Raw genomic sequence first — 57,671 nt, forward strand, 5'->3', positions numbered from 1 at the left:
GTTCCGTCCAGGGTCGTGCACGCCACGGCGGGCACCGGGCCGGTGTGGCCGGTGAGGGGCTGGCCGAGTGGGGTGCCGGAGACCAGATCCCACACCCGCACTGTCCTGTCGTCGCTGCCGGTCACCGCGACCGGGGTGCCGTCCAGGGTCGTGCACGCCACGGCGGGCACCGGGCCGGTGTGGCCGGTGAGGGGCTGGCCGATCGGGGCGCCGGAGACCAGATCCCACACCCGCACTGTCCTGTCGTCGCTGCCGGTCACCGCGACCGGGGTGCCGTCCAGGGTCGTGCAGGCGACCGCGGGCACCGGGCCGGTGTGGCCGGTGAGGGGCTGGCCGATCGGGGCGCCGGAGACCAGATCCCACACCCGCACTGTCCTGTCGTAGCTGCCGGTCACCGCGACCGGGGTGCCGTCCAGGGTCGTGCAGGCGACCGCGGACACCACGCCGATGTGGCCGGTGAGGGGCTGGCCGATCGGGGCGCCGGAAGCCAGATCCCACACCCGCACTGTCCTGTTCCTGTCGTAGCTGCCGGTCACCGCGACCGGGGCCCCGTCCAGCGTCGTGCACGCCACCGCGCGCACCCCGCCGGTGTGGCCGGTGAGTGGCTGGCCGAGTGGGGTGCCGGAGACCAGATCCCACACCCGCACCGTCCCGTCGTAGCTGCCGGTCACCGCGACCGGGGTTCCTTCCAGGGTCGTGCACGCCACCGCGGACACCACGCCGGTGTGGCCGGTGAGTGGCTGGCCGAGTGGGGTGCCGGAAGCCAGATCCCACACCCGCACCGTCCCGTCGTAGCTGCCGGTCACCGCGACCGGGGCGCCGTCCAGGGTCGTGCACGCCACCGCTGACAGCAGGCCGGTATGGCCGGTCAGGGTGTCGCGCAGGGCTGGGGAGAAGTCGCTTCCAGTGGCCCATTGTGGGACCCAGTTGTCCTGGGGGATGTGGCGGGTGAGTTGCTGGTGCTGGGTGGTGGCGCCTGCTCGTGTGGCGTCGAGGGCGAGGACTTGTCGGCGTCTGGCTGTGGGGGCTGTGGCGTGGAGGCCGAGGGAGGTGCGGTAGACGGCTGCGGCGAGCCGGCCGTCTTCGGTGTGGGTGTGGTGCAGATGGGGGGTGAGGCCGCGGGGGACGGCGTGGACGAGGTACTCGGTGTCGTTGAGGACTTCGTCGAGGCGCCGGGCCGTCGTGGCGTGGGTGGCGAGGTAGTTGAGGGTGTATGGGTGGGCGCGGGACCAGTCTCGGGTGGCGTCGCCGCGGTAAGGCACCTTGTCGGTGAGGACGTCGGTGAAGGCCGCGTGCACCGCCTGTGGGTCGGTGTCCTCGCGCAGGTGCTCGGCGAGGGCGTGGTGGTAGAGCCGGTATGCGGAGCGGCCGTTCTCGGTGGCTTCCACGACATAGGAGCCGGCCCTGTGGCGCAGCCACAGCAGGTCGTCGTCGGTGTAGGTGCGGCCGGAGATTGCGGAGGCGAGCGGTGCCCAGATGTCTTCCCAGGGCAGGCCTTGGCCTTCGGCGAAGGCCAGTGGGCGCAGCAGGTCTGCGGCACGTTGTGCGTCGGTGCCGAGGCGGCGGGTGAGGTCGTCGCGCATGGCTTGTCCGGGCAGGCGGGGCAGGCTCTTTCGCCAGGCACGGTCGTGCGGGTCGGGGACGACGTGGTCGGCTGCTGCCAGGGTGCCGGCGGTGATCCGGGCGACGAGGAACGACGTGCCGGCCGCGGTGGCGACCGCTCGTGCGACCGGCCGGAGAGCCTCGGGGTTGTGCCGGTAAGGGGAGGTGCGGCGGGCTTCGAGGAGGTTGCGGATGGTGTAGGCGCGCAGGGCCTCGCGGTCGGCGTAGCGGGGGGAGTCGAGGTTGATGACCTCGTCGCGGTCGGCCGCCGTGTGGGGGGCGATGCCGAGGCGGTCCAGGAGGTGGGGGCGGGTGCCCAGGAGTAGCCGGATACGGCCGCGGGAGTGGTCGATCAGTGGTCGCAGGATCCGCGAGCAGAGACTGTCTGGCGTAGCGGCCTCGTCGAGTGCGTCGATGAGCGCTGTGAACGGCCGCCGGAGCTGCCGGTTCTCACTGCGGGCTTCGAGGGCTTCGAGGAGTTCGCCGACGGTGTCGGCGCGCACGTGTGCGGCGGCGGCCAGTCCCTGCAGCAGATCGCTGTCGGTGAGGTTCTGGGCGTAGATGGCGACGTCGACGGCGTCTTCGTCCGGCAGCAAAGCCGGGGCGAGGTTGAGGGCGTCCACGGGGACGGTGCGGCGGCGTTCGGGGTGTGCCAGGGCGGCGATCAGGCCGAGCACGGCGGTCTTGCCGGAGCCGGGCCCTGCGGTGACCACTCGCCAGGCCGCCTTCGTGTCGGTGCCGGGATTCCCCAGCCAGTGTGTCAGGTCGGCCAGGACTTTGTGACGTCCGCAGAACCACCATCCCTGTGAGGCGTCGCCGTGGTAGCCCATGGCGCGCACCAGCAGGCGCGTGGTGAGTTCGGTATCGCGGCGGCGGGCCTGTTCGTCGAACTCGGCGGCCTGCTGGATGGCCAGGTCCACATCCGTCAGCCGGGTGCTGTGGCGCGGATTGGCCAGGAACGCGGGCGGCTCACCCGTCAGCCCGACTTGGGCCAGGCTGATGTGCTGGTAGCCGGGCCGGGAGGGGTTGTTGTTCATCTGCTGGACCACGCTGGAGACCGACAGCTCCTGGGGGCCGTGCCCGGCGGTGGCCCAGCTGCCGATGGCGTCGTTGAGGAGCTGCGGGAAGAGGCCGGCTTTTGCTTGCTGGTGGGGCTGGGCGGAGGAGACGATCACCAGGCCGGAGCCGGTGGCCTGCCTCCACTGGCGGTTGATGCGTTCCAATGCGGCCGCGGCCATCTCGTTGCCGCCCTGGCTGGAGTAGCAGGTGTCGAGTATGAGCAGCAGACGGCGCAGTTTGGTGTCACGAAGCATCGCCCGCGCCAGCTCCACGGTCGGCAGCGCCGTGTAGGCGATATCTTCCGGGTCGGTGTCGGACGTGTACAGGACGTGGTCGCGGTCGTCCTCGAGGACTTCCCCGTGCCCGGAGATGTAGACGGCCAGCAGATCGTCCTCGCGGCGGTCCGGCGACTTGCAGAAGGCCCGTAACTGGTCGGTCATCTGTGCGCGGGTCGGGTCCAGGCCGAGCGCCGTCTGGTGCCGGTAGCCCAGCTCGCGCGTGAACAGGTCAATGATGCGGTCGCGGGCGTCGACCAGTGCGGGCCGGTCCCACTTTGGGTGCTTGGGGTAGTGGGCGACGGCCGTGGCGATCAGGAACCGGCGCGGCCCACCTCCGCCCGCACCGCCGGCACGTGGAGCGCTCACGCCAGGCCCCCGGCGATCGCCTTCCCGAACAGGGCATCGGTCAGGTACGCGGTCGCATCGTGAGCGTGGGAACCGTTGTGCACCCGCACCGAACGCAGACGGTCACCGAATGCCGGGCGGAGATCCTTCACCAGGGCCACGACATCACCGTCGTCGGCGACGTTCGTCCACACCAGCTCATCTGTTCCCGGCCACACGCCCCGCACGTCGCCTCCCATCCCCAGCGGCGCCGGCTCCAGCCGGTGAAGGATCAGGTTCGGGATTCCCAAGGGGGAGCCGAAGCTGACCAGAGCCCGCACCTGGTGTCCAGGCCGGGCGCACAGCGCCTCATACGCGACCACCGAGCCCAGAGAGTGGGCCACCACCACCCGGGTCTCCTCACCGATCGCCTCAAGCACCCGCTCACGCGCCCGAGCCCGCAGATCCCGCTCGGTGAGGTAGCGGTGAACCTGCTTCAGGTCGAACACCATCCCCCGCAGCGCAACCCCAGCGAAGAACCGCGACCCCGACAGCGCCCGAAGCGCAGCCTGTACCGACCGCGGCGTCGCCGCGAGCGTATCGGCGTCTGGGGGCACCACCTGCGGATCGCTCTCAGCGGCCGCCCGCCACCACGCCAGCAGCAACTCCTGCTCGAAACCCTCCTCAACGTCGGCGGCGCTGTAGGGGGGATCTCCCACGGCCAGAAACTCCCCGGCCGGCCGGAACAGGTCCCCGTAGAACGCCATCGCCACATCCGCCTCCGCGACAGCTCCCGCGGATCCAGCCCGGCGCAGCCCGTCGGTCAGGGCAGGCCGCCACTCCTTTAAGAGGGAGTCCTCCCCGAGCAGCTGCTTGCCGATCCCGTGAACCCCCACCACACGCGCCACCGCACACCCCCGCACTCGCCCTGCCTGTGGGCAGCACTTTAGAGGTCGCAATACATCGGATGAGGGCAAACGCAGCGATGGTTGCCGGACTCACCGGTCGGCCCAGCATGTAGACCTCCAGCCATTCCGTCACTCACGCCCGGACTTTTCGCCGCGTGCCCTTCCCGAGCTGAGGGACGACTTTTCCATGCCTTGCGACATGGCCTGCCTGGCCCTGCAGAGGAAGCCTCGCCCCCAGGTCCACGCCGACCTCCGCCGCCTTTGCTCGTGCACGCGGCCCGGGCCGGTCCCACCGGCCGCGTCCGGCCGTCGCCTGCCGACCTCGCCGAACCGGCCGGGGCGCCCGCCCGGGCTCACCCTGCCCCCCATGGAGGCCGGGCCAACGCCCATCACGTGCCGACACCCCAGCCCAGGACGGGCCCGGCTGCAGGATGCCCAACCGGAGTGGATGCCGATCGCCGGCACTTCGGCCCGCGGGTGTTGCGGGTCTAACGCCCGCTCCGGCCAGCGTGCCCACATCCCGGGCGCGACCCGTGCCCCCAACCGAACTGGAAGGGAGCGGAACCCATGCCGCATGCCTCCAAGACGACCGCCCTCCTGACGCTCCTCGCCATGCTCCTGCACATCCTGCCTCTCCTGGCCCTCACCACAGCAGCCGCGCTCAGCCCCGAGGACAAAGACCACCCGCTCACGGCCCTCCTGTGGGGCCGGACGCCCGCCCACCGCCGCCCCCGCAACAACGCCTTCGCGGGACTGTGCGCCGCCGGCACGATGCTGCTCCTGGCAGCGGCCGCAGTGAACACCGCCCAGGCGGCCCGGAGTGGCTGGACGGCGCTCTTCACTGCCCTGGGGCTCGCCGAAGGAGCATGCGCCTACGCATGGTTCCACCTCACCAACGCCCGCCTCCGCAGGGACGGCGGCGAGCCATCGAGCACCGATCCGGTATCCGGGCCCTGCCACGGTGACGGGGACATCCCGACCGCGTAAGCACCGGTTCATTACCGCGCGCAGCCGGTCCCGCCTCGCCGACACCGGCTGAGCGGGTCACCCTTTCGCGGGGGCCGCCGGTCCGGGCTTGTTGCGCAGCCCACCCTCCCCATCCGCATCCGAGGGGCGGGCGTTGGCATGGCACCGAGACAACCCCGCGGCCCCCGGCCGGACAGGGAGGCTTTCGCGAACCGGACGAGCCCGCGTGAGTACTTCCGCGGACTCCAACAGTCAGGGCGTACAGACAGCCAACGATCACCGCATGCGTCACTCCTTGGCCAAAATCTCCCAGTGCCCGCTCTCCTCACTGACCGCTCGGCCAAAAGCTGCGACTGATGTTCGTGCCCCATGACAGGCTGTCGGCGTGATCATGCAGCCCCCACACGACGCGGCCGACTTCGCCTTCAGCCCGACCGACGCCCTGGACATACCCGTCGTGGTACGCGACTTCAGCTCGCTGCGGCGGCCCTCCGAAGCTCTGTGGAGGGGTGCCACCCAGCCGTGGCCGGGGGTGGCTGACATGCCTTCGTACGGGACCTACCTGGCGACCACGACCTGGCGGCAGGTCCTCCTCGCGGCCAAGGGCGTCGGGCGCGACCTGACCCCGTGGCTGCGCCGCACCCCCTGGCTCGCCGTCAACGAGCTCATCTCCCGTACCGCCCCCCTCCAGGCCTACCTCCAGCTCAAGGACGTGTCCGCACCCGCGCCCGCGGCCGGCCGCAGGCTCTTCGTGAACGCCCTCTACCAGTACGGCAGTGAGCGCAGCGCCCACTCCGCCTTCGGCTACCACTTGGGCATGACGATGGCGCACTGGCTCTGCGCCGGGATGGCCGGCCTGGGAAGCACCTGGCATCTCGAAGCCCGAGGTCCGGGCGGCCTGCCCGGCTTCACCGACCCGGCTGCCAAGCTGCCCGACCTGTGGGGCAACCACCACGCCGCCGGCCTGCCCTGGCTGATCGAGGCGAAGGCAGCCCGTGCACTCGGCGCCGGCGTGCTGAAGAACGGGAGAATCCAGCTGGACGGTGGCAGCGCCCTCATGCCCGGCATGGCACACCGGCAGGTTCTCTGCGGCACGTCGCTGCCCGGCAATAATCCCGGCAAGTGGGAGCAGGACCACCTGTTCCTGGCCCTGCATACGGCCCACCCCCACGGCGGGCCGCAGACCGGCGCCTCCCCGGCCGGCAGTCCGCAAGGCGACGCGGAGGATTACGTCGCCGATGACCCCGAGGCCCTGATGGCCGTCACCCGGCAGCAGCTCCTGACGTACCAGGCCTTGGCCTTCGGGGCCGTGGAGCAGCGGCGCGTCGTCCCGATGCGCCGTGACCGTACGGATCGCGGGCGTCACCGCACCGGTTCCCTGACACTGCTGGAACACGACGAATCCACCACCGGCCTGCGCCGTCGGCTGCGCGCACAGCAGGTGGACACCGAGGGGAGCCTGGCGTCGCACACGGACGCCACCGCGTTCATCGCCGCCCGCATCCCCGGCACCGGCATCCACCTCGGTCTCTCCCGCCGCCTCTACGCGGCGTGTGCGGCCCTGTACCTCCAGCAGACTGACATGCCCGACACCGTGGCCTTCGCCGACGGCCCCCGCCTGAACGACCCCGGCTTCGGTCAGGACCAGGAGGAAGACGAGGCCCGTGAGCAGTACGCGCGTCGGGCTCGCCAAGCCCACTACGAGCAGGAGCAGCGGTATCGGACGCGCGTTCGTGAGGCGGTGAGCACGGCCTTCCGGCTGGCTGAGGAACACCCGGAGGACAGCTGGCTCACGGGCCCACTTCCCGTACGCGTGGACGACCCCGACAAGCCGCTGCTCCTCGAAGCCGCGACGGCAGAGAGTTACCTGGCCCTCGAGCCGACCGACCCCGTCCTCTCCACGGCGGGCCGCACCGCCTGAGCTTGTTCGTCGTCTACCAGGATCTGTCAGGCCTGCCGATGGCCTCTGAGGGCTCGGGGGCGTTTGCTGGTCTGGCCGACGTCGTAGCGGGTGGTGGGCCGTTGGCTTCCAGGCTGGCCGCGCCCGCCGCAGCAGCATGGGCGAAGAGTGTCGAACATAGCCTTGGTCTCGGTGGATCTGGACCGCGACGGCAAGCACCCCGACACAGCGAGCCACGCCTTCCGCGAGTTTCAGCAGAGCATCTTTGCGACGGGCCACGGTCGTGGCGATGCCGTACTGCCGGGCCAGTGCCGCCACGTGGTACGGGTAGGTCCACTCGGCCAGCCCCGCTCCGCAGCGGCCGGTGTAGCCCAACTCCTCTGCCTCGTGTTTCACTTCGTCGCGCGCTCGCCGCCACTCCACGTCCCACGGTGGGTTTGACAGCAGGTAGTCGAACGTCTCGCCTCGATGCCTGTCGTTGCTGAGGACGTCGCCGGACAGGATGCCCGTCGGATCCGCGCCTCTCATCGTGAGTGCGGAACGGGCCATTGCACGACTCTCCGGGTTGATCTCCTGGCCGAAGATCGTCACCTCGGGGGAGGGCCAGGCCGCAGGAAGTCCTCGACGGCGGTAAACATGCCTTCGGTGCCGCAGCACGGGTCGTGGACGGCGATCGGCGGCCCCGCCCGGTAGGGACAGGTCGCCCGGGAGCAGATCTTCGACGGGCTCCTCAGCCGACTCGACGGAGAGGCTTCCTGAGGAGCAGTTGGCCTCCTTCGTCATGGCCTAGTCAGGCGCCGCGTCCAGGTCCTTGCGCATCAGGTCGCGCACAGTCTGGAAGTTCCGCTCAAGCTCCATGCGCGCAGAATGTGCCGTGGCTTCGGTGGGCACTCTGCCTGCGGCGTAGTGATCGCGGAGGTGGCGCATCGAGCGGAACGCTGCATACGCGGCGGCCTCCACGGCTGGCGGCGCTACGAGCCGCAGGCGCTCAAGAGCGGTGTGAACTCCTGAGGATCGGAATGCCTCTCGAACCACGGAGTCCATTGATGCGTCACCCGAATGATCGCCGAGGCTGACAGCTCGGATGGCTTCCCCGGCCTCGTTCATGGCTGTCATGAACTCCGTATACGCCTCCCGGCGAACTTCGAGTGCCCTGCTGGACAAGTCCCGGCGCCAGCGGTTGCGGTCCGCGATGAGCGTGGCCGCGATGCCGATCGCGGCGCCGATGGAGGTCGACAACGCTGAGCTCCAGTCCATGCGAATCAGCGTCACACCAACCGCCGGCACTTGTCAGCCGGGCGCAGAAATGGTTTCTGACAGACCCTCAACGTCGCGGACAGCTTGACAACGAGACCCGCATATTATAGGCGTCCCGCGGGGTCGGGTCCGTTACGACAACCTCAAGGCCGCCGTGGCCCAGGTGCTCGGCCTGAGCCGAGCACGGGTGGAAACCGACCGGTGGATCGCCTTCCGCTCCCATTTCGGCATCGAGAGCTTCTACTGCCGCCCGGGCATCGACGGCGCCCACGAGAAGGGCGGGGTCGAGGGGCAGATCGGCTACTTCCGCCGCAACCACTTCACTCCGGTGCCGGAGGTTTCCTCGCTGGCGGAGCTGAACGAGATGGTCGAGCAGTGGGACCTGCACGACGGCCGGCGCCGGATCGGATCGCGGCCGCGGACCATCGATGAGTACTTCGCCGTCGAACAGCCGCTGCTGATGCCGCTGCCGGAGGAGCCGTTCGAGACCGGCCGGGTGTTCACCCCCAGGGTCGACCGCTACAGCCAGATCACGGTCCGCACCAACCGCTACTCGGTGCCCGTCCGACTGATCGGCAAACGCGTCCGTGTCGTCCTGCACGCATCCCACCTGGTGGTTTACGACCAGAACGTGGAAGTCGCCCGGCATGAACGACTGATCGCCAAGGCCAGCTGCCGTCTGGAGCTCGACCACTACCTCGAAGCCCTGATCCGCAAGCCCGGTGCCTTCCCCGGCGCCACCGCACTTGAACAGGCCCGCTCGGCGGGCAAGTTCACTCCGGTCCATGACGCCTGGTGGGCTCAGGCCCGCAAGGTCCACGGCGAGCGGGACGGCACCCGGGCCCTGATCGAGGTGCTGCTGCTGGCCCGGCACATCCCGCACGAGCACCTGGTCGCCGGGCTGGCCACCGCCCTGCGGGCCGGGGCCCTGACCTCGGATGCAGTCGCTCTGGAGGCCCGCAAAGCCGCCCAGGCCGAAGACGAACCGCCCGTCGCCGCCCTGCCCGCCGGCACCTCCGGGTCGGCGACGGTGACGTTCCTGCACGAGTGGCGCCTTGCCCACCTTCCGCCGGACACCAGGCCGCTGCCCTCGGTGACCCCATATGACCAGTTACTCCGACGCCGTCGCGCCAGCGGCGGCACCAGCCGAGAGGGAGAAGCCCAGTGACCCTGCCCCGCCAGCGAGGCTTGACCGAGCAGGCCGCCGACGCAGCCATCGACACCGCCTGCCGCATGCTGCGGCTGCCGTCGATCCGCAACGAGTTCCCCGACATCGCCGACCGGGCGGTCAAGGACCAGATGACCTACCGCGGCTTCCTCGCCGAGCTGCTGATGACCGAGTGCGACGACCGGGCCCGTCGACGCTCCGAGCGCAGGATCAAGGCGGCCGGCTTCCCCAGGGAGAAGTCGCTGCGGACCTTCGACTTCGACGCCAACCCCAACATCGACCCGGCCACCATCCACACCCTCGCCTCCTGCGAGTGGATCAAGAAGGGACAGCCGCTCTGCCTGATCGGCGACTCCGGCACCGGCAAGTCCCACATGCTCATCGCCCTGGGCACCGAGGCCGCGATGAAGGGCTATCGCGTCCGCTACACGCTCGCTACGAAGCTGGTCAACGAGCTGGTCGAGGCCGCGGACGAGAAGCAGCTGAACAAGACGATCGCCCGCTACGGTCGCGTAGACCTGCTTTGCATCGACGAACTCGGCTACATGGAGCTCGACCGGCACGGCGCCGAACTGCTGTTCCAGGTCCTGACCGAGCGCGAGGAGAAGAACAGCGTCGCCATCGCCTCCAACGAGTCTTTCGGCGGCTGGACGAAAACCTTCACCGATCCCCGCCTCTGCGCGGCCATCGTCGACCGTCTCACCTTCAACGGCACGATCATCGAGACCGGCACCGACTCCTACCGCCTCGCCAGCACCCGCGCGCGAGCGGAAGCGCCGGCCACGGCCAGCTGAAGCACCCGATTCGGCTGGGCAACCGCCGCCCTCGCGGGCGGCGGTCCCACTCACTCAACTGGTCAAAGTGGCCTGGTGGAAATACATCCGCCAGCCCGTCTCCGTCAGGCGCCACACAGAACTCCGCCATGCCCGGCGGCCCTGGTTGTCGGTGAAGTACGTCAGATGAACGATGCCCGGAGCGAGGACGACTCCGGCCATCTCACTGACCTTGACCGGAGACTCCGGAGACACCGAGCCGCCGCTCGTCACCGTGAGGATCGACTCCACGTCCCACCGGCGCCCAGAAGCCCCGAACTCGATGAACTCCGGATCCAGAAGCTCCAGGACGCGGGCCGGGGAAGCACGCACCTCGGGATCGAGAAGCCGCATCTCCCCATCGATGGCCGCCTGCACAGCCCGCTCACTCTCATCTGTCATGCGCAAACCCTACGGACGCTGCTTGCCAAGGCACAGTGAATTGATCACTCGCCGCGACAACGGCACGGCGCTGCCGTCAAAACTCGCGAACATCTCTCGGCGGGAGCGATCACCAACTGCCACCGAATCTCATGCACAAGTGCTGCCGCCAAACGTGAACGAAGCCAATCACCGGTTTGAACGGTTCGATCACCTGCCGATGACAGCCCTTGCGCGACGGCCCCTTCGGTGGCACCACCGGCGGCGGGGCCTCGACGTACTTCTTCACCGTCCGCCAGTTCAGCCCGGTTTCCCGGGCGATCGCGGAGATGCTCAGCCCTGCTTCGTGCAGGGCGCGAAAACGGCGTAGATCCATCCAACGCTCCGAGTGCAGGATCATCGAGACGGGACACCCTTCGCCTCCTCTCACCTCGCGCGATGGCTGTCCCGCACCGAATGGACCTACTCACGACATGCGTGCGACACGCCCAAGATCAACCCGATCGAGTGTGTACATGAGCCTGTACCTGCCTCTGTAGATCAGCTTGTACGCCGACAGGTGGGGCAACCTCACCCACGCGAGGGTGCTGGGCGTGCTGGGCAACCCCTGCTACGCGGGCACCTACGTCTACGGCCGGTACGCGACCCGGCGGCGGGTCGAGCCGGACGGCACGATCCGCACCGGAGTACGCCTCCTTCCCGTAATCAGTGGCCCATCGTGCTGCACGACCACCACGAGGGCTACCTCACCTGGGCCGAGTTCGTCGATATCGAGGCGAGGCTGAAGGCCAACTGCACACACGACGGCGCCCGGCCGCCGCGAGAGGGCCTGGCCCTGTGTCAGGGGATCATCGCCTGCGGTTCCTGCGGACGGTCGATGACCACCCGCTACCACCGCGGCGGCAGGGCCGCCTACGAGTGCTCCGCCTCCCGGGCGGACCATCAGGCCACCGCGACCTGCCGGTCAATCACCGCCGGCACCGTCGATGACGCGGTCGTCTCCCGGCTGCTGGCCGCGCTCACCCCCGAGCAGATCACTCTCGCGCTGGCCGCCGCGGACGAGGTCACCGCCCGCCACACCCACTCCCACCGGGCCGCCGAGCTCGCGGTGGAGCGAGCCCGCTACGACGCGGACCGCGCGGAGCGTGCCTTCACCGCGGTCGAACCGGAGAACCGGCTGGTCGCCCGCACGCTGGAAGCCCGCTGGGAGGCCAGGCTGACAGCCCTGGCCGAGGCCGAGACCGCCCTGACCGCCGCCCGGGAAACGCGGCCGCCACTGCCCGACCGGGCCGGCCTGCAGGCCTTGGCCGCCGATCTCCCCCGTCTCTGGGACGCACCAGAAACCCAGGACAAGGACAGAAAACGCCTGCTCAGGACGCTGATCGCGGATGTGACTCTGCTGCCCGAGCTCGACCGGACCCGGGCCAGGATCGGCATCCGCTGGCACACTGGTGCCACCGACGAGGCCACCCTGGACCGACACGACGCCCCGCGCACCCCGACCGCCGCCGTCGAGCTGATCACCCGGCTCGGCCCGCTGCTGACCGACGACGCTCTGGTCGTCGAACTTGCCGCGGCCGGCCTGCACACCGGCAAGGGACGCCCGTTCGACGTCAAGGCCGTGCGCTGGGCCCGTCATGCCTACAAAATCCGGGCCCCCCGCACGGTCCCGCTCCGCGAGGGCGAGATCACTGTCGAGGAGGTCGCCCGGATCCTGCAGGTCACGGCAGGGGCCGTCTACTACTGGATCACACACGGCCGGCTACCCGCACGCAAGGACCACAGCGGACGCTGGTGCGTGCCCTGGGACCAGACCATTGAGGCCGACTGCCGCGACCGGATCGCCCGGTCAGGACATCTCAACCCCACCGGTCCAGGCGCCCGCCCGCTCCCAGGGCAGACAGACAGCGAAATCAGCGTCCAGGAGGCAGCCGCGCGACTGGCCGTCCCCGCTGACACCGTCTACTACTGGATCCGCACCCGGCGTCTCGGTGCCCACCGCACCGAGACGGGCCGCGTCAGCATCCCATGGAACGACGAGGTCGAAGCCGCATGCCACCAACTCATCACCCGAACCAAGAACTTCCCACCCACAACCCGAACCACCACAGCAGGAGGGGCAGTATGAAGCCACCACGCCGACCCTGCGGGACCGCGTCGCGCAGACGGCCCTCAAGCTGGTCCTGGAGCCGATTTTCGAGGCCGATTTCTACCCGTCCAGTTACGGGTATCGGCCCGGTCGTCGGGCCCAGGATGCCATCGCCGAGATCCACCGTTTCACCCGCAAGCCGTCGACCTACGACTGGGTCATCGAGGGCGACATCAAGGCTTGCTTCGACAACGTCGACCATCACGTCCTGATGGACCTGGTGGCCGAGCGCATCAAGGACCGCAAGGTCCTGCGGCTGGTCAGCGCGTTTCTTCGGGCCGGAGTTGTCGAACTGCACGGTGGATTCGCGGAGACCCTCACGGGCACTCCGCAAGGAGGAGTCGCCTCCCCGCTACTGGCCAACATCTATCTCTCCGTTCTGGACCGGCATTTCTCGCGGATCTGGAACACCGAGATGAATCCCGGAGCACGTCGGCAGGCCCGACGCCGCAAGGGGCTGCCGAACTACCGACTGGTGCGATACGCCGACGACTTCGTCGTGCTGGTGCACGGCACCAGGTCCGAGGCCGAAACGCTCAAGGCGGAGATCGGTGAACTGCTGCCCCGCAGGCTGAAGATGACCCTCTCGGTCGAGAAGACCCACGTCACCCACATCGACGACGGCTTCGTCTTCCTGGGCTTTCACATCCAGCGAAGGCCCTGGTGCGACGGTCGTCGCGTCGTGCTCACCATTCCGTCCAAGCCCGCCTTGGCGTCGGTGATGCACAAGATCAAGAAACTGACGGGGCGAAGTACGACGTCGCTCTCGTTGGAGGAGGTGCTGCGGTCGGTGAACCCGGTTCTTCGGGGCTGGGCTGCCTATTTCCGCTACGGCGCATCGAAGAGAACGTTCTCCTACCTCGGCTGGTACGCGTGGTGGAGGCTGCTTCTCTGGATCCGCTACAAGCACCCCACCTGACCTGGAAACAGTTGCGGCGCCGCTACTACGGGGCTGACCGCATCACCGAGGGCGGAGTCGTCCTCTACAACCCGGCGAAGATGAAGGTCCAGCGATACACGTTTCGTGGAGCGCAGATCAGCACGCCCTACAACATCGACGAGGTCGATCCCGACGGAGCACGCTTCCGCCGGACGAACCACGAAACGGTGCACGGCGTCCCGCCCCCGACCCAACACATGGAACTCGACCGCCGCGGCGCCGAACTCCTCTTCCAGGTCCTGACCGAACGCGAGGAGAAGAACAGCGTCGCCATCGCCTCGAACGAGACCTTCTCCAAAGCGCACATGTTCCGGCGAACCCGTACGAGGTACCGCCTGAACAGCACGGGTTCAAAACGGATAGGCAGGCCGCCAGGCCGGACGTAATCTGCGGGCTGTGACGGTGAGATACGTGTTGGACGGCAGCCAGGTCAAGACGCTGGAGGACTTCTGGCGGGTCGCTGGCGCGAGCATCGGCTGCGGCGGTTACTTCGGCCGGAACCTTGATGCCTTCGCTGACTGCCTCCGCGGCGGCTTCGGGACACCGGACGACGGCGACTTCATGATCGAGTGGCGTGATCACGAAGCCTCCCGCCAGCATCTGGGATACCCGGAGACTGCTCGGCAGCTCGAGATGTGGCTCGCCCGCTGTCATCCGACGAACAAGGCACGCATGGCCGCCAGGCTGGCGGAAGCCCGCGCTGGACGTGGCCCGACCGCCTTCGACTGGCTGGTCGAGATCATTGAAGAAGAACTGCCAGGGGGCCTGCGCCTTCGTTAGCCAGGCGGACTGGTCACCGAGTCGGCAGACGGCCCTCGTCGATGTGGTCGGCGAGATAGATCAGGGTGGCCTGAGGGTCCATGCCGAAGGCGGCGGCGACGAGCTTGGGGTCCATTGTGTTCACCATGTCGACAAGGCGGGTGCTGCGGATCATCCGGGGCGGGAAGCCGCAGTCGTCGAGGACGTGGGAGAGGTATGCAGTGGAGGCCGGGCTTCGCCCGGCCTTTGTTCCTTTGGTGACCACGACGTGGGGGTTCTCGGTCCGCCATGCCTGGCGATGGTCCAGGCAGCGTTGCAGCACCGTCCATGAGGCGGGATCGAGCGGGACAGGATGGGGTCGCTTGCCGAGTCGGACCGTTTGGGCCCGCTGGTCCACGTCGTTGACCTGCAACATTCGGGCCTCTGAGCTGGAGGCGCCATGCAGCAGAGCGAGCATCCCCACGACTGCCTCGTGGGGATGGACCTCCTCGTCGGTCGTCCAGCGGCGGAAGAGATAGCGCTGCTGGTCGAGGGTGAGGGTCCTGCCGCGGAAGCCCTTGGAGCTCTTGGAGGTCATGTTCCGGGTCGGATCGATCAGCACGATGTGCTGGGTCCGGGCGAAGCGGAAGAACTGGCCCAGTACGATCAGCCGGCGCTTGCGTGCTTTGGGCAAGGTGGCGAGGAACGCTTCGACGTCGTGAACATCGGCGAGGGCCCAGTCGTTCTTGTTCTGCTGGTTGATCAGGAAGAGGGCCAGGTCACGCAGGATGGTCAGGGCTGTTTCCAAGGTGTGGTTACTGCGGGGGCGGGTGCCGGCCCGCTGGGCCCGCTGCTGGGCCCGCATGCGGGAGGCATCGAAGGCGATCACGGCCTGCTTCAGCGGGTCGGGGACCGCGTCGATGCGGCGTCTGCGTCGACCGGCCGCGAGTCGTTCGGCCTGGTCAGTGGGCAAAGCCAGGCCATGGAGGGTGGAAAAGTCCTCAAGTACACGGGCGAAGGAGCCCATCGACCGCCCCGGTCTGCCGGACCGCTCCAGCAGGGCCTGCGGCGAATCGGAGTGCTCGTCTTCCAGTAGTCGACCCAAGTCGGTGACCAAGCCACAGGCCCTGGAGACGCAGTGGGTGCCCGCAACATGGGCGATGAAGGCATCGAGCCACTCCGGCGGGTCGGCGAGTTGGTCACGGAGGTGTTCACCGCGGATGAAGGGGCGGCCGGGATGCTTTTGCCAACATGCTGAGCACAGCCCGAGCCCGGCATGCCGTCGCACCCGGCCGCACTCGCGACAGGTCCGCGGCGGCTGATTGTCCTGGCGGGGCCGGGAACAGTGACCGCACCAGCCGGTGTCTTCGCGCAGATAGCCGGGCCTGCCGCAGCGCGGACAGACCTGCTGGGCCGCGACCTGCTCGGCTTTGCGGCGGCAGTCCCGGCAAAGTCGGGTGTCGGCCGAGCGGACTGGATGGCCGCATTCTTCGCAGACGCGGGAGCACGTGACGCACCGGCCAGTGTCCTGCTGCAGCACGCGGTCCTTGCCACAGGCCGGGCATATCGCCTTGGCCGCCTGTTCCTCGATCCGGCGCCGACACCGGCAACAGTGCAGGCGGTCGAGAAATTCGACCGGAGCCCCGCAGGTGACGCAGTCTCGTTGCTTCTTGCCCATCTCGCTCTCCACTGATCACAGCGGCGGCATCGACCGGCCCCGTCCGGAGGCCGCCTGCGGAAGGTCGGCGACCGGCCGGGGTGGAGCGATGGGTCGCTCAACGGGGGTGGTGTCGACCTCGATCAGGTCGTTGGGGGTGCACTCAAGCGCGGTGCACAACGCGGCCAGCGTGGTCATCTTCATCTGCGATGGCTCCTTGGTGAACAGCGCGGACACCGACGCCGAGGACAGCTCCAGGCCAGCCTTCTCGACCAGGAGCCGCCGCAGTTCCGTCCCAGTCCATACCTCTCGCTGGGCGGCGGCCATTCGCAACCGCCATCGGATCTTCATGCCGTGGTGTCCTTCCCGGTCAGCTCGGCCAGGGTGCTGGCGACCGCCCGCTGACAGGCGTCCTCGATGAACGTCGCGGAAGGACGGACATATCGCATGGTCGAGCTGACCGTCCAATGGCCGAGCATTTGCTGGATCGCCACCAGGTCGACGCCGCGTTCATAGTTGTGGGTCGCGCAGGCCCGCCGCAGAGCATGCGGGCTGAACCGCTCGCCGGCCGGCCGCCCCTCCAGTTGCATGAGATACGGCAGCCGGTTGCGGATCGTTCCGCGATGCAGAGGCCCGCCGGACTCGTCGGCGAACAGCACTGGCGAACTGGGGAACTTGGGACGTACGTCTTCCAGAAACCACCGGAGCACGAGGTCGAGGCCGTCGAGCATGGGAACCCAACGAGGGCGGGGTCCGGAGGTGTGGGCGCCCTTACCGAAGCGGACGTGAAGCTTGCCGAATGGGCCACGGGCGAAGTGCGCGTCCGGCTTCTCCAGCAGCGAGGCTTCTTCCGAGCGGAGCCCGGCGTGGTACAGCGTCCGGAACATCGCATAGTCCCGGGCGGCGGGTCCGTACTTCCGGGTGGTGGCAATCCTCTGTTTCATGAAGTCGAAGAACTCGGCCACCCTTTCCGGTGTCGGCGGTGGCAGCAGAACCGGGGAGTCGTCGCCGACATGCCGGGAAGCGTTGAACTCGTCGACCGGGCAGACCAGCCTGACGCCGAACACGGCTTCGATCTCGGCCGCCTTGCGGGCCTGCAGGAACCGGTGAAAGCCCTTGAAGATCTGCACGTACTCGCGCCGGGTCGAGGTCTTACGGCCCTGGACCGCGAGGTCACCAACGACGCGGTCGATGTCCTCGGGCGTCACGTCCCACGCGGGCCGGCCGAGCGCCGTGAGGGTCCGCTCCAACAGCCCGATGTCGTTGTCAATGGTCACCGGGCTGAACCCACGGGCCCTCCACGAAGCGACGAATGCGTCGACACACGCCGCCTGGAACTGCCACGGATCCGTCGTCAGCGGGGCCTGGGGGACGGCCCCGCCCGCGATGACCTGCAGTCTCGCCTCGGCCACCGGCACACCTTCCTCGCACCTGAACGGTCAAGGCAGCACCTTGAAAGTCAGGCTGCTACCGCGAGAACCAACGAGGGCCTCAGAAGAGGGATACGGCCAGGTGGCAGCGGCAACCCCTGTGAGGGAACAAGTGCCAGCCCCAGATGGCTGGACCAAGACCTTTACCGACCCCAGGCTTTGCGCGGCGATCGTCGACCGCCTCACCTTCGGCGGCAACATCATCGAGACCGGCACCGATTCCTACCGCCTCGCCACCACCCGAGCCCGCGCCGAACAACAGCTGGCCACGAACTGACCTGGGCGCACGAGGCTTCGTGAGCATCCTCAGCGCTCACGGATCCTTGACCACCACCAGCCGCCCACCGTGAAGGCGTTCACCGGCCCAGGGTTCGGCAGAGTGCGACGCTCGAACTCATCGTCGATACGAGCAATCAGCCGGCCGAGATCGTGCCGGGCACCGCGAGGGAGGTGAAGCATGACCTCTTCCAGATCATCGCGGGCATACTCCACCTCCAGCCCGGGCTGCCAGACCTGGGATGCGTTCAGATAACGGCCAGGTTGCCTGAACGCCCACTCGAAACGGGCGAGCGCGTCAGCAACTGCGCCAGGCCACATCCGCTCATCCTCGACGCGGCGGACAGCTGCACGAGTCCTCGCGGAAACGCCCCGGATCCGCCGAACTACAACGTGTCTGCGAGGCCGCCACCGCTCAGCACGGACGGCCTTCGGGCGCCTACGCGGCATCGCCCTTTCTGATCAACATGTCGTCATCCTGCCACGAACGGAGCTGACCCCGCACGCACGATCGAGCCCCGCCGCTCGGGGGTGCTTCTACTTCTCACCGACAGTCACGTGCTCATCGGGCAACGCGTGATGCCGAAACCCACCAACAAGTGCTCTCGCCTGAAACCTACGCAGCCAGGCGAGCGGCCAGGGGTAACGCCCGCCGGAAACGGCGGAACCCCGCCCCTGGCCGACTCGTACAACTCCTCGCACCACATCAGGGACGCCACCTTCGCCGAGGACGCCTCCACCGTCCACGCCGGGACCGCACCACGGGCCATGGCGACCCTCCGCAACTCGCCATCGGCGTGCTGAAACCCTCGGAGCCGACAGCATCGCCAAGACCACCCGGGCGATCCGCGACGAGCCCCAGCGAGCACTCCCCATCCTGGGCATCACCAACAACCTGGACACCTACGGAACTTGATCAAGCCCTGTGTTTCGCCGGGCCAGACAATTCCTCCGCCCACTTCCGTAGGGCATGCCGGTCGACTTTGCGGTTGCGGTTCAGCGGAAAACTGTCCAGGTACACGTACCGGCGGGGCAGGATGCTGTCCGGTAGCACGGCACGTACGCCGTTTGTCAGATCCGATTCCGGTACCTTGTCGCCGGTGTAGAAGACAACGAGTTCCGTTCCGTGGCTCACGGACCTGGTTACGGTGACCGCGCCGCTGACCCCGTCGCATCCGCGTACCGCGTGGTCCACTTCAGCCAGCTCGACGCGCCAGCCGTGGATCTTCACCTGCGAGTCCAAGCGCCCCACGAAGAAGAGTTCACCGTTGTGGTCCGCGCGTACTCGGTCACCCGTGCGGTACCAGCGCCGGTCGTCGAAGTTCACGAACCGGCCTTCTTCGTCGGCCGGATCCAGATATCCGAGTGCCAGCTGTGGACCGGTCACCCACAACTCGCCCTCCACCGAAGACTCGTCCCCTTGCTCGGTCACCAGGCGGAAGCCGTGTCCGTCATGCACCTTCCCGATGGGTACAGTGCCGTTGACGCTGTGTTTCTCCGACTCCTCGCCCAGCCAGTGATGCCAGGAGATGGCGACCGTGAGCTCGGTCGGCCCGTACAGGTTCTCGATCCTCGCTTTCGGCGCGGCCGCCTGCCAGTCCGCCGCATCCTCGCATCGAAGCGCCTCGCCTCCGAAAAATGACCACCTCAGGCCGTCGAGTGCCCCTTTCTCGAGCCCTCCCATCTCCCGGGTCATCCAGATTCCACTCGGAGTGGAATACCATATGGTGATGTCGTGCTCGCTAAGGAATGCGGGCAGATCTCGATATGCCGATGGGGGCACGTGTTGCACCGTGGCACCGGCACGCCATGCGGAGAACACCACATGGATGCCGCAGTCGAAATTCAGATCGAAGGTCTGGGAGATCACGTCGTCCGGACCGAAATCGGTCCGCCGGTCAAGCAGGTCGAAGTAGTGCGTGAAACCTCCATGGGATATGGGAACTCCTTTCGGGGTTCCCGTCGAACCCGACGTGAACAAAATATATGCCGGATCTGAGGGTGCGACTCGAACCGGCGTCGAAGGAACTGCATGCGATGTCCCGGTGACATTGTTACGAGTGTCAATGATTCGGACCGCCGTTTCCTCATTCAGGATTTCCGGCAGGACCGCCATTCCATGTTCATCGGCGATCACCGTCTTCACCCCGGCCAGCATGAGCATCCGTCGGGTGAGCAAGGGAGGGAAGCTCGGCTGCAGCGGAACGACGGTGCCGCCGGCATAGAGCACGGCCAGCAAGCCGATATAGGAGGTCGTGCTCTTGCTTGCCAGCACTCCTACCGCACCGGGTGCCCCGTCCGCCATGAGCGACCCCGCCCAGCGTAAGGCCGTGTCGTGCGCCTGCCGATAGGTGACGACGTCCGAGTCGATCCGCACGGCGGGACGATCCGGTGACAGTTCCAGCCCGCGCAAGAATCGCTCGGTCAGTGTGAGAGCCATAAACTTGCCGCCCTTATCCCTTGGCTGCGAATTCATCCCTAGGATGATCGTTAGATTACTCGCGGAGGCGGCGGACGGTACTGCCATCCGTCAGGTGCGTCGGCCAGGGAGGCCGCCTCGCGGCAGAGGTGTACCGGAGCTTTTGGAGGACGCGTTCTCGACCGAGATCCCCCGTTCCCACCAGGTGCTTCGCGTGCGTGTCTGCCGTCCTCGGCCGACCGGTCCACCGCACCTTGCCGCCCCTCGTCTGCCGGCGCCGGCCCGGAGGGGGCCCACGAACCCAAGGGCTTGACGGAGTGGGCCACTTGAGTCTCTGGCTGGAGGGCGGGGACGTGTCCTTCGGATTCCGGGCGTGCGATAAGTTGCCCGCTATGACACGACCCGGACTCGCCGACTGGTTACCTGCCCCGATAAAGACCGAGCGGCTCCTGCTGCGCGCGTCCGAGGCGCGGGACCGTACGGCGTTCATCGAGCTGTTCGCGTCCCCGGAGGTGGGAACCTACATCGGCGGCTCCCGGCCGCGTGATGAACTGGAACGCCTGGTCCCCGAGGTGCCCGGACAGCGCCCTGGCCTTTTCGTGGTCGACCTCGACGGAGAGATGGTCGGGATGATCACGCTCGATCGGCGGGACGCCGAGCGTCGAGGGCACGTCCGTCCCGAGGCCGGGGAGGCCGAGCTCGGCTACATGTTCCTGCCCAAGGCGTGGGGACATGGCTATGCCGCCGAGGCGTGCGCGGCGGCACTCGGCTGGTTCGCCGACGCGTCTCCCGGCGAGCCGGTGGTGCTGTGCACCCAAACCGCCAACGACCGGGCGATGCGCCTCGCCGCGAAGCTGCGGTTCACCGAGGTGGAACGGTTCGAGGAGTACGGAGCCGAGCAGTGGTTCGGCGTGTGGTCACCGGGCAGGTCGTCGGTTTGACGGTGCTGGTCGTCCCGTGGGTGCTTGGAGACTCGCCTGCGCTGGTGCCGGCCGGGCCGGTGCCGGCACCGACCGGTCAGGGATCGTGGACGGCACCCTGCTCCCGGTCCGTGACCGGCAGGTCGCGGCCTCCTCGCGCGACTACCGCGCAGGTGCAGGTCATCATCGATACCGACACCGTGCCGATAGGCGAGTACGGCCAGTTCCTCGGACGGCTGCGGGAGCATTTCGAGAGAGTGATCTGCCGGTTCGGCACCAGCAGCCACCGAAGGACACCAAGATCAGGAACCTTCGCGCACCAGGTCCGCCACGATGGCGACCGCGTGGGAGACGTCTGCTGAGGTGAGACCGCGATGGGTGACGGCCCTGATCCTGCCGTGGCCGAACTCGCCCATCGCCAGCCCGCGCTGCTCCGCTGCGGCCAGGAACCGGCTTTCGTCCAGCCCGTCGGCCGTGACCCTGAACAGCACGATGTTGGTGGCGACCATCGCTGGATCGATGTCGATCCCCTCTACCTTCGCCAAGCCCGCCGCCAGCTGTGCCGCGAGCCGATGGTCTTCGGCGAGCCGGTCGACCATGGAGGTCAGCGCGACCAGCCCGGCAGCCGCGAGCACACCGGCCTGCCGCATACCGCCGCCCAGCATCTTCCGCACGCGCCGTGCCTTGTCGATGAAGGCGATCTCACCCGCGAGTATCGAACCGACGGGTGCCGACAGGCCCTTCGACAGGCAGAACTGGATCGAGTCGGCGTGGGCGGCGATCCGGTCGGCCGGCACACCACTCGCGACGGCGGCGTTGAAGATCCTGGCACCGTCCATGTGGACCAGCAGGCCGTGCCCGGTGGCGAAGCGTTTGAGCTGGGCAAGGTACTCCTGGCTCAGCACCTGCCCGCCCATCCGGTTGTGGGTGTTCTCCACGCAGATGAGGCCGGGCAGGGCGAACTGGGGGTCGTCTGCGTCGGGCGGCATGGCCGCGGTCAGATCGTCCAGCGCAAGAGTGCCGTCGGGCTGGGTCGGTATCGGCTCGTAGACGATGCCGCCGCACACGCTGGCCCCGCCGGCTTCGTACAGATAGATGTCGCTCTCACTGCCCACGAGTACTTTCCCGCCCCGGGGCACGTGCACCAGCAGGGCGGCGAGGTTGGCCATCGTGCCGCTGGGCATGAAGCACGCGGCAGGCTTGCCGACGCTCTTCGCGGCGAGTTCCTCCAGCCGGCTGACCGTGGGGTCCTCGCCATACACGTCGTCCCCGAGCGTGGCCCGCATCATGGCGGTCATCATCTGCTCGGTGGGCAGCGTGAAGGTGTCGCTTCTCATTTCGATCATGTCGGTTCGTCCCCGTTCAGGCGGTGGTCAATCGGGCGGTGATGCGGTCCAGCGCCTCATCGAGCGACTGGTCAAGCTGCGCCACTGAGAGGGCCGACGCGATGACGCACCCGATCCGGTCGTAGGCGTCGGTGGCCGGCCGTACGGGGTCGCCCGGCTGACGTGTCATCCGGACGTCGACGACCCCGGCCACTTCACGGGCCGCTTCGACGCCTTCCAGGTTCGCCAGATGCCCTTCCACGGGGCTCGTGACAAAGGCGACTCCGGTCGGAGTCAGCTCTCCCTCGGTCAACTCGACCGCCAGTCCGGCCGCCGCGCGCAGGTGCTGGATCAGCAGGTCGGGCCCGCCGGCCAGCCTGATCAGTTCGGGAATCATGCCCCCGGCGAGCCGGGCGTTGATCTCGATGATCGTCGGCCCCACAGTGGTCAGACGCAGCTCGGTGTGGCAGGCGCCCTGCCGCAACCCGACCGCCTCGACGGCTGCCCGGACCACGCGCTCGATCTCCTCCGACGAGGGTCCGTCCAGCGGCGCCGGGAAGGCGTGCCGCAGCTCGACGAACGTGGGTGGGAGCGACACCGACTTCCGGGTGATGCCCACCAGGTGGAGCTCACCGTCGACGAAGATCGTCTCAGCGCTGAACTCCGGTCCCTGCACGACATCTTCGACCAGTACCTCCGGCGGGACGGCCTGCTCGCGCACGTTGTGCGTGATCGCGAGGAGCTTCTCGGTGTGCTCCTGAGCCTGCTCGAGGGAGGTGCACAGCAGCACGCCCGTCGACGCCGAATCCGAGGCCGGCTTGACCACGCAGGGCAGGCCCGTGGCCGCGACGGCCGCGGGCACCTCGGCCGCCCGCGTCACGGGAACCGAGACCGGCTGGGGCAGTCCCGCGTCCGTCAGCAGCCGACGGGTCGCCGACTTGCGACGGCACGCGGCCACGGCTGCGGGCGGATTGCCCGGCAGGCCGAGTGATGCGGCCAGCGATGCCACGGCCTCCAGGTAGAACTCGCTGGTGGTCGTGACCCCGGCCAGCTCGTCCGGGGCGAAGTGGGCACGCAGGGTTGTCACGAGCGCGTCCGCGCGGTTGGTGTCACACAGGATGATCTCGCAGTCGGCCTCGCCGATGCCCGGGTACCGGCTGGGCCGGCTGGTGAGCAGCACGGGTGCCAGACCGAGGTCCCTGGATCGCGAGATGGCCAGCATCCCGGTACCAGTGGTGTTCGACTCGACGAACACCAGGCGCTTGCGTGCCGTGGACGGTACTTCCGCGCTCGCCCAGCAGCTGACCTCGGTGCCGTAGGGCACGCGCAGTGGGGTGGTGCGCAAGGGGAGTTCAGCCAGGCCGGTCCGCTCCCAGTAATCGTCATCGTAGATCGAGTTCACATAACGGTCGCCCCGGTCCGGGAAGATGCCGACGACGCGCGTGCCGGGGACGGCGGTAGCGGCCACGTGCTTGAGCACCTGGTAGACCGACCCGGAGGAGTTCCCGGCGAAGATGCCCTCGTCGCGGGCCAGTTCACGGGTCGCGACGAAGGCCTCCCTGTCGTTGAGCCAGTGGATCTCGTCGATCTCCGCATAGTCGAGGTTGCCGGGGATCAAGCTGTTGCCGATGCCGCTCTGCCTGCGCGCCGGCTGGTCGGGCTGGCCGAAGAGGACGCTGCCCACGGCGTCCACGCCGATCACTCGCAACGGATCGGACACCCCTGCGGCTTTCAGCGCCCGGCGCAGGGCACGCGCGGTGCCGCACAGTGATCCGCCGCTGCCGACCGCGCCGACGAGCACGTCGACCCGGCCCAGGTCCGCCACCAGCTCATCGGCCAGGGTCGCGTAGGCCAGAGGGTTCTGCGGGTTCGAGTACTGTCGCGGCCAGAAGGCCCCCGGATGCTCCTCCCGCAGGCCGGCCAGCCGCTCCAGCCGCGCACTCTGCCAGCCGTTGGCGGTCATCGCCTCGACCACGTGCACCGAGCATCCCAGCGCCTTCAGCTTCGCGAGCGTGACCGCGTCGATGCGGGGGTCTGTCACGATGTGCACCGGATGGCCCAGCGCGTGACCCGCCAGGGCAAGGCCCAGTGCCATCGTGCCCGAGGAACTCTCGATGATCGGCGCGCCGGGCGCCAGCACTCCGTTCGCCCGGGCCTCGCGGATGATCTGGCGGGCGACCCGGTCCTTCATCGCGAACTGGTTCTGCAGCTCAAGCTTGGCCATCGCCGTCACGTCCGGCGGCGCGGCCCGCAGCCGCACCAGCGGGGTGTGTCCGATGGCTTCGACGAGGTCATTGAAGAGCATCGCTTGTTCCGCTTCCTGTCGACTCGAAACCCAAGCTCTGGAAACAGAGCACTCGTTCGTGGTGCACGAGTTGCCCACACCGGTTGATGGCCTCGGCCAGTCGGCTCCGGAAGTGCGGGATGTCGTGGGGGAGCATCAGGCCGATCGTCGACCCGCTGTGCCCTGTCACCACACCGACCCCGCCGACCTCGGCACTGAGGGCGGTCATCGCGTCCAGTGTCCGCTTGGGGCACAGACGCTGATTGAGGTGGGCGCTGCGGGTCGCCACCCGCCCGATCACGGCGGTGTCGCCGGCCCTCACCGCTGTCCGGGCCTCGTCCAGGAGCCGGGCGTACTCCTCCCGCTCCGCCGGAGAGAAGTTCTTGGGGATCCGGTTGAAAGCGACGGTGTCCACGGTTCCGCCTTCGTCGATGCCCACAATGGTCATCGGCGGCAGCACGCCGAGCCGGTCCAGCAGGGCGACGTTGCGGTGCTCGAACGCCACCACTCCCGGGTACATGACGCCGTCCGTCGGCTCGACCGGACGGAGCAAGTCCTCAATGGCGGCCGGCGCCAGCTCGACGCCGACCGAGCTCGCCACCGCCCTTGCCGTCGCCACCAGATCGGCCGATGAACTCGCCAGGCCTTTTCCCTCCGGGAGAGAGCCGCTGAGCCTCAGCGATCCGCCACCGGAGGTGAAACGGCCGAGCACGGCTTCGGCGACCCTGCGGGCTTTCGTCTTCGTGGCCGGGAACACCTCGACCCCGTCGCGTGCGCTCTCGTACTCGAACGTCGCGGTGACCCATCTGGCGATCGGCAGGGTGACGAGGAAGTCGGGGCCGTCGTCGGGCAACGCCCCTTGGAGCAGTTCCCCGAAGGTGCCGAAGGCGGAGCTGACGGCGACGGCACGGACGTGCGGCCCAACGTGTCTGCCCGTGTGCTCCACGAGTTGCCGGCTCGTCATGCGTCTCCCCCGGGCGCGGGCCGCAAGGAGGCGTCGGTAGCGGCGATCGCGTCCCGCATTGCGGCTCTGCGCGTGTTCCACTGCGCCGCCACCCTGTCGAGCCGCTCACGCTGCTCGGCCAGCAGTGCCTTGACGGAGGCGGGGCTCGCCGAGCCCGCGGACGTCTTCGCGCGCAGCTGCGCGTCCACGTCCGCTGAGCCGGTCAGGAAGGAGGCGGGGTCGTCCAGCGCGTAGCCCGCTTCCCGGGCCGCCGACTCGAGTGCCGCCGGGTTGACGTGCCCGCCACCGCCTTCGGCTTCGGCCAGTACGGCTGTGACGTACTGGCCCGCGACGACCTGAGCGGTCCGCCAGGGTATGCCGGCGCGCAGAGTGAGCTCGTTGGCCAGGCTGAACCCGCCGAAGTGATCCTCTTCGCAGACCGCGCGCATCCGGTCGGTCCGCCACTGCAGCCGGTCGATGACCAGAGTGAAGCCGGTCACCACCGCCCGGACCGTCGCAAACATCGTGCTCACGTGCAGGCCCGCCTCCTTGGAGACCTCCACCATGTTGCTGTAGGGCGTGTTGCGCTGTCCGGTGGCGAAGTCGACGTAGAAGGCCGTCAGATGGCCGGTACGACCCCGCAGGCGTTCCAATAGCGGATAGTTCTTCTTCTGTGGCATGGCGGCCGAGATACCGGCCAGTCCGTCCGGCAGCTCGACCAGCTGGTAAGCACTCGAGGACCAGGCCATGAGGTCGGTCAGGAAGCGACTGAATCCCACGCCCGCGGAGGCGACGTCCGAGGCGACGTCGAGCACCCACTCCCGCGACGCGACAGCAGCCAGCGCGTGCGGCGCCGGGCCGTCGCAGCCGACCGCCCGCGCCAGCCAGTCGCGGTCCCAGGGCAGTTCCTGACCGGCCATGGGCCCGGCACCCAGAGGCGAGAGGTTGATGCGGTCGTAGGTGGCGAGCAGCCTAGACGAGACGTGCAGCGCGTGCTCCACCACGGCGCTGAGGTAGAACCCCGGCGTGATGATCTGTGCCGACTGCAGGTGGGTGTACCCGGGCATCGGAGAGGTGACGTCCTGGGCCGCCCGCTCGTGCGCGACTTCGGCCAGCTCACCCAGCAGGGCCGCGATCTCGCTCACCTGCGACCGGCCGTAGAGCAGTTGGGCACAGGCCTGCAGATCATTGCGGCTGCGGTCGAGGTGCCAGGCCGGTACGGGCTCCGGGAGGGCCTGCGAGACCAGGGTCTCCATCGACAACGCCATGTCGAGCAGGACCGCGTCGGCATGGGCGGTGAGATCCTTCTGGGTCAGCCCGTTGAGCGCTGCCGCGATGTGGCCCACCTGGGCCGATGACAGGACACCCATGCGGTGGTACTCACGCAGCAACGCCTTCTCGATCAGCACGTACCAGGGCAGCAGGTTGGCGACCTCGTGCCGGAACTGCGGCTCAAGGAATTCCTGCCTGATGAATTCGTCCGGCGCTGCCGTGAGCCGGCCAGTCAGTCTCAAAGGGTGCCGCCTTCCTCCATGGTCGCGAGCGTCGCGGTGACGAGACTCGCCGCCGCAGCGGGGTGGCTGCGGACGAGATAGCGACCCGCGCCCTCGATGCCCGTGATCCGCGCCCCCGGCAGCACGGCGGTGCAGCGTGTCACGGCATCGCTCTCGCCGGGAGCACGCGGGATCAGGACGATGGTCGCTGGCAGGTGGAGGGTTCCGGTGAGGCCACCGAGGCAGCGTTCTGCCTCGCCCAGGTCGTGCCGGTAGGCGCGCTCGATCAGCTCGCCGCGGGTCGACCGCGACTGGTCGACGTCGGTAAGCGCGCCGGCATCACGCAACCAGGTCCCGATCTCGCCCGGCGTGACGGCGGCCGGTTCGGCGTCGGCGGAAACCCGCTGGGCGGCTGCGGCCAGGAACAGGTGCAGGGGCGGCACTCCGGTGGCCTGCAGTGACCGGCCCGCCTCCACCGCGAGCGCCACGCCCGCGCCATGGCCCCACAGCGCCACGGGAAGGTCGATGCGGTCGCGGATTTCCTGGACCAGTCGGCCGGCGATTCGGTCCAGGCTGACCAGATCGTCGTCGGGTCGGGCGACGTCATGTCCGGGCAGCTCCACCGCGTACACGGCCACGCCCGATTCGGACAGCTCTCGTGCCATGGCGGCGAAGTTCAGCGCGTTTCCTGCCTCGTACGGTACGCACACCAGCGCAGTGGTCGCATTCGGCGGGTTCGACAAGGTCTGAAGGAGCGGTGAGTCGTCCGAGCGGGCCCCCTCGCCCGAGTCGGCTCCGTCGGCTGCCGCCGCCAGGTCGGCCAGCACCGGGTGTGCCATAAGGTCGACCAGCGAGATGAGCCCGCCGAGCTGCACGACGAGCCGTACGGCTGCCAGCGAGCCGCCGCCGTGCGCGAAGAAGTCGTCGGATCGGCCGACTTCGTCGAGGGGCAGGCCCAGCACTTCCGCCCACGCGATGGCGATGCGCCGTTCGGTAGCGGTCTGCGGCGGTGTCACGCTGTTGCCGCCGGCGCTGCTGGTTTCGAGATCCGCCAGCGCTCGCTTGTCGACCTTTCCGTTGTCCGTGAGCGGAAGTTCGGGCAGCCAGCGCAGGGTGCGCGGGATCAGCTGGACGGGCAGGAGCTTGGCCAACAGGCCTGGCGCGTCCTCGATGGGCGACGCGGCGGTGTAAAAGCCCGCTAGGCGCTTGCTGGCACCGTCCGGCATCACGATGACGCACGCAGATCGGACCCCGGGCACCCGAAGGAGCTGGGCCTCGACCTCGCCGACCTCGACCCGAACGCCGCTGATCTTCACTTGCTCGTCCCGGCGGCCGACGAAACGCAGCCGTCCGTCGGGCAGCCAGTGGCCGTAATCCCCGGTGCGGTAGCGACGCAGCCCGGGCCGGACGGGGTCGGCGCCGAACGCCTCTGCCGTGCGCTCCGGATCGTTGATGTAGCCCCGGCCGACACACACACCGGAGAACGTGATCTCCCCGATCGTGTCGTCCTCCACCGGCAGCCCGTCCTCGCCGACGACGTCGACGAAGACGTTGGCGATCGGCACGCCCACGGTGACCTGGTCGTCCTGCGCCATGCTGCGGATGACCTCGTGCGTGGTGTCGTCCGACGCCTCGGTGGCGCCGTAGGCGTTGACCACGGGTACCCCGGGGCACTGCTTGAACCACCGCGTTAGCACCTGCCGGCTCACTGCCTCGCCCGTGACGCCGAGCATGCGCAGTGAGCCGGGCGCGACGTCGCCGTGCTCCAGCCTGGTGACGATCACGTCCAGGTAGCTGGGGACGAGCTGCAGGACGCCGACGTTCTCCCGGGCCAGCAGCTCGAAGAGCCCGGGGACGTCCAGCAATGTCTCCGGGTCGATGATCACGGTGCTGCCGCCGACGATGAGTGGCGCAATCGCCTGCCACAGCGAGATGTCGAAGCACTGAGATGCTGTCTGGGCGACCACCGTGCCCGGTGCGAGCCCGAACGTGTCCACCTTTGCCAGCAGGTGGTTGATCATGCCGGCGTGCTCACAGGCGGCTCCCTTGGGCGCGCCCGTGGAGCCGGAGGTGAAGTAGATGTAGGCGAGGGTATGGTCCGGGACGCGGTCCGGCCGTGCTTCGGGGCCCTGCGTCGGTACCAGGGGGAGCGCGCGGACGGCTGCGGCCCGGACCGGGCGCGCCGATACCTCACCTTCGACCAGCGCCAGCTGGGATCCGCTGCGGGACAGCAGGTCGACGATGCGCTCGTCGGGGTATGCCGGGTCGATCGGCAGGTAGACACCGCCCGCCTTGAAGATGCCGAGTATCGCGGCCAACCAGTCGAGCGAGCGCTGGCTGATGACCGCTACGACGCCCTCGGGCCGAAGTCCCGCCGCCAGAAGTGCCCCGGCCACCCGTTCCGCGGCGGCGTCCAGTTCCGCGTAGGTCCAGCGAGTGTCGCGGTGCACGGCGGCGGTGGCTGACGGCGTGTTGCGTGCCCACTCCTCGAAGAGTTCGTGAGCACGGCGGTCTGGAAGCGGTCTCACCGGCCCGACTCCGCGTGCGTGCTGACCGCGGGCTGCCTCAACCTGCTCCGTCACAGTGCCAGCCTTTCCGGCCGAACGATTGGCGGCCTAATGTCCAGGGACTGAGTAATGGGAACGAACGGATGCCCGGTGCGGCCTTCTGCCCCGGGCGGTGAGCCGCCAGCACCCGGAGACGTCCGTCAGGCGAACGCTCTTGCGTACAGGCCTCATGGCCGACTGGAGCCGTGGGCCTGCGTGGTGGGCGCCGTGTCGCTGAAACCGGTCGGGTGTGATGGGAGTCGTTCGTCGGTCATGAGTGGTACATGGCGGCGGGGCAGTGGCCTCTCATGAGGAGCAGGCTAATGAGCTGCGGCGTTCTCCCGTACTGACGTCAGTCAGGGATCGGGCCGGTGCAGTGGCCGACGGCGCTGCCGGCGCTCCTCCGCTGCCGGCTTCCGGTCACGTGCCGCTGCCCGGGCGGGCGGAGCGCGTCAGCGATCCGGGTGGCCGGGCACCCAGGCACCCGGGCTCCCGGCAAGGGGACTGATGCGGTGACGGATCAGCCGACGCGGAAAGAGGTGCGGTTCTCCCGCGAGCGGAGGTGGCGGATGGGGGACAGGGAATGCAGGCGGCCGAAAGCGTGCCGGCCGCCTGCGCGGAGGCCGAGACAGTACAGCACCGGGCCGCAACGGCCTGGTCCCGCAGCAGGGCGGGGCCTACGATTGCGCCTTCGGCATCGGCCACCTCAGTACCGGGCCCGCCACGATCCGGCCGGGGCGTGAGCGGTGACGCGTCGGCGAGATAAGAAGTGCCTTTTTGCAGCGGCCATCCGCCCGCTCCGGGCGACCTATCCGAGGCATGCCTGACGGATGTCAGTACACCTGGTGGCGGCGATCGGTAACCTGTTGGTTCAGTAATTTGAGGCAAACCCGATAGTACCGAAAAAACACGCGATTTCGGCAGGCCGAAGCCTGTACGAGTGCGGTTGGTTTGTGCAGCGTAATGGCTGTGTGCAGGTGCGGGATGCGTGTCCATGGGGAAGGACGTCACAATGTCGGACAACGACCAGCGGGCCAGGCTTCTGCGTATCGCCGAATACCGGAAATCGTTCGACGAGCGACTTGATCGCATAGATCAAAAGGCACCGTTCGATTCGGTCCACCACACTGACACGGCAGGATCCGTGGAGATCTGGGAGCTCCCCGACGCCGAGCAGACGTGGGTGGGCCGAAACGCCAGGTACTCGCCCACTCCGGTCCTCACCGTGCGCAACGTGCTCAGCAGGTGTGCGGTCAAACACGAGGAAGTGACATTCGTCGATGTCGGCTGCGGCAAGGGCCGGGTCCTGCTGCTCGCGGCCGAGCTGCCCTTCCGTCGGGTCGTCGGCGTGGAGGCGTCGGAGGCCCTCTGTGCCATAGCCCGGAGCAACATAGAGAAGGCCGGGGAGGCCGGTGGCAATGGCAGGATCGACGTGGTGCACGCCGATGCCACCCAGTTCGAGGTCCCATCTGACGCGGGGCTCTTCTATTTCTATGAGCCGTTTTCGGCGGAGGTCGCCGATGCGGTTCTGGAAAGGATCGAGGACTCGATCCGACAGTATCCCCGGAAGGTCGTCCTCTGCTTTACCGGCCGAGGGCAGCCGGATGGGCAGGGAGCCGATATCGAGACAGCCCCGGTGGCGGCCGCACCGGCAGAGAAGCGAGACCAGTGGAATCTAGTCGAAGTCGTCTCGTCTCCCGATGGCAAGTTTTATGACTCCTTCTTGTACGAGTACACAGGTCGCCAGGCTTAGACCAACCACGATCTCCGTGATCGACTCTCAGGGGGAATCACATGAGCGACGCATATGACGCCACTCGACCGAAGCCGCATCTCGATGCTGCTGTGTCCCTGCCCGACCTGTTCCGCAGGGTCGCAGCGCTTCGTGGCACTGCTCCGGCCGTTCGTGACGAAGGGCGAACACTCAGTTATCAGGAACTCGACCTGCTCTCGGACCGTCTTGCTGCAAAACTCAGGCAAGAAGGCATTCGGACGGGAGATCGAGTCGGGCTGATTCTCCATCGCTCGGCCGAAATACCGATCTCCATTCTTGGCGCTCTGAAGGCGGGTGCCGCTTATGTGCCGCTCGATCCCACCTACCCGGCGGAGCGGCTGCGTTATCTGATCGAGGACGCCGGGCTGACCATCGTCATCGGGGAGTCCGACCGGATCGCCTCCGCCGGGCTCACCGAGGTCCGCGTGGTCTCCCCGGACACCGACGGTGAGGAACTGCCGCCGCTGCCGCCGATCGGCCTCGACGGCAGTGAACTGGCGTACATCCTCTACACCTCCGGGTCGACGGGCGTCCCCAAGGGCTGCATGATCGCCCACCACAGCATGCTCGAACTGCTGCGCAGCGCGGTGTCGGTGTTCGACGTGGATGGCGACGACCGCATCACGCTGTTCCACCCCTACATCTTCGACCTGTCCGTCTCCGAGTTCTGGCTGGCGATGGCCGTCGGAGCCACGTCGGTCGTCGTTCCCCTCAAGATGGCGCAGTCCGCGTCCGACTTCCTCGAACTGCTCCGCCGCGAAGGGGTGACCCTGGCCAGCCAGGTTCCCACATCCCTGCGCGCACTGGCCTATGCCTACGAAGAGGCCGCCAGGCCGCGACTCGCCCTGCGTTACATCCTGGTCGGTGGCGAGGCCGTGGAACTCGACGTCATCGCTGCCTTCTTGGACGGGTACAACGGCGTCCCGCCAACCGTCGTCAACGTGTACGGTCCGACCGAGGCCACGTGCTACGCCACCTGTCACGCGCTGACCCGGGCGGACTTCGAAGGCCTGGTGCGCACGCCAATCGGTAAGGCACTGCCGCACCTGGTCGTCGAAGTACGGGACGAGGCGCTGGAGTTAGTACCGGACGGCGAAGTGGGAGAACTGGTGATCGCCGGTCCGGCGGTCGCGGTGGGCTACCTGGGGCGGCCGGAACTGACGGCCGAGCGTTTCGTCGTCCTCGACACCCCTGCGGGGCCGCTGCGCTACTACCGGACCGGGGACCTGGCCCGGCGCCTTCCGGACGGCTCCTTCGAGTACCTTGGCCGCAACGACCAGCAGGTCAAGGTTCGTGGCGTCCGAGTCGAACTCGGTGAGGTCGAGGCATTCCTTCGGGCCCACGACCTGGTCAAGGACGCCGCAGCCACGGTAGTCACCACTGCGGCCGGCGCTCAGTTCCTCGTCGCGTGCGTGGTGCCGGCAGAGGAGACCGAGGAGAAGCCCCAGGCGCTGCTGCGCCGGCACATGCTCGACTCCGTACCAGCCCACATGGTGCCGGACCGCTACCGGATCGTTCCCGAGCTTCCGTTGACCGCGTCGGGCAAGGTGGACCGCCGGGCTCTGCAGGAGTTGGCGGCCACGCGCCCGGCTCGTCGCCCTTGATTCGGATGCGCACGAGGGGAGCGATTCCCCCATGGCAGCTCATGACACGATCTTGGCCAGGGTGGTCAGGTCCTGGCGTTCCTCGGGATGCCCTCCGTATCCCGCCCGAGGCCACGCACCGCGAGAGGTGGCCCGGGATCGGCGGGAGTCGCAGGCTGAGTCGTCGCACAGGAGGTGCAGCATGACCTGCGAGCAGTCGGTGTCAGCCACCGGCGGCTTCCGAACGGGCCCGAGATCCTGACGTCTCACACGCAGTGATCTCGGGCCTCGTACGGGAACCTCTGCCGGGGCGGACTACTTCCGGTCCGTGTCGGCGGAACGCGCCGATCGCGCCGCCTCACGGAACCGACTGCTGAGCCGCTGGTGCGACAGGGTCGCCAGCACGTAACTCCCGGGGGCGCGTCGTTGCCAACTCAAGTCGAATGCCAGCCGGTGATGAACACGGTTGTACCGGGCTTCGAGGCGTCGGATCGCCGCTCGAACAGCGTCCGGATCATCATGAAGGCTGATGAGTCCCTGAGACTGCAACCACACCGACCCGCTGTGGTACTTAGCCACGGACATGGCAGCGGTTGGGGCCCGCCGAAGAGCGCCGCAGTCGCGGCTGTCGACGAGGAACGCGATCCGAGCCTCCCCCTTCACGTCGACCAGGTCAAAGCCGACCTGGCGACAGCGCAGCAGCCCGCTGTGGTCGAACGAAGCGAGGTGCCCGTACGTGCTGTTGAGGGAGCGATACCCCTGCCCTGAGGCCTGACGCACCATGCCCAGAATCGCCAGCTCGTCCCGGGCCTCGCGCAGCTCCGGCTCGTCCTGCGGGTAGTTCTCGTCCGGCCCCCAGAAGCCGTCGTGCGAGCTTCGCCCAAACGACAAGGGCAGGTCAGCATCGTCGTACCTCGGCGCCAACGCCTCGACATACGGAGCGGAACGGAACGTGGGGTCGTCCCCGAGTTCGTTGCGGACGCGGTAGGCCAAGACCTCCAGCCGAAGGCGCGCGTTCCGCTCGCGCTGGTCCCAACTCGTGTAGTTGCCGTCCCTCTGTTCTCTGATTCTTCGAGTGCTGTACGTCTCGGCCAGCGTGCGGATCAGTTCGCGCTCGGGGTCCGGCGACTGACGGACGAAGCCGTTCACCTCGTAGGAGATCTGACTCCCGATCCCGGCGGAGATGGACAAGGCGACCAGTGGGTCAAGAGCGGTGGCTCTCGCCTTGATCCTGTTCTCCACCGTGCTCATGGCTACGTTCCCACCGCCGGCGGTCACCCAGACCGGCGTGACGCTGACCCGGCCCTGTCCGGTGTGAACGGCCAGGTGCGCGTACGGCCGGTCAGGACTCGGCAGATGGATGGAGCGGCCGTACGGCGGTCGCAGGACGGCACACTCGTCCGTTGTGAGCGCGATGGTCTCCGCCATCCCGGCCAGTTCGGCGATCCCGCGTGCACGCCGAACGATCTCCTGTCGTGCCGCACGGGCCTGGGCCAGGAGGTCGCCGGTGAGGTTCCGTCGCTGCGCGGCACGCGTGAACAACGCGGAAGAGTCGGCGCTTGGTGCCCGGCCCAGCCTCTCCACGGCGTCGCGGCCATAGGCGACCTGGCGTGAGCGGATAGAAGTGCCCGGTCCACCGGCGCGAAGCGCACCCGGCACAGGCAGAACGTCATCGTCTTGCCGCATCAGCGTGCTGTCCTCAAGCCGGGTACGGGGCCGTGTCACGGGGAGGCTCCGAGGAGTCGATCCAGGTCAGGAAGTGCCGCAGCTCGGCCCGCAGCTGATCGACTGACGGCCGCTGCACCTCGACCTCGGTCCTGGTCTGCTCACCCCCGGAGGACGCCCGGTAGACGTTCGTGAAGTCTTCGACGGCTGGCTGCTGCAGGACCAGCGATGCCGCGGCCTTACCGGCGGACCGGGAGATGCAATGCAGGACCTTGTGATCGATGTGGTAGACCGTTCCTGCGGGCAGGACCGCCTCGAACACGCAGCTCAGCTGCTCCCTGCCCTGTGCCTCCAGGGAGAAATTCCTCCCCTGGCCGACCGGCAAGTACTTGAAGTGGTAGTACTCCTCGCCGGGGCCGACTCGGTACTCCTGGGCGAGGTACTCGCCGACCACGAGCGCGGTCGTGAAGTCCCAGCGGTGCGAGTGGATGTCCTCCGTGATGAGTCCCGGGGCGTCTGGCTGCGGGTGCCACATGTGCAGACGCACCTTCCAGGGATTCTCCTCGCCGGCGATCAGCACGAGCTTCAAGAAGTTGTTGGCGTGGTAGTACGAGCGCGCGGCTATCTCGGCCAGAGCGTCGTCGTCAGAGACGATCTGGCCGATGAGGGAACGGAGTTCTCCTGGCTCGGAAAGCTGGCGGACCACCGACTCCGACCCTCGGAAAGTCGTGCCGGGCCCACTGCCCATGACCGCTTCGAGGTGGTCCTTGACATCTTGCAGGGTGGCCTCTGCGAGAACCTGCATCGTGACCATTGCTCCTGTTCTGGACGCTGGTGATCCAGCGCGATTCGCAAGGTGAGGGAGGGCGCGACCGCTGATGAGCGGTCACCCTCATGGGACACATGGTTGATCCAGCGTGTGACTACTCGCCCAGGGTGACGAGAAACTCGGGAGAGCCGGCGAACGGCGAACGGCCCTGGGCCATGCTGATGTTGTCGACGATCAGCAGGTCGCCGCAGCGCCACGAGACACCGATCTTGACCCGGTCGTAGGAGTTCTGAATGGCTGCCAGGTCCTCCGCGGGCACCGGAGATCCGTCACCGAAGAAGGTGTTCATCGGAAGGTGCTCACCGAAGGCATCGGTCATGATCTTACGCTCGACCGGGTCAAGGTTGGCAGAGTTGAGGAAGGATATCTGGTTGAACCAGCATTCCTCCCCGGTCGTCGGGTGATCGACGACAGCGGGCAGGCGGCGCACCGTTTTCAGCGAGCCGCCAGGCAGCCACTCAGCTTCGATCCCCGCAGTCTCGAAGAGTTCTTCGAGTGCCGCGCGGTCCTGTACGGAAAAGGCCTCTCGCCACATGATGCCGAACCCGTGGTGAAAGGAACGGGTCAGCGTCCAGCCACCCTTACGGCAACGCTCGGCGAGGGGCGCAGGAAGGTGATCGAACATCCGGCGCGTGTCACTGAGGTGCGACTGGCCGGCGCCGTCCGGCGGAGCGATGCACGCGGTCAGGATGACCGAAGGATACGTCCTGCTGAAGGAGCCTTCCTGAAATGGGCAGATGATTCGGTCGGCCGGCCAGGCGATCGGCGAGAGGATGCCGTTCCCGAAGTCCTTCCGTTCGTTGAACGCTTCTGCGAGGGTGTGGCTGTTGATACCCAGGGCAGCGCGCGCCTCAGCCAGGCAGTCGGGTCCGTCCATGGGGAGGCCGTGGATGAGAACCGCCCCGTGGACCAGCATGCGGTCACGAATGGTCTCCGCCATGTCCCGCAGCCAGGAGGACGGCGATGCGACCGGTGCGTCGAAGGAAGGGATGCCCACGTGCCGCAGCGTGGGGACGGTTGCGTTCACTTTCGACTCTCCTACATGGCTGGATTGTCCGAGACTCGCCCCGCGAGCGCTCCGCCCCACGACGCGCCCTTCGATTCAGGGCTTGTTCGCGGCGGCAGTGTCCGCGGCGCCGCTCATCTTTTCGACCACTTCCGCCGTGTCGGCGTCGGTCAGCGTCAGCGGGGGCGCAATGCGAATCACACCTCGCTCGTGGCGCGTCATGACGCCCGCATCGGCCGCTGCCTCCGCGATGGCTCCGGCCGACTCCTCGGTGTCGGTCTCGATGGCGATTACCAGGCCGAGTCCGCGGACGTCAGTGACCAACGGGTTCGAATCGAGGAGCTTTCGCAGGCCGTCCAGCATCGTGGCACCCTGAGCCGCCGAGTTCTCGACAAGCTTTTCCTCGGCCATGATGTCGAGCACGGTGTTCGCCACGGCGCTCGCCACGGCATGTCCGCCGGTGGTGTGCCCATAGCGAAGTCCCTGCGCGATGGGCTCCCGGACGAACGTCTGCTTGATGGCCGAGGTGACCGCCGTCGCGGCCAGCGGCATGTAGCCGCCGCTGATGCCCTTACTCAGGGTGACGATGTCCGGTGTGATCCCGTCGTGATCGAAGCCGAACATCCGCCCGGTGCGGCCGAATCCGCAGAACACCTCGTCGAGGATGAGCAGTGCTCCGTGCTGGTCGCACAACGCCCTGAGCCTGGTGAGGAAGCCGGCCGGGAGCACGACGCAGCCGCCGAGGCCCAGCAGCGGTTCCACCATGACCGCAGCCGCAGGGGGGCCGGTCTCCAGGGCTTTGGCGAACAGCGCGATCAACGCGTCGGCGCTCTCCTCGGTCCGCATCTCGCGCGGCGCAGCGGGCAGCGCGATGTGCTCGATCGGGAACGGCGGGGCCCACTCACTGACGGTGAACGGCAGGCCGGACAGCTGCTGAGCGAGGTAGGTCGTGCCGTGGTACGCCGCTTCGAAGGTGATAACCCGGTTGCGGTCCTCACCGATGTTGCGCCAGTACTGCAGTGCGATCCTCAGGGCCGCCTCGGTGGCCTCCGAGCCACTGTTGAGCAGGACAATCTCGTTCAGCTCGCCCGGCAGAATCTCGGCCAGCCGCGACGCCAGTGTCTCGGCCGGATCGTGGCTCGACACCATGGGATCGTAGTGGACGAGCTGCTGGAACTGCCGGTTCGCGGCCTGGAGCAGACGCGGATGCCCGTGCCCGCAAGAGGCGTTGAGGACTCCGGAGATGGCGTCCAGGTACCAGTTGCCCTCCGCGTCGCGTACGCGGGTGCCCTGCGCGTCGACGATCCGCAGCGAGTTGGCCTGCTGGGTGATCGGCGTCCAAGGCCGCCACAGCGAACTGGGTGACGTGGAACTGTGCATATCTCAACTCTCCAGTGAGCCGGTGGTGTGGTTCTCAGGATTTCCGCTGGGTCGAGCTCTTCGAGATCGCCGTGGCGAGCCAGTGGCGCCAACGTGCGCCGAACTCCTGCGCTCCGTAGCCGGTGGTGCGTTCGTCCAGGAGAAGACGGGGCTGAAGCTCCCCCTCGTGAACTGCCGTGGCCGCAAGGAACTTGCACATCTCGGGAGGGCGGGTCTCGGTCGACGCGACCTCTGTGGCCGGCACCCCGGCGATGTGCACCGTGCGCTCAGCGCCGTGCGTATGGCTGAGCATCGCCGTGACCGATCCGGTGAACGTGGAAGAGAAACTGGTGACCGCGATAAAGGGCACATCGGCGTGATCGATCTCCCTGTACCAACTCCTGAGGAAGCCGTCCGGGGAGTCCGGATGCTGCTGGAGGCCAGGGGTGTCGAGAGAGATGACCGTATTCATGAAACACCCGACGACATCGGCAAAAGCGGCGTCCCGCCCGCCCCACGGGTAACCGATGACGGTGGGGCCCGGCTCGGCCACGTCGCGTAGAGCACGATGAATCGCGTAGAGAACATACGGGAACAAGGAACCCCGGAACGAACGCGGGACGGCGACGCTCGGGAGCCGCTCGACGGGCTGCACGCGGGTAGGACTGATCACAGCCTGAGGTAATTCCCCGGCTGCCTCCAGGCGATCTGCCCAGAACTTCAACCCGGGCCCATTCGCGGCTCGTTCTTCAAGTCCGTTTCGAGCACCGACGGCTGCTTGATACCGCGCCCCTTCGAGGCCGTCCGGGTTCGCACGGGAAGCCAGTTGCTGTTTGATGAGCAGCATCGACTTCTCGTCGACCATCGCGTGATCGAGAACCAGGAGGAGGTGGTCGTCCTGGGGTGAGCGTATGAGGCGCGCCGCCATCGCCGCACCGTCCAGAGCGGACTCGAATTCCTCGATCTCCTCTGTCATGCACCCGGATACGTCGTCAGCGCTTGCCGCGTGGAGCTCGGCGAAGTCGCATGGCTCCGGGTACCACTCCTGGTAGGCAGTCCCGCGAGAGAACCCGACCCGGTAGGACAGCGCCGGATTGCACAGCAGCACGGACTCCAGCACTTCGCGCACATCCGCCGCCGACAACTGGCACGGAGGTGTGCGGAACACCAAGGTGACCGTCCCTCGACGGCCTGAGCGCTGCGCGGCCAGGGCGAATGACAACTGCGCGCTCAGTAAGGGGAGTCTCTCCCTCATGCGGTCCCCTCGTTTTCGGCGGTAGGCAGCGGATTTGCGACCCCGGACAGACCCGGTGGCAAGAATGCAGAAGTGTGACCTGCCGCCTGGGGCAGTGGGCGAACGTCTCGATAAGTATGGCGGGTTGAGCAGCAACGGCACCGCTCCCGTCCGCCGAACTCGCACTCAGTTTGCCTTAACTCAGGCTCTCCATAGTCCTAACAAGTAACAGGACAGGAGCTCCAACTCGTGCCAACTCGTCATGCTACGTTGCCCGTCATGACGGAAGTGGCGAAGGATTTGCATGACACCGGGGATGAGACCGACAGCTCGGGCCTATGGCGGCATCGCGATTTCATGCTGCTGTGGAGTGGCCAGACTCTCAGCGAGACAGGGTCGGCGGTCACCCGAGTGGCTTTGCCTCTGGTTGCTCTTGTCGTGCTCGACGCCAGCACGTTCGAGGTCGGTTTGCTGACCGCCGCTACCACACTGGCGTTCGCGGTGATCGCTCTGCCCGCGGGTGCGATCGTGGACCGTCGTCCCAAGCGCTCCATCATGATCGTCTGTGATCTGCTGCGCCTACTGATCATCGGCTCGATTCCGCTGGCTGCCGCGTTCGATGTCCTGACCATGGGGCAGCTCTACGTGGCCGCTGTCGCGGCCGGTGTGTGCACCGTGTTCTTCGACGTCTCCTACCAGAGCTACCTGCCTTCGCTGATCCGCGCCGAAGACCTCATGGCCGCCAACGGCAAACTGGGCACCACCCAGTCGTTGGCGCAGCTCGGCGGACCGAGTCTGGGTGGCGGGCTGGTCGGCCTTCTGGGGGCCGCCTCGGCGCTAGTCGCCGACGTGATCTCCTATGCCGTCTCATCACTGGCGATCGTGGGCATCCGCCACCGTGAGGGACCGCTGCCCGCGCCGACGGCAGAAGAGCCGCTGAGGCATCGCATCATGGAGGGCCTCCGTTTCGTCTTCGGTCACCCGATCCTGCGGCGGATCGTCATCTGCACCAGCGTCAGTAACCTGTTCGCCGGCGTCACTTCCGCTCTGGCAACGGTGTTCGTGGTCCGCGTTCTGCACGTGAGCCCCGCGATGACCGGTCTGATCCTGGCCGGATCGGCAATCGGCGGGATCGCCGGCGGGCTCTTCGCCGGCAGGCTCGCCACGAGTATCGGTTCGGCCCGGATCATCTGGGTGTCGATGCTGGTGTTCAGCGCGCCGCAGGTCATCGCGGCGGCCGCCTGGGAGGGTTGGGGAGTCCTGTTGTTCCCGCTGGGCTGGGGCATCACGGGCTTTGCCTTCATGGTCTACAACATCGCCCAGCTCAGTTACCGGCAGTCGGTCACCCCGCCCGATCTGATGGGCCGGATGAACGCGGCCGTGCGCTGGGTGGTATGGGGCACGCTGCCGCTCGGCAGCGTCCTCGGCGGAGCGCTGGGGACCCTGATCGGCGTACGCAACGCGCTCCTGGTGGCCTTCATCGGCACCTGGGCGGCCGGCTGGTTCGTGTTCTTCTCTCCACTTCGTCATATGCGCGACATCCCCCAAAGCCCCGTACGGTGACGAAGCTTCGCGCCGCCCGCCAACGAGGACGTCAACGCATCCCGACGTCGCCCTGATACGTGAGATGGACTGCTCGAACTGATCGGCACGTGCTGGTCGGACACCAGAGGGTAAGGGCTGAAACATGACCATGGGCTTTTCGTTGGCTATCGCGGACTTCGACCAGAAGCAGTTTGACGCGCTCGACACCAAGACCGGGGCCGCGTCCTCGTACAGCCGTCTTCGTCAGCAGGAGCAGGACGCCAGATGGACCGGTCGCTATCTCGGATGGCATGAAGGCGATGTTCTGAAGGCGGCCATTCCGATATACCGGTACCGCATGCGATCGTGGCCCGATCCGTCGTACGACCCTGCTTCCTGGGGGATGCCGGGCGCGGTCGGTGACGAGTGCTCACCGGGGAACTCCCTGATGGTCGGTGGGTGCATCGACCGGCGGACAGGCTTCCATGTCGATGAGGAAGCCAGGACCCCGGGCCAGTTGCGCCGGCTCCTGGCCGAAATCGCCAAGGTTGCCGCCGACGAGGACCTGTGTTTGGTATTCCCCTACATGTACCTCGAGACGAAAGAGGCGCTTGACGATGCGACCAGTGGCCGTATCGTCTGGGCGCAACTGGACCGGGAAGCCCACCTGTTCGGCCTGGCCGACCCGGAGTGGGAGGCCGGACTCCCGGCCAGGACCCGGTACAGGCTGCGCCGGGACCAGCGCACGATCGCCAAAGTGCCCATGAGGGTGGCCGAGGCTTCTTGGGACGAAGTCGATTCCTGGGCCTCTGAGTTGATTGCACAGCACAGCACCGCCAAGGGCCAGGAGCTACTGCCCGAGTTCGTCAGTGACCGACTCTCCATGTGGCAAAGCAACCCCGATGTCGACCTCATGGTGTTCACCGCGGAGGCAGCAGGCCTGCGTGGGGTGCAGACGGTCCTGCTCTGGGGCAACGAACTGGAGGTCTACGAAATCGGATTGAGCGGTGAAGAGAGCGAGCAGCGTTTCGCGATGTACCTCAACTTGCTCTTCCACCTGCCGATCCAGTACGCACGAGCGCGTGGGGGGATCGAACACATACGTCTCGGAACCAAGTCGGAGACTCCGAAGTCGCGCAGAGGGGGAGTGTTCCAGGCATTGCACGGCGGCGTGCTCGGCTTTGCCGATACCAAGCGACTGGCCAGGGGCGAATTCTAGGAAGTCCCGGTTTGAGCCAGTCGGTCGTTGGTCCAGGTGTGCCGTGGGGACGGATCCGAAGCGGCGCTGATTGAGACCGGCACGCAGCGGGTGTAGCTGTGCGGCCTCACCCGCACGCGGCCGGGGCCAGCGAACAAGGGCCCCGGCCGGTGTGCCGTCAATCAACGACCGTCAGTCGGCGGCCGTCCGGCGGGTGACCGTATGGTCAGGAATGCAGCGCCCTCCAGCGCTTGGTGTCAGGGAGGAGGTGGAGGTGCTCCTCCCTGACCAGGTCGAACCTGAGAGCAAAGGCGACCAGGGCCTCGCGCTTGGAGTGCATGCGACCCCCGTCCAAGTATTTCGCCCACTGACTGACCGGTAGCTTTTGGTCAGTCAGGTAGTCGATGTGGTAGTTGATGCTACTGCGGTTCGCATCCCTGAACTGTTTGATTCCTTTCAGCCTCTCGACCACCTCTTGGGCCGAGGGCACGGCCGCCATGGAGGAGCCTCGCAGACGAGGCTCGCACAAGGCGACAAGGACGGCGAAGTATTTGCTCTCCGTATCCAGCTTGGTCAATGCGGACTGGCTCACTGTGGTGGCCACGTCGTTTTCGAGCATGCGGGGCGGGGGAGTGAAGACGATGACTTCACTCAAGCTCGCTCCGTAGGGAATAAGGATTCGCGATATTTCGAACGGTATCACCATGTCCACCATGCGAGGACGCGCTTTTACCAGTTCCGTGCCGCCCTCTAGGTTCTCGATCACGAAGGTGGTGCTGGTAGTGAAATTTGAGAGGAAGAGGTGATGGTCGGACACCTCGAACGCACCGATACTGGGCATGGCGTCGGGCTGGAACTCCCCGGTGTATCTGGATAGACCGAAGTTGAGCCGGTCGTCGACGCCGAGTTTGATTCGCTTCTTGGTGCTCTTGGCGCTTCTGGCGCCTGGACCGCGCGTCTTGTTTCGCCACATCAGGATCACTTCTAAGCCGGATTTGATCTTGGTGTCCATGAAGTTCGTCCCCATTTCTGCGATGATCTTTTGGATGTGCAGAGCGTGTCGGATGCCGATCAAATGTACGTTGAAGGGCATTCCCGACAGGCGCTTCAGGATGGTATGGGTGCACTCCTGTGAATGCGGCTTCTACCGATGCGCTTCACCTGGAGATCCCACCCCTTGCTGCAATTGCCGATCGTGTTGTTCTGGTGGTTTGTGAGCAAGGCCTCATCGAGAGACTCTTGACTACTGCATGTAGATGGAAGCGGGCCCCTGGATGTGGGCGCAACCAAGTATTTTTATAGCCGCCTGCGATAGCGCAGCATGCGATCGCGCTTCGGCCTTGAGTGGATGATCTTCACTCCAGGTGGTCGGCATGTCAAGCAGTTATTGAGACTTCCAAGGGTTCGGCGGTTGCAACATGAATTAAGTCAGACATTTCTTTGAATGCATCTGAAGCCGGATTCGCTAATGGATTTCCGCACTTCGAAACTTCATTGAAGTAAATTTTCTGACTCCTTCACCTCTTGCCCCTTATTGTGCAGCAGAACGGAATATTTCTGCGTTTTGTGCACTTTCCTGCCGATCAAGATGAATACACCACTCCAGCCGCGGCAGGCCGGGTGGTCGGGCCATCGCCCCGGCACCTCGTCCAGAAGCCAGCGGGCCCCCACCCACACCCAGGAGCTCCTGCACCACTTCGACACGGTGTGACGGAAGAGCGCCATGAGCCACACCCGCCGGCAGTCAGGGGGCAGCGCGGGCTCGATGGAAACGGAGAAACATCCATCCGCCCAGTTCATCGGCTGCATCTTCATCCGCTGCCGGTCAAGGGACAACTGTCATGCGATGGACTGGCAGCGAAGTGCTGACAGGTATCAGTACCGGAGTACTGCCTGTGCGCCTGCATACTTGGCACAGTCGTATCAAAAGGAGCCCGGTGTGTTCCCGCTCAGCACGTCACAACAAATCGTTTGGCTGCAGCAGCAGGTAGTTCCTGACAGTCGCGCCTATCACGCGACCGCGGTCGTCAACTTCCGTGGTGAAGTCGATTCCGCGGTGCTTCGAAAGTGTCTTGTGGAGGCGGTCGGTCGGCATGATGCCATGCGGATCCAGATATGCGACGAGAACTCCATAGTTGCCTCTCAGGAAGTCGTGGAGAGTCCTCACATAGAGATTCCTGAGCATGACCTGCGGGGTGCTGAGGATCTTGAGGGGACGCGGCAGCGACTTCTTCACCGACATGTGCACACCGAATTCGACCTGCACACCGCTCCGCTGGCGCGCTGGACCTTGGTCCGTGTGGCGGAACACCACTGGCAGCTCTTCTTCACTGAGCATCACCTTATACACGACGGTAGGTCCACGGTCGGATTCCTCACCGACGTGCTCGAGCAGTATTCAGCAGAGCTGACTGGTCGAAGTTGCACGGTGGAACCTGCGCCTTCTTATGAAGAATATGTGGCGTACATCGGCAGCGAGGAACACCGTGCGCGTGTCTCTTCCGACGTCAAGTGGTGGCGAGAAAAGCTTGACAGCGCGGACTTCGGCATCGAGTTTCCGGGGCTAGGTGCTCGGCGATCGGAAATGTTCGATCACCGCGGAGCGCAGTATCGGCAGGTTCTTCCTGCCGATCTCATGGACCAGATGCGTGCCGTGGCCCAAGAGGACGGCCTCACCGTCTTCGCCGCGCTGCTGACGGTGTTCGCCGAGCTCTGCCGTCGCTACTCAGGTAAGAACGATCTCGTTATCGGCATGCCGATGGCCAACCGTCCGGTGGGGTTCGAACGTACGGTCGGCATGATGGTCAACACCGTACCGGTCAGATTGGCCGTCGAGCCCGAAACCCCTTGCAGCGACGTGGCACGTGAGGCCATGGATGCGATCTTCGATGCGATCGACCATGAGTCTGCTCCGATCCAGGAGGTCGTGAAAGCTCTCAAGCGCAGCAGCAAAGGGCTAGGCAACCCCCTCTTCAATTTCATGTTCGGCATGCATGACGGGCCGTGTCCGACGGTCGAGATTTCTGGCCTGTCGGTTGACATGGAGGTTGCCCTGAGTGCCGAGAGCACAAAGTTCGACCTCAGTGTCGTCGTGATGCCCGACAGGGTCCGCCATGACGACTACGGGAATCACGGCTACGAACTGGTCTGGGAATACTCAACCCAGCTCTTCGGCGCGGAAGACATCAAGCTGCTGTCCGAGGGGTTCGGGGCCATTCTCCGTGCGTATGTGGCGCACCCGTCCAAGCCGATCGGCACTCTGGCTCCTGTCGAGGTCGCGCCGTCGGTGCGGGCCGGCCGTGATGAGCCTGAGCCCACGGTGCGCGGGAAGGCCGATGAGGCCGAGGCCGCCGTCGAGCCCGGCGCTACCCGGCCGGATGCGTCCGCCGACGGTGGAGAGCCTTCCGCCCTGCTGTGGCTCCAGGCGTTCCGCGACATCTTGGAAGACGACGACATCTGCGAAGACACCGACTTCTTCCAAGCGGGTGGCCACTCGATGCTGGTCCCGGTTCTGCTGGCGCATTACGAATCACTCTCCGGATGGCGGCCTCCGACCGGTCTGCTCTTCGAGTTCTCCTCTCCACGGGAACTCGAAGCGGCGTCTGCGGCGCGCCATTGGGCGACCCCTGAGCTGCAGCGCTGACGGCGGGCCGACCAGCCGTCGTGATCACACAGGGCGCCAGGGGTATGAGCGGCAGCCGTGCCCCTGGCGCCCGCGCCGTCGAGGAGGTACGCACCCATGGGAAAGCACAAACACACGGCCGAAGAAGGAAACAGGTTCAGTAAGCACGGAATCGACTTGTCTGTTTACGGTCACTCCGCCCCGTCGGCGACAGTCGCTCGGGTGGAGGTGCAGCGGGGGCATTTCCAAGAATTCGTCAACCAGAGAAGTACCTATATTTACTATGTGATCAGCGGGCAGGGCGTGTTCTATCTGAATGGCGAGGCGGTCGCCGTTCGTGCAACCGATCTGATCGCGGTCCCGCCGGATACGCGAATATACTATTTCGGCGCCATGGAGATGGTTCTCACCGTGACACCCGCATTTGATGAGAAGGATGAAAAGCACGTCAGGTTCATCAGTGAAAGTGAGAGCCCTTATTAATTCCTCTGCCGCCGGGCAACACTACGAGTTGGATGGAAACTGGCATGCCGACCACAGATGACGCCGTACTGCTCGCTGAGCATTGCTCACGCACCCTGGACTCGCTGCCGAGTGAACTGGCACTGCCGACAGACCGTCCGAGGTCGTCTCGAGCCTCGTCGGTCATGGAAGTGCACCGCTTCGAAGTCGCCCCCGAGACTCATGCTCTCGCGGTGGCCGGGGAATCAGGGGAGGCGTTGCAGACGATGCTCTGCGCCGCCGTCGCCGCCGTTCTGACCCGGCTGGGAGCCGGCGCCGACATCCCGATCGCCGTTCCGGCATTGGCACAACCCGGTGCTCCGCAGAGCGGCGCGGCGCATTTCCTCGCGCATCATCTTGTGCTCCGGATCGACACATCGGGCGATCCGACTCTGCAAGGGCTGCTCGCGCGGACGAATGAGGCCGACCGCGTCGCCCGCGCGATCCACGACGTGCCTGCCGAGCAGTTGGCCCGGATCATCGACCTGAAGCAGTACGCAGGGCGCAACCGGTTGGTTCAGGTCCAGGTGATGGTGAATGACGAAGTCACGCCGGTAAGCGGCGCGGCTGGGGCGTCCGGGTTCGACCTTGCCATCGGCTTCACCGAACGCAGTCAAGGCGCTCAGGGACCGGTCGGCATGGTCGGTGAAATCGCGTACGACACGGGCTTGTTCGACAACGCGACCGTGATGTCCCTGGCGGATCGTCTGGTCCGAATGCTCAGGGCGTTCGCCTCCGAACGGGATACCGCGCTGTCCCGTGTGGAGCTGCTCTCGGGCCCGGAGCGCAGGAAGCTGCTGCAGACCTTCAGCGGCGCGGAGCACGTGGCGGGCGAGCACACGCTGGTCGAGCTGTTCGAGGCGCGGGTCGTGTCGACGCCGGACGCGGTGGCGCTGGTATACGAAAAAGATGCGCTGACCTTCGCCGAACTGAACTTCCGGGCCAACGCCCTCGCTCATGCGCTGTTCGCAGCAGGCCTCCGGCCGGAGGAGCCGGTCGCCATCCTGATGCACCGGTCCATGGAGACCATCGTCGCCGTTCTGGCCACGCTCAAGGCCGGCGGCTGCTACCTCCCCCTGCACCGGGCTCATCCGGCGGAACGCATGCTCGGCATCATGGACGCCGCGGATGTCCGGATCATGCTGACCGATGCGTCGCACGCCGGCCACGAGGCGACGCGGGGCATCGCCAGGCCGATCGTCGTGACCGGGGACACCGAGGACGGCGCGCCCACCGGCAACCTCGACCGCAAGCCGCTGCCTGAACAGGCCGCCTACCTCATGTACACATCGGGTTCGACCGGTGTTCCCAAGGGTGTCCTGGTGCCCCACCGCAGTGCGGTCTGCCTGGCGCTCGACAGTTCCCTCCAGGAAGCGGTGCTGGAGAGGATGCTGGTGCAGTCGCAGCTGGCGTTCGACCCGTCGACCGGAGAGATCTGGGGGCCGCTGCTCAGGAACGGACGACTGGTGATCGCCCCGCCCGGCGACCTGGACGCGCAGATCGTGAAGGGAATCGTCGAACGCCACGCTGTGACCGGAGGCTTCTTCGCCGGTGGCCTGTTCAAGATGCTCGTCGATGACGCGGCGGATGTGTTCAGCGGCATGGCCGGTGTGTACACCGGTGGTGAGGTGCTCTCCCCGGTGGCGTTGCGCAAGGCACTGCAGGCGTCTCCCGGCCTCGTGGTATGCCCCCAGTACGGACCCACCGAGGCCACTCTGGCCGTCACGTGCCACGCCCTGGACCAGGCAGACCAGGTGCCGGGTGACGTTCCCCTCGGCCGGCCGATGGACAACAGGCGAATCTACGTGCTGGACGAACACCTCAATCCTGTGCCGCCGGGAACGGTCGGCGAGTTGTACCTGGCCGGCGAGGGCCTGGCCCGGGGCTACGTCGGTGACCCCGCTCTGACAGCTGAGCGGTTCGTCCCCGACCCGTTCCACGGCGAGGGCGCACGGATGTACCGGTCGGGGGACCTGGGTCACTGGACTCGCGACGGTGTCCTGATCTTCGCGGGTCGCACCGACGATCAGGTCAAGGTGCGGGGATACCGCATCGAGCTTGGTGAGGTCGAGATCGTCTTGTCACGACAGGAAGGGGTGCACAAGGCAGCGGTCGTCGTCAGGCGGGACCAGCCGGGCGACGAGCGTCTCGTGGCCTACGTCGTACCGAGCGGGGAACGGGCACTGAACCGGGCGGCACTGGCCGAAGCGGCACGGAAGACGCTGCCCGCATACATGGTGCCCGCCGCGATCGTCGTGCTTCCTGAACTTCCGCTGACGTCGAACGGCAAGCTGGACCGCAGGGCACTGCCGATGCCGGACTACGGTGGCGGGGCCGGATGCGTTGCTCGCACGGTCGACGAGGATAGGCTGTGCGCCATGTTCGCCGAGATTCTGGGCCTTGAGGAAGTGAGCGTCGACGAGGGGTTCTTCTCCCTGGGCGGCGACTCACTGCTGGCGACCCGGCTGAGGACCAGGATCCGGACCGACCTCGGTGTGGACATCAAGGCGCAGGTACTGGTCCGCAATCCGACCGTCGCCGAACTCGCACAGCTGATCTGACTGTCCGGCGGCAGTTGGCCTCGTCTCGCACGGCTCGGAAGGGAGGGGGAACCATTCAAGTGGGCTTCCCTCCCCGACCGCGGTCGCGGAGCGCGTGATGTCCCGCACGGCCGGACTGACGGTGCTGGGCTGTGCGGGAGCCCCGCGCGAAGAAGGCGCCATCCCGGGTCGGACGGCGCCTTGGCCTGGCGGGGACGGGTCCCGGGCCGCCCTTGAGCGATGCGGCGGAACCCGGGGCCCCGGAGCGCGGGCTACTGCGCGGGCGCCCCGAGGTAGCCCGGGAAGCGGCCTTCCGGGTCACGAACGGAGCGGATTCGCTGGAACTCCGACCAGGCCGCGTCGGACATGATCCGGTCGGGCCGGACGGTGAGGTCACTGTCCCCCAGATAGCAGCCGGCCGAGTACGGAGTCACGCGCCCCATGGCTTCGTCCAGCCAGGAGCGGCACCGGGTGTCTTCCTCCGGGGTTTCGCCGATCACGTACGCCGCGAAGTACAGATCGCTCTGCACCGACAGAGACATGTGGGGCCGACGGCGGCGCAGCAGTGGGGTGAAGTCGCCGAGTACGGTGAAGGTTTTGGGCGTCGGCAGGTCGCGGAAGGCGGGCACCAGCGCCGGGACCAGCTCGGAGGAGGAACCGGCGAGGAAGGCGTTGTCCGCGAAGTAGCGGTGGTAATCGGGGTTGGACCTCAGTTGCGCGGACTGCAGGTCGGCGAAATCCACCTGCTGGGCGGTGCTGACGGCCAGTACCTTGCCCACTACCGGGCAGGTTTCGAGGGCGGCAAGCGACGCCGGTCCGCCGTCGAACGAGACGGCGTCGACGATCAGTACCGGAAAGTCAGCGCCGGGCGGAGTGCAGCCGACGGCGGCGAGTTCGACGAACGACGGCAATGCACGGCGCGCGGTGCAGTACCAGTCCAGGACCTCGGGGGCCAGCTCGACAGGGTAGACGTAGGTGGACTGGGTTAGTTCGCGGAACCGGGGGCGGGTACGCAGCCGGAACTCGGTGACCACGCCGAAGAAGCCGGGCCCCGACCCCCGCGCCGCCCAGAACAGGTCGGCGTTCTCCGACTCCGAGCACCGCACCGGTTCGCCGCCGGCGGTCACCACGTCCATGGACTCGATGGACTCCGCCGCCCAGCCCCAGCCCCGGCAGTTCCAGCCGATGCCGCCCTGCAGCAAGAAGCCGCCCATACCGACCGTGGGTGCGTGGCCGACAGAGAAGAACCGGCCGTGCCCGGCGAGATACGGGTCGAGGTCGAGCCCGCCGCGCACCGCGGGGCCGACCGCCACCGTCGCGCTTACGGGGTCGTAGGACATCCTGGTGAACAGGGCCAGGTCGATGAGCAGGGTGTCCTCACGCAGTGACCAAGCGGCCCAACTGTGCCCGCCGGAGCGGACGGCGACCTTCCACCCCTCGGCTGCCGCCAGTCTCACTCCCGCCGCCACATCAGCGGTGTCGGCGGCACGCAGCACAGCCGCCGGCCGCCGCGACGGCCGCCGGTGGTTGAAGAGGCGCGAAGCCGCGGCGTCGTCGAACCCTGTGTCACCCTTGCGCCAGAAGGCCCCGGTGAAAGCAGTCCTCATAATGCGATCCCCAAGTCGGTCCGCACGCCGTGCGGATCAGTAGAGACGTGCTCGGGCAGCTCCAGGGCCGTCTGCCCGGACTCGTGAACGCGCTTCTGCCCCTTTGTGGATTTCGGTGCCACCGGCTCCATCCGCTGTCAGGCGGCGGTCCCCTCACTGCCGGACAGGCTTCGGCGCAAGCTCACAGGCCTCATGTCCACCCAGGAACGTTCGATATACGCAAGGCACTCCGCCTTCGAGCCGCGGCTCCCCACTTCGAACCAGCCCGGGGGTAACTCCCGCTCGGTCGTCCAGATCGAGTACTGCTCTTCGCTGTTCCGCACCACGCGGAACTCCCGTGCGTCAGTGTCGAACATGCCACTCCTTCAGCCTCAAGAAAAAGGCACACCGCTTCAGTTTTTCGGTGTCCCTAGCTGCCTGACGGCAGGACGTACCGCTCGGCCTCCGCCAGGAGTTGTGCCACGTCGGCGTCAGGGAAGCGGGGCTCGTTGTAGTACGCGACGAGCTGTGGCCTCGTCGCGTACAGGTTCCAGGAAACGACCACGGTTTCCAGGGCACGCTTCCCACCGGGGATGTCGAGCTCCAGGTGCTCCGCCTCGGTTCCGGTGAAGGGCGGCATGTCGTACGAGGACGGCGGCTCCTCGTTCAAACTGACATACAGCCCGGCTGCCCGGTCCGCCTCCATCAGGGTCTCGTTCCAGTACCGGCCGGCGACCAGGAACGGAATACTGTATTCGAACACGTCATGAGTACGCAGGAAGACTTCGCGGGCCGTTTCCAGCGGACTTTTGACCTCCTGTCCGAGGTGCAGCGGCACGGTCTGGACGAACAGCCCGACGGTCTGCGCGGTACCCGGCAGCATGCGGCCGTGCTGGTTGACGGAGATTCCCGGCAGCGGATCGCCGGTGACTGCCCGGGCAGCCGCGAGCACACCGGCAGTGGCAACGGCGAAAGGGGTCACCCGGGCCCGCACCGAGGATTCGTGCAACCGTGTCTTCGCATCCGTCGGAAGCTCCCGGGTGATCACCTTGGGCCGGTACTCATCGGTACGGCCGGTACCGACCGAGAAAGGCGGGGGAAGCGTCCCGAACTCCTGGGTGTAGGACAGCCAGAACTCCCGGCACTCCTTGCCCCACACGCCCGCGAACATGCGGCGCTGTTCCGAGGCGAAACTCTGGTAGCTGCTGCTCGCATTCGGGACGTCGCCGACGTCGCCGGCCAACGCAAGGTTGTAGAAGCGGGTGAAATCTGTTCGGATGCGCGCCCAGGAGGCGAGATCGTTGATGATGTGGTCGATGGCGATCCCGAACAGGAATCTTCGCTCGCCGCACTGCACGATGGCTACGCGTGAGAATCCAGGCCCGTCCAGGCTGAAGGGAGTGCCGATGAAGCGGCGCATCAGGTCGAGTGCCTCCGCGTCGGTCGCGGCGGTGTGCAGTTCCACGTCGTTCAGTGCGTCGTCGTCCGTGCACGCCTCCTCCGGGGAAACGTAGATCCGGCGAAGCACGTCATGGCGCAGGCACACCCTTCGCCATGCATCGCGCACCGCGGCGATATTCAACTCCCCGGTCAGCCACATGGTCATGTGGTGCAGATTGTGCCAATCCGCGAATTCTCCGGTCAGCCGGGCCATCTCCATCAATGACGTGGGTCCCCGGGAGAGATTGGCCTGGGTCATCGCCATTATTCACCTCCTGGGGTGAGTTGATTGCGCAACTCACTCTCCAGGAAATCAGAAAGGCCTCGCGGCGAAGTGTGGGAAAACACGTGCCGCAGCTTCACGTCGATACCGAGAACATCATGGATCCGGCCAGTGATCTGCAGCACATGCAGCGAAGACCCACCGTTCTTGAAAAGATCGGAGTTCTCATCGAGGGCAGGATTTCCGAGAGCCTCGCGCCAGATTTCCGTCAGGGCCACGATGCGATCCGGTTCTTTTTTGTCCTGCGAAGTCACGTCGAGAGCTCCTCACAGCGGCTGGTCGATATTCCGGTACGGCACTCGCAAGTGCGGGGGGACCACGCTAGCGATCGACCGGGGGGACCTGTACTGACATCAGTCAGGATCACGCCGGACTGGCCGCCCCAACCGCGATCGCTTCGGCCGCCACGCAGCCTCGGCCGCCGATCGACGTGGGGAAACCGGTCGCGACGAAATGGTGCCGGGGTCGCGGTCGCGGGTGGCGGCGTGTATATGGTTGGCGCTCGAGTCTTTTCGCATAGACCTGCCCCTTCCTTGCCTGTCGTGTCGGAGGTATGTATGTGGCCTAAGCGTCTGAAGCTCGCGACCTGGAACATGGGGGGCGGGATCCTCGGCGAATCTCATCAGCGAAACGGAACTCCATCGCTCGACTACTATGCCGCAATCCTGAAGGAGCACCTGCCCGACGTAGTTTGTCTCCAAGAGGCCCATGATTATCATGGGCGCGAGGAAGGGCAAGTTGAATATCTGGCGAAGTGTCTTGACTATCCCTACTCCGCATCGTTCCCCACAAGTGAATCACATCTGATCGACAATGCTTCGCTTGCGCTTGGGATCCTGTCTCGGTTCCCTATCCGGGATGCGACCTACGGGAAGTTCCCCAATCCGCGGCTGGAAACCGTCAGCCCGCACGGCGAGTCCTGGAAGCTTCACGACAAGGGTTACGTGGTCGGATCGGTGGATCTGGGCGACCGGACACTCGGTCTCCTCAATGCGCACTGTTTTCCCTTGCAGTACTTCGGAGTCAGCCCGACCGATCCGATGTTCGAGCGGATGCGGGGCATGCTCACGGATGCTCTGGTGGCCATCGGTGACGCCGGTATGTCCTTCGCTGGAATCGACGCGAACCATGACCGGATAGGGGAGCTGCTGGGGGAAGCCTTGCGTCCCGGCAGATATGCGAGCGCATTCGAAGGAACTCCCACAACACCCGAGGGTGTTCAGAAGGACCATATTCTCTACGGGCATGCGCTGCGGCTGCTCACCACGACGGCAGCGGCGACCGAGTCGGACCACTTCTTTTGCCAGGTGAGCGTGCTGGCCGACGGGGGTTGATGACGGAGGGGCCGGTGTGCCCGGCGTCGTGCATGTGGAGTGCGTGGCGATTCCGGAGCCGGTCGGCAAGGGTCGTTGGCTTGGTATGCTCGGTCCCTCAGCGGTCGGCCGTGGGTGAAGGGGCCTGGCGGAAGGCGACGGTGGTGCCGAGAGCGGCCTGGGTCGGGACGAAGACGTCGCCGTGTGGGCCTTCGCGCAGCGGGAGTCCGTTGCCGCGCAGCAGGTCGCGGGTGTGGGAGAGGTCGCGTACGGCGACGGTGCAGTCGGCGAACGCCGGGAGGGTGACCGGATGTTCACCCGGCAGGAGGGAGGCGAGGCCGGAGGCCGGGACGAGCATCAGCGCGGCGTCGTCCAGGTCGAAGACCCTGGCCGGTCCGTCCTGCTGTGCCGTCCGCCCCAAGTAGGTCTCGTAGCGCCGCTGGACGGCGTCCACCTCATGGTTGGCGCCGCAGAGCACGGCCTCGACGAGGTCGACGGCGCCGTTGGGGTGGTCCAGCAGCGCGGTGCCGCGGTCGTGCGGGTCCAGGTCGGTGACGACACCGACCCGGCCCTCCGCGACCGAGCCCGGCCGGGCGCCGGGACCGTCGCCGCCGATCTCCAGGTAGCGGACCGCGGCCTGATCGGCCGGGGCGTCCGACGGCGCGAGGCGCCGGACCCTGTGCCCCCCGCCGTGGCGACGCCGGCCTCGGACAGCCGAGCGGCGGCGGCGTCGATGCCGGGCGAGGAGAACATGAGGATGTGCAGTCCCTCGAAGCGCTCCAGGTACTCCGCCACGTTCGCGCTCGTCTCCCGGATGCGCTCCACCAGCCCGGGCAGCGCTTCGGGCGGCGCCTCCAACGGCACGAGACGCGCGTCGGCCGGCAGACGACCGGTGGGGCCGCCCTCCGTCCGGGCCACGAGCTCCAGGAAGGAGCGCGGGAAATCGGCATGGGTGTTGCCGGTGCCGAACGGTTCGGGCGCGCCGCCCGGAAGCCGAGCCGCTCGTACCGGGTGATCGCCTGCGCCATGTCCGCGACGACATGGCCGACATGGTGGAGGCGGACGATGTAGTAGCCCATGGACGCCACCGTAGGGAGGCGTCCGACCAGGGGGCAAATCCATCATGGAAGTGCAATGAGGTCATCATGGGTGATCGTTGCGGAGGGGGTGTCCGTCACAGGACCGTCGGCCGGTAGACCTCCCAGACATCGCGCAGTACGTCACAGACCTTCTCGACGGTGCAGACCACGCGCAGGGCCACCTTCATGGGAGGCAGCACGTTGTCCTCGCCCTCGGCGGCCTTGCGCAGATCGATCAACGCCGCGTCCACGTACTCGCCGACCCGCCAGGCACGCAGCTTGGCCAGACGCTCCGCCTGCTGGGCCTCGATCGCCGGGTCGACGCGCAGCGGCTCGTAGGGTTCCTCCTCGTCGAGCTGGAAGCGGTTGACGCCGACCACGACCCGTTCACCGGAGTCGGTCTCCCGGGCGATGCGATAGGCGTTGCGCTCGATCTCCTCCTTCTGCAGGCCGCGTTCGATCGCGACCACCGCCCCTCCCGCCTCCTCCACCTTGGCCATTAGCTCCAGCACAGCGCTCTCATGTCATCGGTCATCCTCTCGGCGTAGGAGCCGGCGAAGGGGGCGACGGTCGCCGTCACGTCCGTCTCGTGGGCGAGGACCTGCTGGGTGCGCAGCGCCAGGCGGGCGGACTTGTCGGTGGGCAGGGCGATGGCCTCGAAGGAGTTGGTGTGCAGCGACTGGGTGCCGCCCAGCACCGCCGCGAGGCCATGCACGGCGACGCGCACCAGGTTCAGCTCCGGTTGCTGCGCGGTCAGTTGCATGCCCGCGGTCTGCGTGTGGAAGCGCAGCATCAGCGACTTGGGGTTCGTCGCCCCGAACTCCTCCTTCATCACGCGCGCCCAGATCCGGCGTGCGGCACGGAACTTGGCGACCTCCTCCAGGATCGTCGTCCGGGCGACGAAGAAGAACGACAGACGGGGCGCGAAGTCGTCGACGTCCCTCGGGGAGCGACGGATTGTCGTCATCGTCGTAGCGCGGACTGGCGATGATGTAGCTGTCCGGACCGGTGCGGTACAGGCTGGGGCAGCTATTGCCACCGGGCCGTACGCACAGCCGACCGCAGCCATTGCCTCGACCGCCTGGGCGTGGCCAAGAGTTGAGTCGTAGTCGGCGATGGCGTTGTCGTCCCAGTTGAAGACTGGCCGTAGATCGTCGGTGACCAGAAGCTTCCCGGACGGCACGTCGATGGTGATCTTGGTGGTAATGCCGTCCGGATAGGGGCAAGGTTCGATTCCTGACGGCAGGTCTCGCCCCGTAGAGGGGTCTACCGGGGCAACTTCGCGGTGCGCTCAGGGTGGGCTGCGGTGATGTGCCAACAAAAGAGGAACGCAGTAATAGCGGTACAGACAACGGCCTGGGCAACCTCGGGTCGCACAGGCCGTTGTCTCGCCCCGAAACTGGCCACCAGTGTCAGCCGTTCCGCGGCATGGAGTATCGCCCTCTTGTCTTCCTAAGGGCTTGCAGAGAATCAAGGTGTTGCTTCCCGTTCCGGGGCTCGTTGGTGTGGTATGCGCATTTCGGACGAGGTTCGTAAGCAACTCTCTGTGAAGTTCGCGGTGTTGTTCCCGCACCTGGACGAGCGGCAGTGTCGGCTGTTGATGGCTGCCGAGGCCCGGGTGCTGGGGCACGGCGGCGTTCGGGCCGTCGCACGGGCGGCCGCGGCGAGCGAGACGACGGTCCGCAAGGGCGTGTTCGAGCTGGAGGCCGGCGAGGAGCTCTTGGGCCGGGTGCGGCGTCCGGGCGGAGGCCGCAAACGGGTCGCGGATCTGGATCCGGGGCTGCGGCCGGCTCTGATGGCGCTGGTGGAGCCGGATGTGCGGGGTGATCCGATGTCGCCGCTGCGGTGGACGGTGAAGTCGACCCGTACTCTCGCGCGGGAGCTGGCCCGGGCCGGGCACCGGGTCAGTGCCGACACCGTCGCAGATCTTCTGCGGGAGGAGGGCTTCAGCTTGCAGGCCAACGCCAAGACGCTCGAGGGCAGCCAGCATGTGGACCGGGACTCGCAGTTCCGTCACCTCAACGAGCAAGCCCGCGAGCACCGGGACGCCGGCCAGCCGGTCATCAGTGTGGACACCAAGAAGAAGAAGGAGCTCGTCGGCGAGTTCAAGAACGACGGCCGCCAGTGGCGCCCGGTCGGTGATCCGGTGCCGGTGAACATGCACGACTTCGCCGACCCGACGCTGGGGAAGGCGATCCCGTACGGGGTCTACGACCTGGCGGCGAACACCGGCTGGGTCAACGTCGGCACCGATCACGACACCGCCGCGTTCGCGGTGGAATCAATCCGCCGCTGGTGGCACGGCCAGGGCCAGGCCGCCTACCCCCAGGCGAAACGGCTGCTGATCACCGCCGACGCGGGCGGCTCCAACGGCTACCGCACCCGGGCCTGGAAACTCGAACTCGCCCGGCTCGCCGCTGAAACGGGACTGACGATCACCGTCTGCCATCTGCCGCCGGGCACATCGAAGTGGAACAAAATCGAGCACCGCCTCTTCTCCCACATCACCATGAACTGGCGAGGCCGCCCGCTGACCAGCCACGAAGTCATCATCCAGTCCATCGCCGCAACCACCACCAGCACCGGACTGCGCGTCCACGCCGAACTCGACACCAGCACCTACCCGACCGGAGTACAGATCAGTGACGCGGAGATGGCGGCTCTGCCACTGACCCGCCATGGCTTCCACGGCGACTGGAACTACGTCCTGCACCCCCGGTCCAAACCCGCCACCCCGGTCGCCCGGACCCCACAAGCACCGGCGCCGGAGTGGGACCAGGCCCTGTTGAGCGACCCCACGCTGACCGGCATGTCCCCGCAGCAACTGAACGACCTCACCCAGACTCTGACCCCGAACGGGGACGACCGGCGCGGCCGCCCGCCCCGGCTCTCCTTCCCCGATCAGGTCCTGGCCACCGTGCTCCACCTGCACCTCGCCCTGGCCGCAGAACCCCTCGCCGTACTCTTCGGCAGCAGCCGCACCGCCATGCACCGCACCCTCCTGAAGATCAGGAAACTGCTCGAAGCACACAGCATCGTCATCCCACCAGCGACCACCCCACCCGCCGCCCTCGCACCCCTCCAGGCTCGGATCCTCGCCCAGAGCAGCGAACCCGAGAGCAAGATCAAGACAACGTGTTAATGATCTGCAAGCCCTTAGGGCCGTCCCACCCAGTTCTCGGGGATGAGGGGCGCTGGCACCAGCCAGGCGAAGGCAATCTGTGTCATGACCTGGAAGGCCAGCGGTTCGGCAGTGCTGGCGGCCAGGAGTGGCCAGGTGAAGACCACCATCAACGTGCCCAACACTATTCGGAACCGGGTGACATCCATGTGGTTATGCGCCAGCCCCGTGCAGATCGC

The 57,671-nt window shown here is 67.0% G+C and carries 46 protein-coding genes and 4 pseudogenes (1 of these 50 cut by a window edge); 20 read left to right on the forward strand and 30 right to left on the reverse strand.

Going from position 1 to position 57,671, the window contains the following annotated elements; translation table 11 throughout:
- Together ACFU5O_RS32015 and ACFU5O_RS32020 are read right to left on the reverse strand one after the other, a co-directional pair.
- Positions 1-3,305 (reverse strand): caspase family protein (locus ACFU5O_RS32015; RefSeq protein ID WP_384245840.1); only part of this gene is annotated, 3,305 nt, incomplete at its 3' end.
- The gene (locus ACFU5O_RS32020) at positions 3,302-4,171 is read right to left on the reverse strand and encodes a hypothetical protein (protein ID WP_384245762.1); all 870 of its coding nucleotides are present in this window, start codon (positions 4,169-4,171) and stop codon (positions 3,302-3,304) included. The genes ACFU5O_RS32020 and ACFU5O_RS32015, both read right to left, overlap by 4 nt.
- Positions 4,172-4,738: 567 nt before the next feature.
- Here ACFU5O_RS32020 and ACFU5O_RS32025 point away from each other — a divergent pair.
- Complete coding sequence (locus ACFU5O_RS32025) at positions 4,739-5,158, forward strand: hypothetical protein (RefSeq protein WP_384245764.1); 420 nt, start codon at positions 4,739-4,741, stop codon at positions 5,156-5,158.
- Positions 5,159-5,522: 364 nt separating this feature from the next.
- Positions 5,523-7,058 carry a hypothetical protein gene (locus tag ACFU5O_RS32030; protein ID WP_384245765.1) on the forward strand — a complete coding sequence of 512 codons (1,536 nt, stop codon included), beginning with the start codon at positions 5,523-5,525 and terminating at the stop codon, positions 7,056-7,058.
- A gap of 315 nt (positions 7,059-7,373) precedes the next feature.
- On the opposite strand, the pseudogene ACFU5O_RS32035 reads toward ACFU5O_RS32030, so the two are convergent.
- Both ACFU5O_RS32035 and ACFU5O_RS32040 read right to left on the reverse strand, forming a co-directional pair.
- A pseudogene (locus tag ACFU5O_RS32035) lies at positions 7,374-7,820 on the reverse strand (N-6 DNA methylase); the annotation flags it as partial.
- Between the two features lie 3 nt (positions 7,821-7,823).
- Positions 7,824-8,309: a hypothetical protein gene (locus ACFU5O_RS32040; protein WP_384245766.1), complete on the reverse strand. Its 486-nt coding sequence runs from the start codon at positions 8,307-8,309 to the stop codon at positions 7,824-7,826.
- A 139-nt stretch (positions 8,310-8,448) separates the two neighbouring features.
- Between ACFU5O_RS32040 and ACFU5O_RS32045 the strand changes: the two genes are divergently transcribed.
- Complete coding sequence (locus ACFU5O_RS32045) at positions 8,449-9,462, forward strand: hypothetical protein (protein WP_384245768.1); 1,014 nt, start codon at positions 8,449-8,451, stop codon at positions 9,460-9,462.
- Positions 9,459-10,256 carry an IS21-like element helper ATPase IstB gene (gene istB / locus ACFU5O_RS32050; protein WP_019891874.1) on the forward strand — a complete coding sequence of 266 codons (798 nt, stop codon included), beginning with the start codon at positions 9,459-9,461 and terminating at the stop codon, positions 10,254-10,256. The genes ACFU5O_RS32045 and istB overlap by 4 nt, the downstream gene beginning before the upstream one ends.
- 54 nt (positions 10,257-10,310) lie before the next feature.
- On the opposite strand, the gene ACFU5O_RS32055 is transcribed toward istB, so the two are convergent.
- Together ACFU5O_RS32055 and ACFU5O_RS32060 are read right to left on the reverse strand one after the other, a co-directional pair.
- The gene (locus ACFU5O_RS32055) at positions 10,311-10,676 is read right to left on the reverse strand and encodes a DUF4440 domain-containing protein (RefSeq protein WP_384245769.1); all 366 of its coding nucleotides are present in this window, start codon (positions 10,674-10,676) and stop codon (positions 10,311-10,313) included.
- A gap of 109 nt (positions 10,677-10,785) precedes the next feature.
- A complete protein-coding gene (locus tag ACFU5O_RS32060) occupies positions 10,786-11,055 on the reverse strand; it encodes a hypothetical protein (protein ID WP_384245770.1) in 270 nt (89 codons plus the stop codon).
- A gap of 145 nt (positions 11,056-11,200) precedes the next feature.
- Here ACFU5O_RS32060 and ACFU5O_RS32065 point away from each other — a divergent pair, with 145 nt between their 5' ends.
- The 5 genes and pseudogenes from ACFU5O_RS32065 to ACFU5O_RS32085 all read left to right on the forward strand — a co-directional run bounded on the left by ACFU5O_RS32065 (position 11,201) and on the right by ACFU5O_RS32085 (position 14,524).
- Positions 11,201-11,440: a recombinase family protein gene (locus ACFU5O_RS32065; RefSeq protein ID WP_384245771.1), complete on the forward strand. Its 240-nt coding sequence runs from the start codon at positions 11,201-11,203 to the stop codon at positions 11,438-11,440.
- Positions 11,374-12,783, forward strand: a complete 1,410-nt coding sequence (locus ACFU5O_RS32070; protein ID WP_384245773.1) for an excisionase family DNA-binding protein — start codon at positions 11,374-11,376, stop codon at positions 12,781-12,783. Before ACFU5O_RS32065 ends, ACFU5O_RS32070 begins: the two co-directional genes overlap by 67 nt.
- 16 nt (positions 12,784-12,799) lie before the next feature.
- Positions 12,800-13,723, forward strand: coding sequence for a reverse transcriptase domain-containing protein (locus tag ACFU5O_RS32075; RefSeq protein ID WP_384245841.1), 924 nt, complete (start codon positions 12,800-12,802; stop codon positions 13,721-13,723).
- Between the two features lie 215 nt (positions 13,724-13,938).
- Positions 13,939-14,040: pseudogene (locus tag ACFU5O_RS32080) on the forward strand (AAA family ATPase); the annotation flags it as partial.
- A gap of 100 nt (positions 14,041-14,140) precedes the next feature.
- Complete coding sequence (locus ACFU5O_RS32085) at positions 14,141-14,524, forward strand: barstar family protein (RefSeq protein WP_384245774.1); 384 nt, start codon at positions 14,141-14,143, stop codon at positions 14,522-14,524.
- 13 nt (positions 14,525-14,537) lie between these two features.
- Here ACFU5O_RS32085 and ACFU5O_RS32090 read toward each other — a convergent pair whose 3' ends face one another.
- The 3 genes from ACFU5O_RS32090 to ACFU5O_RS32100 form a co-directional block, all read right to left on the reverse strand.
- The gene (locus tag ACFU5O_RS32090) at positions 14,538-15,455 is read right to left on the reverse strand and encodes a tyrosine-type recombinase/integrase (RefSeq protein ID WP_384245775.1); all 918 of its coding nucleotides are present in this window, start codon (positions 15,453-15,455) and stop codon (positions 14,538-14,540) included.
- A 720-nt stretch (positions 15,456-16,175) separates the two neighbouring features.
- On the reverse strand, positions 16,176-16,490 hold the full coding sequence (locus tag ACFU5O_RS32095; protein WP_384245777.1) for a helix-turn-helix domain-containing protein: 315 nt from the start codon (positions 16,488-16,490) through the stop codon (positions 16,176-16,178).
- Positions 16,487-17,347 carry a tyrosine-type recombinase/integrase gene (locus tag ACFU5O_RS32100; protein WP_384245778.1) on the reverse strand — a complete coding sequence of 287 codons (861 nt, stop codon included), beginning with the start codon at positions 17,345-17,347 and terminating at the stop codon, positions 16,487-16,489. The genes ACFU5O_RS32095 and ACFU5O_RS32100 overlap by 4 nt, the downstream gene beginning before the upstream one ends.
- Before the next feature lie 349 nt (positions 17,348-17,696).
- Here ACFU5O_RS32100 and ACFU5O_RS32105 point away from each other — a divergent pair.
- Positions 17,697-17,846, forward strand: a pseudogene (locus tag ACFU5O_RS32105) (ATP-binding protein); the annotation flags it as partial.
- Positions 17,847-17,875: 29 nt separating this feature from the next.
- Here ACFU5O_RS32105 and ACFU5O_RS32110 read toward each other — a convergent pair.
- Both ACFU5O_RS32110 and ACFU5O_RS32115 read right to left on the reverse strand, forming a co-directional pair.
- Positions 17,876-18,166, reverse strand: a complete 291-nt coding sequence (locus ACFU5O_RS32110) for a hypothetical protein (RefSeq protein ID WP_384245780.1) — start codon at positions 18,164-18,166, stop codon at positions 17,876-17,878.
- A gap of 595 nt (positions 18,167-18,761) precedes the next feature.
- Positions 18,762-20,321, reverse strand: coding sequence for an AMP-binding protein (locus tag ACFU5O_RS32115; protein WP_384245781.1), 1,560 nt, complete (start codon positions 20,319-20,321; stop codon positions 18,762-18,764).
- A gap of 335 nt (positions 20,322-20,656) precedes the next feature.
- Here ACFU5O_RS32115 and ACFU5O_RS32120 point away from each other — a divergent pair, with 335 nt between their 5' ends.
- Positions 20,657-21,205, forward strand: coding sequence for a GNAT family N-acetyltransferase (locus ACFU5O_RS32120; protein WP_384245782.1), 549 nt, complete (start codon positions 20,657-20,659; stop codon positions 21,203-21,205).
- Positions 21,206-21,486: 281 nt separating this feature from the next.
- Here the strand turns inward: ACFU5O_RS32120 and ltaE are convergent, their stop codons facing one another.
- Genes ltaE through ACFU5O_RS32145 form a run of 5 tightly spaced genes read right to left on the reverse strand, consistent with a single transcriptional unit; the run spans position 21,487 to position 29,757 of the window.
- Positions 21,487-22,530: a low-specificity L-threonine aldolase gene (gene ltaE, locus ACFU5O_RS32125; RefSeq protein ID WP_384245784.1), complete on the reverse strand. Its 1,044-nt coding sequence runs from the start codon at positions 22,528-22,530 to the stop codon at positions 21,487-21,489.
- A 16-nt stretch (positions 22,531-22,546) separates the two neighbouring features.
- The gene (locus tag ACFU5O_RS32130; RefSeq protein WP_384245785.1) at positions 22,547-24,814 is read right to left on the reverse strand and encodes a pyridoxal-phosphate dependent enzyme; all 2,268 of its coding nucleotides are present in this window, start codon (positions 24,812-24,814) and stop codon (positions 22,547-22,549) included.
- Positions 24,801-25,757, reverse strand: a complete 957-nt coding sequence (locus ACFU5O_RS32135) for a kinase (RefSeq protein WP_384245787.1) — start codon at positions 25,755-25,757, stop codon at positions 24,801-24,803. Before ACFU5O_RS32135 ends, ACFU5O_RS32130 begins: the two co-directional genes overlap by 14 nt.
- Complete coding sequence (locus ACFU5O_RS32140; RefSeq protein ID WP_384245789.1) at positions 25,754-27,250, reverse strand: argininosuccinate lyase; 1,497 nt, start codon at positions 27,248-27,250, stop codon at positions 25,754-25,756. The genes ACFU5O_RS32135 and ACFU5O_RS32140 overlap by 4 nt, the downstream gene beginning before the upstream one ends.
- A complete protein-coding gene (locus tag ACFU5O_RS32145) occupies positions 27,247-29,757 on the reverse strand; it encodes an amino acid adenylation domain-containing protein (protein ID WP_384245790.1) in 2,511 nt (836 codons plus the stop codon). Before ACFU5O_RS32145 ends, ACFU5O_RS32140 begins: the two co-directional genes overlap by 4 nt.
- A 1,030-nt stretch (positions 29,758-30,787) precedes the next feature.
- On the opposite strand from ACFU5O_RS32145, the gene ACFU5O_RS32150 reads away from it, so the two are divergent.
- Both ACFU5O_RS32150 and ACFU5O_RS32155 read left to right on the forward strand, forming a co-directional pair.
- The gene (locus ACFU5O_RS32150; RefSeq protein ID WP_384245791.1) at positions 30,788-31,528 is read left to right on the forward strand and encodes a class I SAM-dependent methyltransferase; all 741 of its coding nucleotides are present in this window, start codon (positions 30,788-30,790) and stop codon (positions 31,526-31,528) included.
- A gap of 41 nt (positions 31,529-31,569) precedes the next feature.
- Positions 31,570-33,153: an amino acid adenylation domain-containing protein gene (locus ACFU5O_RS32155; protein WP_384245793.1), complete on the forward strand. Its 1,584-nt coding sequence runs from the start codon at positions 31,570-31,572 to the stop codon at positions 33,151-33,153.
- 294 nt (positions 33,154-33,447) lie between these two features.
- Here the strand turns inward: ACFU5O_RS32155 and ACFU5O_RS32160 are convergent, their stop codons facing one another.
- The 5 genes from ACFU5O_RS32160 to ACFU5O_RS32180 form a co-directional block, all read right to left on the reverse strand.
- Entirely contained in the window at positions 33,448-34,818 is a 1,371-nt protein-coding gene (locus tag ACFU5O_RS32160) for a hypothetical protein (protein WP_384245794.1), read from the reverse strand.
- Positions 34,819-34,831: 13 nt separating this feature from the next.
- A complete protein-coding gene (locus tag ACFU5O_RS32165; RefSeq protein ID WP_384245796.1) occupies positions 34,832-35,602 on the reverse strand; it encodes a hypothetical protein in 771 nt (256 codons plus the stop codon).
- A 118-nt stretch (positions 35,603-35,720) separates the two neighbouring features.
- A complete protein-coding gene (locus tag ACFU5O_RS32170) occupies positions 35,721-36,653 on the reverse strand; it encodes a TauD/TfdA family dioxygenase (protein ID WP_384245797.1) in 933 nt (310 codons plus the stop codon).
- A gap of 75 nt (positions 36,654-36,728) precedes the next feature.
- Complete coding sequence (locus tag ACFU5O_RS32175) at positions 36,729-38,012, reverse strand: aspartate aminotransferase family protein (protein ID WP_384245799.1); 1,284 nt, start codon at positions 38,010-38,012, stop codon at positions 36,729-36,731.
- 34 nt (positions 38,013-38,046) lie between these two features.
- Complete coding sequence (locus ACFU5O_RS32180; protein WP_384245800.1) at positions 38,047-39,246, reverse strand: hypothetical protein; 1,200 nt, start codon at positions 39,244-39,246, stop codon at positions 38,047-38,049.
- 258 nt (positions 39,247-39,504) lie between these two features.
- Between ACFU5O_RS32180 and ACFU5O_RS32185 the strand changes: the two genes are divergently transcribed.
- Positions 39,505-40,788 carry an MFS transporter gene (locus tag ACFU5O_RS32185; RefSeq protein WP_384245802.1) on the forward strand — a complete coding sequence of 428 codons (1,284 nt, stop codon included), beginning with the start codon at positions 39,505-39,507 and terminating at the stop codon, positions 40,786-40,788.
- A 124-nt stretch (positions 40,789-40,912) separates the two neighbouring features.
- A complete protein-coding gene (locus ACFU5O_RS32190; protein WP_384245803.1) occupies positions 40,913-41,968 on the forward strand; it encodes a hypothetical protein in 1,056 nt (351 codons plus the stop codon).
- Between the two features lie 205 nt (positions 41,969-42,173).
- Here the strand turns inward: ACFU5O_RS32190 and ACFU5O_RS32195 are convergent, their stop codons facing one another.
- Entirely contained in the window at positions 42,174-42,959 is a 786-nt protein-coding gene (locus tag ACFU5O_RS32195) for a hypothetical protein (RefSeq protein ID WP_384245804.1), read from the reverse strand.
- A 711-nt stretch (positions 42,960-43,670) separates the two neighbouring features.
- On the opposite strand from ACFU5O_RS32195, the gene ACFU5O_RS32200 reads away from it, so the two are divergent.
- The 3 genes from ACFU5O_RS32200 to ACFU5O_RS32210 all read left to right on the forward strand — a co-directional run bounded on the left by ACFU5O_RS32200 (position 43,671) and on the right by ACFU5O_RS32210 (position 48,631).
- The gene (locus ACFU5O_RS32200; protein ID WP_384245806.1) at positions 43,671-45,590 is read left to right on the forward strand and encodes a condensation domain-containing protein; all 1,920 of its coding nucleotides are present in this window, start codon (positions 43,671-43,673) and stop codon (positions 45,588-45,590) included.
- A 96-nt stretch (positions 45,591-45,686) separates the two neighbouring features.
- Positions 45,687-46,052 carry a cupin domain-containing protein gene (locus tag ACFU5O_RS32205; protein ID WP_384245807.1) on the forward strand — a complete coding sequence of 122 codons (366 nt, stop codon included), beginning with the start codon at positions 45,687-45,689 and terminating at the stop codon, positions 46,050-46,052.
- Between the two features lie 44 nt (positions 46,053-46,096).
- Positions 46,097-48,631, forward strand: a complete 2,535-nt coding sequence (locus ACFU5O_RS32210; RefSeq protein ID WP_384245809.1) for an amino acid adenylation domain-containing protein — start codon at positions 46,097-46,099, stop codon at positions 48,629-48,631.
- A 251-nt stretch (positions 48,632-48,882) separates the two neighbouring features.
- Here ACFU5O_RS32210 and ACFU5O_RS32215 read toward each other — a convergent pair whose 3' ends face one another.
- The 4 genes from ACFU5O_RS32215 to ACFU5O_RS32230 all read right to left on the reverse strand — a co-directional run bounded on the left by ACFU5O_RS32215 (position 48,883) and on the right by ACFU5O_RS32230 (position 52,173).
- Positions 48,883-50,217: an FAD-binding oxidoreductase gene (locus ACFU5O_RS32215; protein ID WP_384245810.1), complete on the reverse strand. Its 1,335-nt coding sequence runs from the start codon at positions 50,215-50,217 to the stop codon at positions 48,883-48,885.
- Positions 50,218-50,354: 137 nt separating this feature from the next.
- A complete protein-coding gene (locus ACFU5O_RS32220; RefSeq protein ID WP_384245811.1) occupies positions 50,355-50,573 on the reverse strand; it encodes an MbtH family protein in 219 nt (72 codons plus the stop codon).
- Between the two features lie 53 nt (positions 50,574-50,626).
- Entirely contained in the window at positions 50,627-51,901 is a 1,275-nt protein-coding gene (locus ACFU5O_RS32225) for a condensation domain-containing protein (RefSeq protein ID WP_384245812.1), read from the reverse strand.
- Positions 51,901-52,173 carry an acyl carrier protein gene (locus ACFU5O_RS32230; protein WP_384245813.1) on the reverse strand — a complete coding sequence of 91 codons (273 nt, stop codon included), beginning with the start codon at positions 52,171-52,173 and terminating at the stop codon, positions 51,901-51,903. Before ACFU5O_RS32230 ends, ACFU5O_RS32225 begins: the two co-directional genes overlap by 1 nt.
- Positions 52,174-52,476: 303 nt before the next feature.
- Between ACFU5O_RS32230 and ACFU5O_RS32235 the strand changes: the two genes are divergently transcribed.
- Positions 52,477-53,253 carry an endonuclease/exonuclease/phosphatase family protein gene (locus ACFU5O_RS32235; RefSeq protein WP_384245815.1) on the forward strand — a complete coding sequence of 259 codons (777 nt, stop codon included), beginning with the start codon at positions 52,477-52,479 and terminating at the stop codon, positions 53,251-53,253.
- Positions 53,254-53,350: 97 nt separating this feature from the next.
- Here ACFU5O_RS32235 and ACFU5O_RS32240 read toward each other — a convergent pair whose 3' ends face one another.
- The 3 genes and pseudogenes from ACFU5O_RS32240 to ACFU5O_RS32250 all read right to left on the reverse strand — a co-directional run bounded on the left by ACFU5O_RS32240 (position 53,351) and on the right by ACFU5O_RS32250 (position 55,380).
- Positions 53,351-53,686: a hypothetical protein gene (locus ACFU5O_RS32240; protein WP_384245844.1), complete on the reverse strand. Its 336-nt coding sequence runs from the start codon at positions 53,684-53,686 to the stop codon at positions 53,351-53,353.
- The gene (locus ACFU5O_RS32245) at positions 53,590-54,357 is read right to left on the reverse strand and encodes a VOC family protein (RefSeq protein ID WP_384245816.1); all 768 of its coding nucleotides are present in this window, start codon (positions 54,355-54,357) and stop codon (positions 53,590-53,592) included. Before ACFU5O_RS32245 ends, ACFU5O_RS32240 begins: the two co-directional genes overlap by 97 nt.
- 49 nt (positions 54,358-54,406) lie before the next feature.
- Positions 54,407-55,380: pseudogene (locus tag ACFU5O_RS32250) on the reverse strand (methylmalonyl-CoA mutase family protein).
- A 441-nt stretch (positions 55,381-55,821) separates the two neighbouring features.
- On the opposite strand from ACFU5O_RS32250, the gene ACFU5O_RS32255 reads away from it, so the two are divergent.
- Positions 55,822-57,453: an ISAzo13 family transposase gene (locus ACFU5O_RS32255; protein WP_384245817.1), complete on the forward strand. Its 1,632-nt coding sequence runs from the start codon at positions 55,822-55,824 to the stop codon at positions 57,451-57,453.
- Between the two features lie 14 nt (positions 57,454-57,467).
- On the opposite strand, the gene ACFU5O_RS32260 is transcribed toward ACFU5O_RS32255, so the two are convergent.
- Positions 57,468-57,671 carry the 3' end of a hypothetical protein gene (locus ACFU5O_RS32260; protein ID WP_384245819.1) on the reverse strand. Its footprint extends 204 nt past the window's final position, so 204 of the gene's 408 nt are visible here — the last part of the coding sequence; the start codon falls outside the window, past its right edge; it ends in the stop codon at positions 57,468-57,470.

Source organism: Streptomyces sp. NPDC057445, from assembly GCF_042802855.1.
Taxonomy (GTDB): Bacteria; Actinomycetota; Actinomycetes; order Streptomycetales; family Streptomycetaceae; genus Streptomyces.

Excerpts from the sequence above, each read along its gene's own strand:
- ACFU5O_RS32025 (WP_384245764.1), top strand. The coding sequence starts at position 4,739 with ATGCCGCATGCCTCCAAGACGACCGCCCTCCTGACGCTCCTCGCCATG.
- ACFU5O_RS32235 (WP_384245815.1), top strand. The coding sequence starts at position 52,477 with ATGTGGCCTAAGCGTCTGAAGCTCGCGACCTGGAACATGGGGGGCGGG.
- ACFU5O_RS32060 (WP_384245770.1), bottom strand. The coding sequence starts at position 11,055 with ATGATCCTGCACTCGGAGCGTTGGATGGATCTACGCCGTTTTCGCGCC.
- ACFU5O_RS32185 (WP_384245802.1), top strand. The coding sequence starts at position 39,505 with ATGACGGAAGTGGCGAAGGATTTGCATGACACCGGGGATGAGACCGAC.
- ACFU5O_RS32110 (WP_384245780.1), bottom strand. The coding sequence starts at position 18,166 with ATGTGGCCTGGCGCAGTTGCTGACGCGCTCGCCCGTTTCGAGTGGGCG.
- ACFU5O_RS32205 (WP_384245807.1), top strand. The coding sequence starts at position 45,687 with ATGGGAAAGCACAAACACACGGCCGAAGAAGGAAACAGGTTCAGTAAG.
- ACFU5O_RS32195 (WP_384245804.1), bottom strand. The coding sequence starts at position 42,959 with ATGGACACCAAGATCAAATCCGGCTTAGAAGTGATCCTGATGTGGCGA.
- ACFU5O_RS32245 (WP_384245816.1), bottom strand. The coding sequence starts at position 54,357 with ATGATGGATTTGCCCCCTGGTCGGACGCCTCCCTACGGTGGCGTCCAT.
- ACFU5O_RS32135 (WP_384245787.1), bottom strand. The coding sequence starts at position 25,757 with ATGACGAGCCGGCAACTCGTGGAGCACACGGGCAGACACGTTGGGCCG.
- ACFU5O_RS32095 (WP_384245777.1), bottom strand. The coding sequence starts at position 16,490 with ATGAAGATCCGATGGCGGTTGCGAATGGCCGCCGCCCAGCGAGAGGTA.
- ACFU5O_RS32150 (WP_384245791.1), top strand. The coding sequence starts at position 30,788 with ATGTCGGACAACGACCAGCGGGCCAGGCTTCTGCGTATCGCCGAATAC.
- ACFU5O_RS32190 (WP_384245803.1), top strand. The coding sequence starts at position 40,913 with ATGACCATGGGCTTTTCGTTGGCTATCGCGGACTTCGACCAGAAGCAG.
- ACFU5O_RS32220 (WP_384245811.1), bottom strand. The coding sequence starts at position 50,573 with ATGTTCGACACTGACGCACGGGAGTTCCGCGTGGTGCGGAACAGCGAA.
- ACFU5O_RS32210 (WP_384245809.1), top strand. The coding sequence starts at position 46,097 with ATGCCGACCACAGATGACGCCGTACTGCTCGCTGAGCATTGCTCACGC.
- ACFU5O_RS32130 (WP_384245785.1), bottom strand. The coding sequence starts at position 24,814 with ATGCTCTTCAATGACCTCGTCGAAGCCATCGGACACACCCCGCTGGTG.
- ACFU5O_RS32155 (WP_384245793.1), top strand. The coding sequence starts at position 31,570 with ATGAGCGACGCATATGACGCCACTCGACCGAAGCCGCATCTCGATGCT.
- ACFU5O_RS32055 (WP_384245769.1), bottom strand. The coding sequence starts at position 10,676 with ATGACAGATGAGAGTGAGCGGGCTGTGCAGGCGGCCATCGATGGGGAG.
- ACFU5O_RS32215 (WP_384245810.1), bottom strand. The coding sequence starts at position 50,217 with ATGAGGACTGCTTTCACCGGGGCCTTCTGGCGCAAGGGTGACACAGGG.
- ltaE (WP_384245784.1), bottom strand. The coding sequence starts at position 22,530 with ATGATCGAAATGAGAAGCGACACCTTCACGCTGCCCACCGAGCAGATG.
- ACFU5O_RS32115 (WP_384245781.1), bottom strand. The coding sequence starts at position 20,321 with ATGAATTCGCAGCCAAGGGATAAGGGCGGCAAGTTTATGGCTCTCACA.
- ACFU5O_RS32165 (WP_384245796.1), bottom strand. The coding sequence starts at position 35,602 with ATGCAGGTTCTCGCAGAGGCCACCCTGCAAGATGTCAAGGACCACCTC.
- ACFU5O_RS32200 (WP_384245806.1), top strand. The coding sequence starts at position 43,671 with ATGAGCCACACCCGCCGGCAGTCAGGGGGCAGCGCGGGCTCGATGGAA.
- ACFU5O_RS32120 (WP_384245782.1), top strand. The coding sequence starts at position 20,657 with ATGACACGACCCGGACTCGCCGACTGGTTACCTGCCCCGATAAAGACC.
- ACFU5O_RS32255 (WP_384245817.1), top strand. The coding sequence starts at position 55,822 with ATGCGCATTTCGGACGAGGTTCGTAAGCAACTCTCTGTGAAGTTCGCG.
- ACFU5O_RS32160 (WP_384245794.1), bottom strand. The coding sequence starts at position 34,818 with ATGCGGCAAGACGATGACGTTCTGCCTGTGCCGGGTGCGCTTCGCGCC.
- ACFU5O_RS32225 (WP_384245812.1), bottom strand. The coding sequence starts at position 51,901 with ATGGCGATGACCCAGGCCAATCTCTCCCGGGGACCCACGTCATTGATG.
- ACFU5O_RS32180 (WP_384245800.1), bottom strand. The coding sequence starts at position 39,246 with ATGAGGGAGAGACTCCCCTTACTGAGCGCGCAGTTGTCATTCGCCCTG.
- ACFU5O_RS32175 (WP_384245799.1), bottom strand. The coding sequence starts at position 38,012 with ATGCACAGTTCCACGTCACCCAGTTCGCTGTGGCGGCCTTGGACGCCG.